Annotated in this window: 55 protein-coding genes and 1 pseudogene (1 of these 56 running past the window's edge); 28 read left to right on the top strand and 28 right to left on the bottom strand. The window is 59.1% G+C overall.

Annotated features, from left to right (window positions below; translation table 11 throughout):
- Both M9827_RS17950 and mgrA read left to right on the top strand, forming a co-directional pair.
- Positions 1-295, top strand: the end of a protein-coding gene (locus M9827_RS17950) for an LLM class flavin-dependent oxidoreductase (protein ID WP_250606433.1). Its footprint begins 1025 nt before the window's first position; the window shows 295 of its 1320 coding nt (coding positions 1026-1320); its start codon lies beyond the left edge, outside the window; the stop codon is at positions 293-295.
- A 66-nt stretch (positions 296-361) separates the two neighbouring features.
- On the top strand, positions 362-1399 hold the full coding sequence (gene mgrA, locus M9827_RS17945; protein WP_123449464.1) for an L-glyceraldehyde 3-phosphate reductase: 1038 nt from the start codon (positions 362-364) through the stop codon (positions 1397-1399).
- A 198-nt stretch (positions 1400-1597) separates the two neighbouring features.
- On the opposite strand, the gene tauD is transcribed toward mgrA, so the two are convergent.
- From tauD to M9827_RS17910, 7 genes are all read right to left on the bottom strand, one after another.
- Positions 1598-2440 (bottom strand): taurine dioxygenase, encoded by an 843-nt coding sequence (gene tauD, locus M9827_RS17940; RefSeq protein ID WP_250606432.1) that lies wholly within the window; start codon positions 2438-2440, stop codon positions 1598-1600.
- A gap of 142 nt (positions 2441-2582) precedes the next feature.
- Positions 2583-3422 carry a taurine ABC transporter permease TauC gene (tauC, locus tag M9827_RS17935; RefSeq protein WP_250606431.1) on the bottom strand — a complete coding sequence of 280 codons (840 nt, stop codon included), beginning with the start codon at positions 3420-3422 and terminating at the stop codon, positions 2583-2585.
- Positions 3419-4213: a taurine ABC transporter ATP-binding subunit gene (gene tauB / locus M9827_RS17930; RefSeq protein WP_250606430.1), complete on the bottom strand. Its 795-nt coding sequence runs from the start codon at positions 4211-4213 to the stop codon at positions 3419-3421. The genes tauC and tauB overlap by 4 nt, the downstream gene beginning before the upstream one ends.
- Positions 4214-4229: 16 nt before the next feature.
- Positions 4230-5207 (bottom strand): taurine ABC transporter substrate-binding protein, encoded by a 978-nt coding sequence (tauA, locus tag M9827_RS17925; RefSeq protein ID WP_150649930.1) that lies wholly within the window; start codon positions 5205-5207, stop codon positions 4230-4232.
- A gap of 328 nt (positions 5208-5535) precedes the next feature.
- Positions 5536-7119 (bottom strand): glutamate--cysteine ligase, encoded by a 1584-nt coding sequence (gshA, locus tag M9827_RS17920; protein WP_250606429.1) that lies wholly within the window; start codon positions 7117-7119, stop codon positions 5536-5538.
- A 213-nt stretch (positions 7120-7332) separates the two neighbouring features.
- A complete protein-coding gene (locus tag M9827_RS17915) occupies positions 7333-7716 on the bottom strand; it encodes a PaaI family thioesterase (RefSeq protein WP_250606428.1) in 384 nt (127 codons plus the stop codon).
- Positions 7716-10040: a Tex family protein gene (locus tag M9827_RS17910; RefSeq protein ID WP_250606427.1), complete on the bottom strand. Its 2325-nt coding sequence runs from the start codon at positions 10038-10040 to the stop codon at positions 7716-7718. Before M9827_RS17910 ends, M9827_RS17915 begins: the two co-directional genes overlap by 1 nt.
- A gap of 358 nt (positions 10041-10398) precedes the next feature.
- On the opposite strand from M9827_RS17910, the gene ompR reads away from it, so the two are divergent.
- Both ompR and M9827_RS17900 read left to right on the top strand, forming a co-directional pair.
- Positions 10399-11139 carry an osmolarity response regulator transcription factor OmpR gene (ompR, locus tag M9827_RS17905; protein ID WP_016986271.1) on the top strand — a complete coding sequence of 247 codons (741 nt, stop codon included), beginning with the start codon at positions 10399-10401 and terminating at the stop codon, positions 11137-11139.
- 112 nt (positions 11140-11251) lie between these two features.
- Positions 11252-12565 carry an ATP-binding protein gene (locus M9827_RS17900; protein ID WP_016986270.1) on the top strand — a complete coding sequence of 438 codons (1314 nt, stop codon included), beginning with the start codon at positions 11252-11254 and terminating at the stop codon, positions 12563-12565.
- A 323-nt stretch (positions 12566-12888) separates the two neighbouring features.
- On the opposite strand, the gene rimK is transcribed toward M9827_RS17900, so the two are convergent.
- From rimK to rimA, 3 genes are read right to left on the bottom strand one after another with little or no spacing between them, the layout of a single operon-like run.
- Positions 12889-13794, bottom strand: coding sequence for a 30S ribosomal protein S6--L-glutamate ligase (gene rimK, locus M9827_RS17895; protein WP_007949201.1), 906 nt, complete (start codon positions 13792-13794; stop codon positions 12889-12891).
- Complete coding sequence (gene rimB, locus M9827_RS17890; RefSeq protein ID WP_123449456.1) at positions 13791-14270, bottom strand: retropepsin-like aspartic endopeptidase RimB; 480 nt, start codon at positions 14268-14270, stop codon at positions 13791-13793. The genes rimK and rimB overlap by 4 nt, the downstream gene beginning before the upstream one ends.
- A 16-nt stretch (positions 14271-14286) precedes the next feature.
- The gene (gene rimA / locus M9827_RS17885) at positions 14287-15066 is read right to left on the bottom strand and encodes a S6 modification regulatory phosphodiesterase RimA (protein WP_250606426.1); all 780 of its coding nucleotides are present in this window, start codon (positions 15064-15066) and stop codon (positions 14287-14289) included.
- 115 nt (positions 15067-15181) lie between these two features.
- Here rimA and M9827_RS17880 point away from each other — a divergent pair, with 115 nt between their 5' ends.
- Entirely contained in the window at positions 15182-15589 is a 408-nt protein-coding gene (locus M9827_RS17880; RefSeq protein ID WP_250606425.1) for an RNA-binding S4 domain-containing protein, read from the top strand.
- A 131-nt stretch (positions 15590-15720) separates the two neighbouring features.
- Here the strand turns inward: M9827_RS17880 and M9827_RS17875 are convergent, their stop codons facing one another.
- On the bottom strand, positions 15721-16521 hold the full coding sequence (locus M9827_RS17875; protein WP_250606424.1) for a phosphatase PAP2 family protein: 801 nt from the start codon (positions 16519-16521) through the stop codon (positions 15721-15723).
- Positions 16522-16625: 104 nt separating this feature from the next.
- On the opposite strand from M9827_RS17875, the gene hslO reads away from it, so the two are divergent.
- Both hslO and M9827_RS17865 read left to right on the top strand, forming a co-directional pair.
- A complete protein-coding gene (gene hslO / locus M9827_RS17870) occupies positions 16626-17528 on the top strand; it encodes an Hsp33 family molecular chaperone HslO (RefSeq protein ID WP_250606423.1) in 903 nt (300 codons plus the stop codon).
- A gap of 181 nt (positions 17529-17709) precedes the next feature.
- Complete coding sequence (locus M9827_RS17865) at positions 17710-19251, top strand: phosphoenolpyruvate carboxykinase (RefSeq protein ID WP_123449451.1); 1542 nt, start codon at positions 17710-17712, stop codon at positions 19249-19251.
- A 119-nt stretch (positions 19252-19370) separates the two neighbouring features.
- On the opposite strand, the gene M9827_RS17860 is transcribed toward M9827_RS17865, so the two are convergent.
- From M9827_RS17860 to M9827_RS17840, 5 genes are all read right to left on the bottom strand, one after another.
- Positions 19371-19970 carry a Fic/DOC family protein gene (locus tag M9827_RS17860; protein WP_250606422.1) on the bottom strand — a complete coding sequence of 200 codons (600 nt, stop codon included), beginning with the start codon at positions 19968-19970 and terminating at the stop codon, positions 19371-19373.
- Complete coding sequence (locus M9827_RS17855) at positions 19970-20140, bottom strand: YhfG family protein (RefSeq protein WP_007917944.1); 171 nt, start codon at positions 20138-20140, stop codon at positions 19970-19972. The genes M9827_RS17860 and M9827_RS17855 overlap by 1 nt, the downstream gene beginning before the upstream one ends.
- Before the next feature lie 293 nt (positions 20141-20433).
- Positions 20434-20733: a hypothetical protein gene (locus M9827_RS17850; protein WP_250606421.1), complete on the bottom strand. Its 300-nt coding sequence runs from the start codon at positions 20731-20733 to the stop codon at positions 20434-20436.
- Between the two features lie 362 nt (positions 20734-21095).
- Positions 21096-22238, bottom strand: a complete 1143-nt coding sequence (locus M9827_RS17845) for a hypothetical protein (protein ID WP_250606420.1) — start codon at positions 22236-22238, stop codon at positions 21096-21098.
- 93 nt (positions 22239-22331) lie between these two features.
- A complete protein-coding gene (locus M9827_RS17840; protein ID WP_250606419.1) occupies positions 22332-22607 on the bottom strand; it encodes a hypothetical protein in 276 nt (91 codons plus the stop codon).
- A 303-nt stretch (positions 22608-22910) separates the two neighbouring features.
- Here M9827_RS17840 and M9827_RS17835 point away from each other — a divergent pair, with 303 nt between their 5' ends.
- The 4 genes from M9827_RS17835 (at position 22911) to M9827_RS17820 (ending at position 27582) form a co-directional block, all read left to right on the top strand.
- On the top strand, positions 22911-23414 hold the full coding sequence (locus M9827_RS17835; protein WP_250606418.1) for a polysaccharide deacetylase: 504 nt from the start codon (positions 22911-22913) through the stop codon (positions 23412-23414).
- Positions 23415-23593: 179 nt separating this feature from the next.
- The gene (locus M9827_RS17830) at positions 23594-25522 is read left to right on the top strand and encodes a RecQ family ATP-dependent DNA helicase (RefSeq protein WP_250606417.1); all 1929 of its coding nucleotides are present in this window, start codon (positions 23594-23596) and stop codon (positions 25520-25522) included.
- Positions 25523-25734: 212 nt separating this feature from the next.
- Positions 25735-26961, top strand: coding sequence for a 3-hydroxyacyl-CoA dehydrogenase (locus tag M9827_RS17825; RefSeq protein ID WP_250606416.1), 1227 nt, complete (start codon positions 25735-25737; stop codon positions 26959-26961).
- A 195-nt stretch (positions 26962-27156) separates the two neighbouring features.
- Complete coding sequence (locus M9827_RS17820) at positions 27157-27582, top strand: acyl-CoA thioesterase (protein ID WP_250606415.1); 426 nt, start codon at positions 27157-27159, stop codon at positions 27580-27582.
- 54 nt (positions 27583-27636) lie between these two features.
- Here the strand turns inward: M9827_RS17820 and M9827_RS17815 are convergent, their stop codons facing one another.
- The 4 genes from M9827_RS17815 to M9827_RS17800 form a co-directional block, all read right to left on the bottom strand.
- Positions 27637-28119, bottom strand: coding sequence for a glycine zipper domain-containing protein (locus M9827_RS17815; RefSeq protein ID WP_007909074.1), 483 nt, complete (start codon positions 28117-28119; stop codon positions 27637-27639).
- A 228-nt stretch (positions 28120-28347) separates the two neighbouring features.
- The gene (locus M9827_RS17810) at positions 28348-30696 is read right to left on the bottom strand and encodes an FdhF/YdeP family oxidoreductase (RefSeq protein ID WP_250606414.1); all 2349 of its coding nucleotides are present in this window, start codon (positions 30694-30696) and stop codon (positions 28348-28350) included.
- The gene (fdhD, locus tag M9827_RS17805; protein ID WP_250606413.1) at positions 30693-31532 is read right to left on the bottom strand and encodes a formate dehydrogenase accessory sulfurtransferase FdhD; all 840 of its coding nucleotides are present in this window, start codon (positions 31530-31532) and stop codon (positions 30693-30695) included. Before fdhD ends, M9827_RS17810 begins: the two co-directional genes overlap by 4 nt.
- 92 nt (positions 31533-31624) lie before the next feature.
- The gene (locus tag M9827_RS17800) at positions 31625-32512 is read right to left on the bottom strand and encodes a LysR family transcriptional regulator (protein WP_250606412.1); all 888 of its coding nucleotides are present in this window, start codon (positions 32510-32512) and stop codon (positions 31625-31627) included.
- Positions 32513-32648: 136 nt separating this feature from the next.
- Between M9827_RS17800 and lysM the strand changes: the two genes are divergently transcribed.
- Positions 32649-33089: a peptidoglycan-binding protein LysM gene (gene lysM, locus M9827_RS17795; RefSeq protein WP_250606411.1), complete on the top strand. Its 441-nt coding sequence runs from the start codon at positions 32649-32651 to the stop codon at positions 33087-33089.
- Positions 33090-33191: 102 nt separating this feature from the next.
- Here lysM and yrfG read toward each other — a convergent pair whose 3' ends face one another.
- Positions 33192-33854: a GMP/IMP nucleotidase gene (yrfG, locus tag M9827_RS17790; RefSeq protein ID WP_250606410.1), complete on the bottom strand. Its 663-nt coding sequence runs from the start codon at positions 33852-33854 to the stop codon at positions 33192-33194.
- A gap of 88 nt (positions 33855-33942) precedes the next feature.
- Here yrfG and nudE point away from each other — a divergent pair, with 88 nt between their 5' ends.
- Both nudE and cysQ read left to right on the top strand, forming a co-directional pair.
- Positions 33943-34509: an ADP compounds hydrolase NudE gene (nudE, locus tag M9827_RS17785; RefSeq protein ID WP_250606409.1), complete on the top strand. Its 567-nt coding sequence runs from the start codon at positions 33943-33945 to the stop codon at positions 34507-34509.
- 11 nt (positions 34510-34520) lie between these two features.
- Entirely contained in the window at positions 34521-35348 is an 828-nt protein-coding gene (gene cysQ / locus M9827_RS17780) for a 3'(2'),5'-bisphosphate nucleotidase CysQ (protein ID WP_250606408.1), read from the top strand.
- A 204-nt stretch (positions 35349-35552) separates the two neighbouring features.
- On the opposite strand, the gene M9827_RS17775 is transcribed toward cysQ, so the two are convergent.
- From M9827_RS17775 to rfbC, 4 genes are read right to left on the bottom strand one after another with little or no spacing between them, the layout of a single operon-like run.
- Positions 35553-36008 carry a YiiD C-terminal domain-containing protein gene (locus tag M9827_RS17775; RefSeq protein WP_250606407.1) on the bottom strand — a complete coding sequence of 152 codons (456 nt, stop codon included), beginning with the start codon at positions 36006-36008 and terminating at the stop codon, positions 35553-35555.
- On the bottom strand, positions 36005-37390 hold the full coding sequence (locus M9827_RS17770) for a sigma-54-dependent transcriptional regulator (RefSeq protein WP_250606406.1): 1386 nt from the start codon (positions 37388-37390) through the stop codon (positions 36005-36007). Before M9827_RS17770 ends, M9827_RS17775 begins: the two co-directional genes overlap by 4 nt.
- Positions 37387-39195: a sensor histidine kinase gene (locus M9827_RS17765; RefSeq protein WP_250606405.1), complete on the bottom strand. Its 1809-nt coding sequence runs from the start codon at positions 39193-39195 to the stop codon at positions 37387-37389. The genes M9827_RS17770 and M9827_RS17765 overlap by 4 nt, the downstream gene beginning before the upstream one ends.
- Positions 39196-39236: 41 nt before the next feature.
- Entirely contained in the window at positions 39237-39782 is a 546-nt protein-coding gene (gene rfbC / locus M9827_RS17760; protein ID WP_077570264.1) for a dTDP-4-dehydrorhamnose 3,5-epimerase, read from the bottom strand.
- 166 nt (positions 39783-39948) lie between these two features.
- Between rfbC and M9827_RS17755 the strand changes: the two genes are divergently transcribed.
- The 4 genes from M9827_RS17755 (at position 39949) to M9827_RS17740 (ending at position 45601) form a co-directional block, all read left to right on the top strand.
- Positions 39949-42861 carry an aminotransferase gene (locus M9827_RS17755; RefSeq protein WP_250606404.1) on the top strand — a complete coding sequence of 971 codons (2913 nt, stop codon included), beginning with the start codon at positions 39949-39951 and terminating at the stop codon, positions 42859-42861.
- Between the two features lie 291 nt (positions 42862-43152).
- The gene (gene aguB, locus M9827_RS17750) at positions 43153-44031 is read left to right on the top strand and encodes an N-carbamoylputrescine amidase (protein ID WP_034151905.1); all 879 of its coding nucleotides are present in this window, start codon (positions 43153-43155) and stop codon (positions 44029-44031) included.
- Positions 44032-44036: 5 nt separating this feature from the next.
- Positions 44037-45143 carry an agmatine deiminase gene (gene aguA / locus M9827_RS17745; RefSeq protein WP_250606403.1) on the top strand — a complete coding sequence of 369 codons (1107 nt, stop codon included), beginning with the start codon at positions 44037-44039 and terminating at the stop codon, positions 45141-45143.
- Between the two features lie 245 nt (positions 45144-45388).
- On the top strand, positions 45389-45601 hold the full coding sequence (locus M9827_RS17740; RefSeq protein WP_250606402.1) for a hypothetical protein: 213 nt from the start codon (positions 45389-45391) through the stop codon (positions 45599-45601).
- Positions 45602-45788: 187 nt separating this feature from the next.
- On the opposite strand, the gene M9827_RS17735 is transcribed toward M9827_RS17740, so the two are convergent.
- Positions 45789-47882 (bottom strand): TonB-dependent receptor, encoded by a 2094-nt coding sequence (locus M9827_RS17735; protein ID WP_250606401.1) that lies wholly within the window; start codon positions 47880-47882, stop codon positions 45789-45791.
- A gap of 256 nt (positions 47883-48138) precedes the next feature.
- Between M9827_RS17735 and M9827_RS17730 the strand changes: the two genes are divergently transcribed.
- From M9827_RS17730 to M9827_RS17705, 6 genes are all read left to right on the top strand, one after another.
- Entirely contained in the window at positions 48139-48807 is a 669-nt protein-coding gene (locus M9827_RS17730) for a DsbA family protein (RefSeq protein ID WP_250606400.1), read from the top strand.
- A gap of 297 nt (positions 48808-49104) precedes the next feature.
- Positions 49105-50427, top strand: coding sequence for an OprD family porin (locus M9827_RS17725; RefSeq protein WP_250606399.1), 1323 nt, complete (start codon positions 49105-49107; stop codon positions 50425-50427).
- Between the two features lie 231 nt (positions 50428-50658).
- A complete protein-coding gene (locus tag M9827_RS17720; protein WP_034151909.1) occupies positions 50659-51405 on the top strand; it encodes a 2OG-Fe dioxygenase family protein in 747 nt (248 codons plus the stop codon).
- 79 nt (positions 51406-51484) lie between these two features.
- Entirely contained in the window at positions 51485-51862 is a 378-nt protein-coding gene (locus tag M9827_RS17715) for a GNAT family N-acetyltransferase (RefSeq protein WP_130887682.1), read from the top strand.
- Positions 51859-52575, top strand: coding sequence for an AzlC family ABC transporter permease (locus M9827_RS17710; RefSeq protein WP_123449419.1), 717 nt, complete (start codon positions 51859-51861; stop codon positions 52573-52575). The genes M9827_RS17715 and M9827_RS17710 overlap by 4 nt, the downstream gene beginning before the upstream one ends.
- A complete protein-coding gene (locus M9827_RS17705) occupies positions 52554-52871 on the top strand; it encodes an AzlD domain-containing protein (RefSeq protein ID WP_007952614.1) in 318 nt (105 codons plus the stop codon). The genes M9827_RS17710 and M9827_RS17705 overlap by 22 nt, the downstream gene beginning before the upstream one ends.
- Here the strand turns inward: M9827_RS17705 and M9827_RS17700 are convergent.
- A complete protein-coding gene (locus M9827_RS17700) occupies positions 52788-53714 on the bottom strand; it encodes a LysR family transcriptional regulator (RefSeq protein WP_250606398.1) in 927 nt (308 codons plus the stop codon). The genes M9827_RS17705 and M9827_RS17700 overlap by 84 nt on opposite strands.
- A gap of 334 nt (positions 53715-54048) precedes the next feature.
- On the opposite strand from M9827_RS17700, the gene M9827_RS17695 reads away from it, so the two are divergent.
- Positions 54049-54459, top strand: coding sequence for an MbcA/ParS/Xre antitoxin family protein (locus M9827_RS17695; RefSeq protein ID WP_250606397.1), 411 nt, complete (start codon positions 54049-54051; stop codon positions 54457-54459).
- A gap of 11 nt (positions 54460-54470) precedes the next feature.
- The gene (locus tag M9827_RS17690; RefSeq protein WP_442967408.1) at positions 54471-55136 is read left to right on the top strand and encodes an RES family NAD+ phosphorylase; all 666 of its coding nucleotides are present in this window, start codon (positions 54471-54473) and stop codon (positions 55134-55136) included.
- Positions 55137-55180: 44 nt separating this feature from the next.
- Here M9827_RS17690 and M9827_RS17685 read toward each other — a convergent pair whose 3' ends face one another.
- Positions 55181-55462, bottom strand: coding sequence for a DUF3077 domain-containing protein (locus M9827_RS17685; protein WP_250606395.1), 282 nt, complete (start codon positions 55460-55462; stop codon positions 55181-55183).
- A 483-nt stretch (positions 55463-55945) separates the two neighbouring features.
- On the opposite strand from M9827_RS17685, the pseudogene M9827_RS27835 reads away from it, so the two are divergent.
- Together M9827_RS27835 and M9827_RS17680 are read left to right on the top strand one after the other, a co-directional pair.
- A pseudogene (locus tag M9827_RS27835) lies at positions 55946-56262 on the top strand (transcriptional regulator).
- A complete protein-coding gene (locus tag M9827_RS17680; protein ID WP_016986316.1) occupies positions 56252-56536 on the top strand; it encodes a helix-turn-helix domain-containing protein in 285 nt (94 codons plus the stop codon). Before M9827_RS27835 ends, M9827_RS17680 begins: the two are co-directional and overlap by 11 nt.
- Positions 56537-56811 lie beyond the last annotated feature (275 nt).

Genomic DNA, 56811 nt, shown 5'->3' with positions numbered 1-56811 from the left:
CGGGCGGGAGAAGCTGAGCCTTGCCGAACTGGGTCGCAAGATTGCCGGCGGGCGCGGGCATTACAGCCTGGTCGGCACGCCGGAGCAGATCGCTGATCGCTTGCAGCAGTGGTTCGAACAAGGCGCGGCGGACGGCTTCAACGTGCTGGTACCGCACCTGCCGGGCGGGCTCGAAGACTTCGCCAATGGCGTGGTCCCGGAACTGCAACGGCGTGGGCTGTTCAGAACCGAGTATGAGGGCCGGACGTTGCGCCAGAACCTGGGTCTCGCTCGACCCGGCAATAGATTTTTGTAGCGCCCAATCGCTAGCCTGCTAGCGAAGCAGTCGACACCCCATTCAAGACAGACAAGAGAGGATTCGATGACTTACACCGCTGCCGAAAACCGCTACGACTCCATCCCTTACCGCCGCGTCGGCCGCAGCGGTCTGGTGCTGCCGGCGCTGTCGCTGGGCCTGTGGCACAACTTCGGCGACAGCACGCCGATCGACACCCAGCGTGCCTTACTGCGCACCGCGTTCGATCTGGGCATCAACCACTTCGACCTGGCCAACAATTACGGCCCGCCGTACGGCAGCGCCGAGATCAATTTCGGTCGTTTGCTGCGCGAAGATTTCAAGCAATACCGCGATGAGCTGATCATCTCCAGCAAGGCCGGTTGGGACATGTGGCCCGGCCCCTACGGCCAAGGCGGTGGCTCGCGCAAATACGTGCTGGCCAGCCTCGACCAGAGCCTGCAACGCCTCGGTCTGGACTATGTGGATATCTTCTATTCACACCGCTTCGACCCGGACACCCCGCTGGAAGAAACTGCCAGCGCCCTCGCCACTGCGGTGCAACAGGGCAAGGCGTTGTACATCGGTATCTCGTCGTACTCCGGGGTGAAAACCCGTGAGATGGCGGCGCTGCTGAAAGAGTGGAAAGTGCCGTTGCTGATTCATCAGCCGGCGTACAACCTGCTCAATCGCTGGGTGGAAAAGGATTTGCTCGATACCACCGATGAACTCGGCACAGGCGTTATCGCTTTCACCCCGCTGGCGCAAGGTCTGCTCACCGACAAATACCTCAACGGCGTGCCGGCAGATGCGCGGGTCAATCGGCCGGGCGGTGGTTCATTGCAGGCTTCGCACCTGTCCGATGCCAACATCGCTCATGTGCGGGCGCTGAATGAAATCGCCAAGCGTCGTGGTCAAAGCCTGGCGCAACTGGCGCTGGCCTGGACCCTGCGTGATCCACGGGTGACGTCGGCGCTGATCGGCGCGAGCCGGCCGGAGCAGATCATCGAGAACGTCGGGGCGTTGAAGAATCTGAGCTTCAGTGCTGAAGAGCTGGCGGAGATTGACCGGTTTGCCCAAGAGGGCGGGATCAATCTTTGGGAGAAGCCTTCGACGGCGGAGTGAGTCACCCTCACCCCAGCCCTCTCCCAAAGGGAGAGGGAGCCGACCGAGGTGTCTGTAGCCATACATCGACCTGAAATACCGAGTCGATTATGGATTCAGCAAAGCAATATCAGGTCGGCGTACCTCTAAAGCATCCCTCATTCAGTCCCCTCTCTCTCGGGGAGAGGGTTAGGGTGAGGGGCTTTTGCTGTTCAAGGCTCAGCGAAAAAACGGCACATCCCCCAACACCGTCGCCCGCTGCATCACCCGCCGTGCCGGGCGGTAATCGTCTACCGCGTAATGCTGGGTCACGCGGTTATCCCAGAACGCAATATCGTCTTTCTGCCAGCGCCAGCGAATGGTGAATTCCGGCCGCGTCGCTTGGGCGAACAAAAACTTCAGAATCGCCTCGCTCTCGGTGTCCGACAGCTCATTGATCTTTGAGGTGAAGCCTTCATTGACGAACAACGCGCGCCGCCCGCTGACCGGATGTGTACGGATCACCGGGTGCGACAGCGGTGGATTCTTGCGTCGTGCCTCTTCCCACTGCGCCAGCGCTTGCGGTGTGTTGCCATAGCGCTCCAGCGGAAACGAGCGAGTGAAATCGTGAGTCGCGGTCAGCCCTTCAAGCAAGCCTTTCAGCGGCGCCGACAGCGCTTCGTACGCAGCAATGCCGCTGGCCCACAGTGTGTCGCCACCAAATTCCGGCAGCAGCTTGGCACTGAGCACCGCGCCCATCGCCGGGGTCGGCAGGAAGGTCACGTCGGTGTGCCAGATCGCGTTGTCGCGCACGTCGGTGACGGCGGTGTCGAGGATCAGCACTTCCGGTTGCTCCGGTACGTTCGGGTAGATCGGGTGAATGTGCAGATCACCGAAATAGGCGGCGAAGCGCGCCTGTTGCGGCGGCTCGATTGGCTGGTTGCGGAAGAACAACACTTGATACTTGAGCAGCGCCTGCTCGATGGCATCGCGGTGTTCCAGGCTCAGTGGCTGGCTGATGTCGACGCCGCTGATCTGTGCGCCGAGGGCTGAGCTTAACGGGGTGATGTTCAGGCTGCTCATGGTCTTTCTCTTCAATTGCGGTCATCACCCTATGTAGGAGCTGCCGAAGGCTGCGATCTCTTGATCTTGATCTTTTTAAAAACAAGATCAAAAGATCGCAGCCTTCGGCAGCTCCTACACGGGGATTCAAAAACGGGATGCTTTAGTGAGCCTGGCCGTGCCATGGCACCAGTTTGCGCTGCAGGGCGCGCAGGCCCATCTCCATGGCGAAGGCGATCAGAGCGATGACCAGAATCCCCAGCACCACGACATCGGTGACCAGGAACTGCGCGGCCGACTGCACCATGAAGCCCAAACCACTGGTGGCGGCAATCAGTTCGGCCGCAACCAGCGTCGACCAGCCAACCCCCAGACCAATGCGCACGCCGGTGAGAATGTCCGGCAGAGCGCTCGGCAAAATCACATGACGAATCAGCTGCACGCGAGTCGCGCCCAGCGACTGCGCCGCGCGCAATTTTGCTGGATCAACCGTACGCACACCGGTCGCGGTGGCGATGGCAATCGGCGCGAAAATCGCCAGGTAGATCAGCAGCACTTTCGACAACTCGCCGATGCCGCACCAGATCACGATCAGCGGCAAATAGGCCAGCGGTGGAATAGGGCGATAGAACTCGATCAGTGGATCCAGCACGCCACGGGCGATGCGGTTGGCGCCAATGGCAATGCCCACCGGCACGGCGGTCAGAATGGCGAAGCCGAGGCCCAGACCGATACGGCTCAGGCTTGCGCCGAGGTGCTGCCACAAGGTCGAATCCATGTAACCGGTAGTCGCCAGCAACCAGCCTTTTTGCAGCACGGCGGACGGTGGCGGCAGGAACAGCGGTTCGATCAACCCGCTAGCGGTGACCGCCCACCAGATGGCCAACAATGCAAACAACGTCAGCAAGCTGATCCAGCGTGTGCTGAGACTGCGGCGTACGGGAATGACCGTCGAAGCGCTGACCGGTTTTACCGCAGCCGAGGAAACGTCGTAACTGCTCATGCGCGCTCCTGCCGTTGCACGGCGCTGCGTTGCGAGAACACTTTGCTCAGCACGTGCTCGCGGGTTTCGATAAAACGCGGATCGGATTTGATCGCCCGGGCGGACTCGCCAGCGGCATAACGCTGACCGAAATCCAGGTGCAGACGCTCAACGATCTGCCCCGGATTCGGTGCAAGCAAAATCAGGTCAGTGGCGAGGAACACGGCTTCTTCGATGTCGTGGGTAATCAGGAAAACCGGTTTGGCGGTGCGCTGCCAGACTTGCAGCAGCAGCTCCTGCATCTGCTCGCGAGTGAATGCGTCGAGGGCACCGAAAGGCTCATCCATCAGCAATACACGCGGGTCGGCGGCGAGGGCGCGGGCGAGGCCAACACGTTGTTTCTGGCCCCCGGAGAGTTGCCAGATACGACGGCTTTCGAAACCGGAGAGATCAACCAGCGCGAGCATTTCACGGGCGATCTTTTCGCGTTTGTCCCTGGCGACACCGGCCAGTTCCAGACCGAACGCAACGTTGGCCAACACGTCCTGCCAAGGCAGCAGAGCGTCGTCCTGGAACACCACGCCACGTTCGGCGCCCGGACCTTTGACCGGCACACCGTCGAGGGTGATGCGCCCGGCGCTCGGTCCGACGAAACCGGCAATCAGGTTCAACAGCGAAGTCTTGCCACTGCCGGACGGGCCGAGGGCCACCAGCAATTGCTGAGGCCCCAGGGTCAGAGAAATATCCGCCAGCACCGGTGTCGGGCTGCCCGGGTACTGTGCGCTGATGCGCTCCAGCTGTAGCAAGGCCATCGCGGTTAACTCCCGATCAGTTAGTGATGTATTTGGCGCTGACGTACGGCGCGTAGTCCGGCAGAACGGCTTCGACCTTGCCTTGTTCCTTGAGGAACGCAGCGGTGTCGGTGATGGCTTTGGTGGTCGGCGCGCCGAGGGTGACGACCTGATCCGCCGCCAGCGGGTAGACGTTGCCTTGCAGCAACAGCGGAATGTCGCTGGCCTTGGCGCCGGAGAGTTTCACCAGTTTGTCGACGTTGGCTTGATCGGCGAGCCAGGCCTTCGGGTCTTTGCGGTAATCGGCGTAGGCGTCGAGGGTGACCTTGGCGAACGCGGTGACGATTTCCGGATGTTTCTCGGCGAAGTCCTTGCGCACGATCCACGCATCAAAGGTCGGCGCGCCAAACTTGGCCAGTTCGCCGGAAGTGATCAGCACTTTGCCGTTTTCCTTCGCCACGCCGAGCGCCGGATCCCATACGTAAGTGGCGTCAATGTCGCCACGTTTCCACGCGGCAATGATCGCTGGCGGGGCGAGGTTGAGCACGGTGACTTTCGAAGGGTCGATGTTCCAGTGCTTCAGCGCGGCCAGCAGGCTGTAGTGACCGGTGGATACGAACGGTACGGCGATTTTCTTGCCGATCAGATCTTGCGGAGTCTTGATGCCGGAACCGTCGCGCGCGACCAGTGCTTCGGCGGCGCCGATCTGGGTGGCGATGAGGAAGGTTTCCACCGGGACTTTACGGGTGATCGCAGCGGTCAAAGGGCTCGAGCCGAGGTAGCCGATCTGCACATCACCGGAAGCGATGGCGGCGATGATGTCGGCGCCGTTGTCGAACTTGCGCCAGGCGATGTCGGCTTTGGTGGCTTTTTCGTAAGCGCCGTCGGCTTGGGCAACTTTCGCCGGGTCAACGGTGGTTTGGTAGGCGACGGTGAGGTCGGCGGCCTGGGCCAGAAAACTCGCGGCAGCCAGAGAGGCCACGGCCAGCAGGCGAAGCGGGAAATTCAGTTTCATTGAACAGCTCCATATCAGGCGACCGAGCGTCGGCGTGAAAGGAGACTAAATGATCTAAGAATCGGTAAATAAATAACTTTTTAGAATGAGCTTATGAGCGGAAAAATCTAAGGCGCGGGGGATTGTGGATATTTCGGATCTTGCGTTCGACGTTAGATCTTTGCCCCCTCACCCCAGCCCTCTCCCCCAGGGGGGCGAGGGGGAAAGGGGGCCGATCTCTGTGCTTTTCAAGGCCTGAGTTCGGCTCGGTATTTCAGGTCGGCGTAACTTTCATGAGCACCTGAATCAGTCCCCTCTCCCTCCGGGAGAGGGCTAGGGTGAGGGGCTTTTAATTGCTGATCGCCAAAATACTCGCCTGATAGGAACCGACGAACACGTCGAAATCCCCAACCTCGTTCTGCTCCAGCTCAGCCTGCGCTGCCAGCGACGAACGCGCGAGCTCCTCAAACTTCGCCTGCTCATCCGCCGCCAGTGGCTCGCTACGGAAAAACTCGGCATGGGCCTGGCTCTGTCGCAGCGAGAACTGCGCAAAGCTTTCCTTGTGCTCAGCCATCGCCGCCAGCACTTGCGCCGAAGGTGTCAGGGACGGATCGCTGACCTTGGCCAGTTGCGCGTCCAGCGCCTTGCTGTGGGCATCGCCGCCATGGCTCTGATCCAACAGCGCCGCCAGCGGAGCGATTTGCTCCAGCAGTTCGGCTGCCCAGGTCTTCATCTCGACCGCTTCACCGTCACGCTGCAATTGCAGGCCCGGGCGACGACCTTCCTTGACCACGCTGAGGAAGTTCGACGTCGCGTTGCCGCATGAGGTATTGGTCAGCAACGGGCTGTCGTTCAGCGCGCAATACAGCAGGAAGGCGTCAAGGAAGCGCGACTCGGTGAGGTCGATGCCCATCGGCAGGAACGGGTTGATGTCCAGGCAACGCACTTCAACGTACTGAATGCCACGGGCCACCAACGCCTGAATCGGCCGCTCGCCGGTATAGGTCACGCGTTTCGGGCGGATGTTGGAGTAGTACTCGTTTTCGATCTGCAGGATGTTGGTGTTGAGCTGAACCCACTCGCCATCCTTGTGAGTGCCGACTTCCACGTATGGGGCGTATGGCGTGGCCACGGCTTTGCGCAGGCTATCGGTGTAGCTCGACAGATCGTTGTAGCACGGCGTCAGACCGGCCTGGGCGTTGCTCTGGTAACCGAGGTCGCTCATGCGCAGGCTGGTGGCGTACGGCAGGTACAGCGTGTCGGGATCCAGTTGTTCCAGCTGATGCGAACGGCCGCGCAGGAAACCGGCGTCGAGCGCCGGGGAGGCACCGAACAGGTACATCAGCAGCCAGCTGTAGCGGCGGAAATTACGGATCAGGGCGATATAGGACGTCGACTGGAAATCGCGGTCGGTGCCGACGAAACCTTCGGCTTCCTTCAGCAGTGGCCAGAGCTTTTCCGGCAGGGAGAAATTGTAGTGAATCCCGGCGATGCACTGCATGGTCTTGCCGTAACGCAGGGCCAGGCCCTTGCGATAGACGTACTTGAGTTGACCGATGTTGGAGGTGCCGTAATAGGCGATCGGGATGTCTTCCTCGGCCGGCAACGGGCACGGCATCGATGGACTCCACAGGTACTCGTTGCCGAGCTTGCTGTAGGCAAAGCGGTGAATCTTGTCCAGGCTCGCCAACGTGTCGGCCGGATCCGGCAGGGCGGGCGTGATGAATTCCAGCAGCGACTCGGAGTAGTCGGTGGTGATCTGTTCGTTGGTCAGCGCGGAACCCAAGGTTTCGGGGTGCGGCGTTTGCGCCAGGCGACCTTCGCTGGTCACGCGCAGGCATTCACGTTCGATACCGTGCAGGCACCGCTCGAGCAGAGAGAGGTTAGCGCGCTCGCCGAGCAGAGCCAGGCGGCGGTTGAGAAGTTCGCTCAATTTGGATTCCTTCACGCGTCAGTCGCCCCAATATGGGGGTGGGCAAGACGGTCTACAAGGGTGAAGTTGAAACTGGCGTTTTCGCCTGGTTTTTGAGCCACAACGGCCCGTGTCGATTGCCAACTTCACTCCTTGAATCTGGCTATTGCGCGCACGGAAAAGTTCGACGCCGCAGACGCAGCGCCGAAATTAACTCAAATTGATAACGACAAGCTACAGGACAGCGAACGTGCCTTGCGCTTTTGCGACCAGTTTGTCGCCCTGCATCACGTCGGCTTCGACCACCAAAGTACGTCGGCCCGGGTGAATCACCCGTGCCGTGCACATGACCTCACCGTCGGAAACGGCGCGGATATAGTTGATCTTGCACTCGATGGTCGCGCTCTGTTGATCGAAACCGTGGGTGCTGGAACAGGCCAGCCCCATGGCGATGTCGACCAGACTGAACAGCGCGCCGCCGTGCAATTTGCCGCCGCGATTGCGCAGTTCCGGTTCCAGCGCCAGGGCGACTTGCGCCACCCCGGTTTCCAGGCTGTGCAGGCGGCAGCCCAACAGCTTGAAAAACGCGCTCTCGACGAGCCCGGCCGGAATCTCCATCAGCGTTTCTTCAACTGCTTGGCGTTGGCGAACAGCGAGGCCATCGCATTGTTCACTGGCGCTGCTGTCGCGGTTTCCTTGCGCGGCGCGTTGTTCGAAGGCTGGCGCTGGGCCGAGCCCGGACGCGAGCCACGGGCGCCGTCGATTTTCTCGCCCGGGGTGTCGCCCATGCGCATCGACAGACCGACGCGTTTGCGCGGGATGTCGACTTCCATGACCTTCACTTTCACCACGTCACCGGCCTTCACCGCTTCACGCGGATCCTTGATGAACTTCTCCGACAGCGCCGAGATGTGCACCAGACCGTCCTGATGCACGCCGATGTCGACGAATGCGCCGAACGCGGTCACGTTGGTGACGACGCCTTCGAGGATCATCCCCAATTGCAGGTCTTTCAGATCTTCAACGCCTTCCTGGAACTCGGCGGTCTTGAACTCCGGACGTGGATCGCGGCCCGGTTTTTCCAGTTCCTGAAGGATGTCGGTTACGGTCGGCAGACCGAAGGTTTCGTCGGTGAATTTCTTCGGATCCAGACGCTTGAGGAACGCGGCATCGCCGATCAGCGAGCGAATGTCACGGTCGGTTTCAGCGGCGATGCGCTGCACCAACGGATAGGCTTCCGGGTGAACGGCCGACGAATCCAGCGGGTTGTCGCCGTTCATCACGCGCAAGAAACCGGCGGCCTGTTCAAAGGTTTTTTCGCCCAGGCGTGCGACTTTCTTCAGTGCCGCGCGGGTTTTGAACGCGCCGTGTTCGTCGCGGTGCGTGACGATGTTCTGCGCCAGCGTTGCGTTGAGACCGGAGATACGGGCCAGCAGCGCCACCGAAGCGGTGTTCACGTCTACACCGACGGCGTTCACGCAGTCCTCGACTACAGCGTCCAGACCGCGCGCCAGTTTCAGTTGCGAGACGTCGTGCTGGTACTGGCCGACACCGATGGATTTCGGATCGATCTTCACCAGCTCGGCCAGCGGATCCTGCAGGCGGCGGGCAATCGATACCGCGCCACGGATCGACACGTCCAGATCCGGGAATTCCTTGGCTGCCAGTTCCGACGCCGAGTACACCGATGCACCGGCCTCGGAGACCATGACTTTGGTCATCTTCATCGCTGGGTATTTTTTGATTAGCTCGATCGCCAGTTTGTCGGTTTCGCGGCTGGCGGTGCCGTTGCCGATGGCGATCAGGTCAACCGAGTGCTTGGCGCACAGGGCGGCCAGAATGGCGATGGTCTGATCCCACTTGTTGTGCGGCACGTGCGGGTAAACCGTGGCGTGATCCAGCAGTTTGCCAGTCGAGTCGACCACAGCGACTTTGCAACCGGTACGCAGGCCCGGGTCGAGACCCAGCGTCGCGCGCGGGCCGGCCGGGGCGGCCAGCAGCAAGTCGTGCAGGTTGTGCGCGAAGACGTTGATCGCCTCGGTTTCGGCGCCGTCACGCAGCTCGCCGAGCAGGTCGGTTTCCAGGTGGGTGTAGAGCTTGACCTTCCACGTCCAGCGCACCACTTCACCGAGCCACTTGTCGGCCGGGCGGTTCTGGTTCTGGATGCCGAATTGCTGGCCGATCATGCCTTCGCACGGGTGCATGGTGCCCGGCAGTTCGTCGCCGACTTTCAGCGCGGAGCTGAGAATGCCTTCGTTGCGGCCACGGAAAATCGCCAATGCGCGGTGCGATGGCATGCTTTTCAGCGGCTCGTCGTGTTCGAAGTAATCACGGAACTTGGCGCCTTCCTCTTCCTTGCCAGCGATAACGCGGGCACTGAGGGTCGCTTCCTGTTTCAGGTAGTTACGCAGTTTCTCCAGCAGGCTAGCGTCTTCGGCGAAGCGTTCCATCAGGATGTACTTGGCGCCTTCGAGCGCAGCCTTCACGTCGGCCACGCCTTTTTCGGCATCGACGAAGCGTGCGGCTTCGGTTTCCGGGGTCAGGTTCGGGTCGTTGAACAGACCGTCGGCCAGGTCGCCGAGGCCGGCTTCCAGGGCGATCTGGCCCTTGGTGCGGCGCTTCTGCTTGTACGGCAGGTACAAGTCTTCGAGGCGGGTCTTGGTGTCAGCAAGTTTGATGTCGCGCTCAAGGGCAGGGGTGAGTTTGCCTTGCTCCTCAATGCTGGCGAGGATGCTGATGCGCCGTTCGTCGAGTTCTCGCAGGTAGCGTAGGCGCTCTTCCAGGTGACGCAACTGGGTGTCATCGAGGCTGCCGGTGACTTCTTTCCGGTAACGGGCGATGAAGGGAACGGTAGAGCCTTCATCGAGTAGCGCGACGGCCGCTTCGACCTGTTGTGGGCGTACACCGAGTTCCTCGGCAATGCGGCTGTTGATGCTGTCCATAAAACCACCTGACATATTGTGAAAGCAGGCTCGCAGGCACGGAAATAAAGGCCCGGAGTCTGGTTGAGCGGCTAGAAAATTGCCGCTGCCTGGGTCAAAAGGCAGCCCATTGACCCGTGAAATCGAACAATTACTGCGCGCGGTGGGAAAAAAAGCCTGCCACCTGCGGTAACGATTCAGACGTTGCCTGGCACAAAACGCCGCGCATTATAACCAGCGTTCTGTCATTCGGGGGCGTTGCAGTCTGTAGGCATAAACCCCGGTTTTCTGGCAGTGAAGGAAAAATCTGCTAACAATGCACACGGTGCGTATAACGGCAGCTACGCCATAATGCGCGCCGAGCTAAAAGGAGCATCCAATGAGCAGCACTGCACAAACTGCTGAAGGCGAAAAAATTCTCATCGTTGACGACGATCCGGGCCTGAGCAGCCTGCTGGAACGTTTTTTCGTCAGCAAGGGCTACCGAGCCCGTACCGTACCGAATACCGAGCAGATGGATCGTCTGCTGTCGCGTGAGGTTTTCAATCTGGTCGTTCTCGACCTGATGCTGCCTGGCGAAGATGGTCTGACCGCTTGCCGCCGCCTGCGGGCTGCGAACAATCAGATCCCGATCATCATGCTCACCGCCAAGGGCGATGAGATGAGCCGCATCAAAGGCCTGGAGCTGGGCGCCGACGATTATCTGGCCAAGCCGTTCAACCCGGACGAGCTGATGGCGCGGGTCAAAGCGGTTCTGCGTCGTCAGGCTGCACCGGTGCCGGGCGCCCCGGGCAGCGAAGACGAGAACGTCACCTTCGGTGATTACGTCTTGTCGCTGGCCACCCGCGAACTGAAACGCGGCGACGAGGTGCACATGCTCACCACCGGTGAGTTTGCGGTACTCAAGGCCCTGGTGATGAACGCGCGTCAGCCACTGACCCGTGACAAGCTGATGAATCTGGCCCGTGGCCGCGAGTGGGATGCCCTGGAGCGTTCCATCGATGTGCAGATTTCCCGTCTGCGCCGCATGATCGAGCCTGATCCGTCGAAGCCGCGCTATATCCAGACTGTCTGGGGCGTGGGCTACGTGTTTGTACCCGATGGTGCCGCCACCAAGTGATCGGTGATTTGTAGGAGCGAGTCTGCAGGTTAGGTCGAAGGGCCATGGCCGCAGACTCGCAATCCGCAATATGCGAGCATTGCTCGCTCCTGCAAGTGTGTAGCGGTTATAGATGAAAACCCCCGTCTGGTTCCCCCAAAGTTTTTTCTCCCGCACCCTCTGGCTGGTGCTTATCGTCGTGCTGTTTTCCAAGGCGCTGACCCTGGTTTATCTGTTGATGAACGAGGACGTGCTGGTGGACCGCCAATACAGCCACGGCGTCGCCCTGACGCTGCGAGCCTATTGGGCTGCCGATGAAGAAAACCGCGCGAAGATCGCTGATGCCGCGACCCTGATTCGGGTCGTGGGCGCCGGCGTGCCGGAAGGCGAACAGCACTGGCCGTACAGCGAAATCTACCAGCGGCAGATGCAGGCGGAACTGGGCGCCGACACCGAAGTGCGTTTACGCATGCACTCGCCGCCGGCGTTGTGGGTGCGTGCGCCCAGCCTCGGCGATGGTTGGCTGAAAGTACCGCTGTATCCGCACCCGTTGCGTGGCCAGAAAATCTGGAACGTGCTCGGCTGGTTCCTCGCCATCGGCCTGCTGTCGACGGCGTCGGCGTGGATTTTCGTCAGTCAGCTCAACCAGCCGTTGAAACGCTTGGTCTATGCCGCCCGGCAGCTCGGTCAGGGTCGCAGCGTGCGGCTGCCGATCAGCGACACGCCAAGCGAGATGACCGAGGTCTATCGCGCGTTCAACCAGATGGCCGAAGACGTCGAGCAGGCTGGACGCGAACGCGAGTTGATGCTGGCCGGCGTGTCCCATGACTTGCGCACACCATTGACCCGCTTGCGCCTGTCGCTGGAGTTGATGGGTGACCGCAACGACCTGACCGACGACATGGTGCGCGACATCGAAGACATGGACGCGATCCTCGACCAGTTCCTCGCGTTTATTCGCGATGGTCGCGACGAATCAGTGGAAGAGGTGGATCTGACTGATCTGGTGCGCGAGGTCGCAGCGCCGTACAACCAGAATGAAGAGAAAGTGCGTTTGCGTCTTGAGCCGATCCAGCCGTTTCCGCTGCGTCGGGTCTCGATGAAACGCTTGCTCAACAACCTGATCGGCAACGCCTTGAACCATGCCGGTGGCAGCGTTGAGGTCGCCGCTTATGTGTCCGGTGACGTCAGTGCGCCGTATGTGGTGTTGAGCGTGATGGACCGTGGCGCAGGGATTGATCCTTCGGAGCTGGAGGCAATTTTCAATCCGTTCACCCGAGGCGATCGCGCCCGGGGTGGCAAGGGCACTGGCCTGGGCCTGGCGATCGTGAAGCGGATTGCTTCGATGCACGGCGGCAATGTTGAACTGCGCAATCGGTCCGGGGGTGGATTGGAAGCGCGAGTCAGGTTGCCGTTGGGGTTGATGTTGCCTCGGGATGCCGTTTAAAACATAAAACCCTCACCCCAGCCCTCTCCCAGAGGGAGAGGGGGCCAGCCGAGGTGTCTGGCGCCATACATCGACCTGAAATTCCGAGTCGATTACGGATTCGGTACAGCAAGATCAGGTCGGCGTATCTCTTAATCATCCCCCTATCTGCTCCCTCTCCCAGAGGGAGCAGACCGAGGTGTCTGGCGTCTACGTCGACCTGAAATTCCGAGGCGATTGTGAATGCGGCACAGCAGGATCAGGTCGGCGTATCTTTTAAGCATCCCCCTATCAGTCCCCTCTCCCTATGGGAGGGTTAGGGTGAGGGGCTCTTGCTCTTCGCTCTAGCCCTTGCCTTTGGTCCGGGTCATGTTCGGCCCGCCATTCTTCTCAAGATGCTCGATGATGATCCCGGCCACGTTCTTGCCCGTGGTGGTCTCGATCCCTTCCAGTCCCGGTGACGAGTTCACTTCCATCACCAATGGCCCGTGATTGGAACGCAGGATGTCCACACCCGCTACGGCCAGGCCCATGACCTTGGCGGCGCGCAATGCGGTCATGCGTTCTTCCGGGGTGATCTTGATCAGGCTGGCGCTGCCGCCACGATGCAGGTTGGAGCGGAACTCCCCCGGCTTGGCCTGACGCTTCATCGCGGCGATGACTTTGTCGCCCACCACGAAGCAACGAATATCCGCACCGCCCGCTTCCTTGATGTATTCCTGAACCATGATGTTCTGCTTCAGGCCCATGAACGCCTCGATCACCGACTCTGCCGCCGTGGCGGTTTCGCACAACACCACGCCGATGCCCTGAGTGCCTTCCAGCACCTTGATCACCAGTGGTGCGCCGTTGACCATGTCGATCAGGTCGGGAATGTCATCCGGCGAGTGAGCAAAACCGGTGACCGGCAGACCGATGCCGCGACGCGACAGCAGTTGCAGTGAACGCAGCTTGTCCCGCGAACGGGCGATGGCCACCGATTCGTTGAGCGGGAATACCCCCATCATTTCAAACTGGCGCAACACCGCGCAGCCGTAGAACGTCACCGACGCGCCGATCCGCGGAATCACCGCATCGAAGCCTTCCAGCGGTTTGCCGCGATAGTGGATCTGCGGCTTGTGGCTGGCGATGTTCATGTAGGCGCGCAAGGTGTCGATCACTACCATTTCATGCCCGCGCTCGGTTCCGGCTTCGACCAGACGGCGGGTGGAATACAGACGCGGGTTTCGCGACAGCACAGCGATCTTCATGCAACACCTGTGGAAGAGGTAGATACCGGGAACACCGGCTTGTCTTGTACATACTTGATACCCGGATTGACCACCAACTGGCCATCGATCAGGGCTTTGGAACCGAGCAACAGGCGATAGCGCATGGACTTGCGGCAGGCGAGGGTGAACTCGACCGGCCAGACCCGATCACCCAAAGCCAGGGTGGTGCTGATCACGTAGCGCTCCTGGGCATGGCCGTTGGAGCTTTTGATGGTTTTGCGCGTCACCAGCGGCGCTTCGCAACGCCGGTGACGTAACTGCACCACCGTGCCCAGGTGCGCGGTGAAGCGCACCCACTTCTCGCCGTCACGCTCGAACGGCTCGATGTCAGTGGCATGCAGGCTGGAGGTGCTGGCGCCGGTGTCGATTTTCGCTCGCAGGCCTGCGACTCCCAGATCAGGGAGCGCCACCCACTCGCGCAGACCGACAACGGTCAAATGGTCAAATGTCTTCAATAGGAAAAACCAACGATTAACGCGTCCAGGCCTCAGCTGAAACCGGGGCCAACGCTTTGAATGCAGGCTTGGCGAACCAGTAGCCCTGCATCAGAAATATTCCACAGTCCGCCAGGAAGTCCCGTTCACCGGCGCTCTCGATGCCTTCGGCAATGACTGTAACGTCCAACTCCGCACAGATTGTGACAATCCCCCGGACGATCACCTGACGGACACGGTCTTGGTCGACATTCCGGATCAGCGCCATGTCGAGTTTGATCAGGTCCGGTTGGAAATCGGCCAGCAGATTGAGCCCCGAATGACCGGCACCGAAATCGTCGATGGCGGTCTTGAAGCCGAATTCGCGGTATTCACGCAGAATATTGGTCAAATGGCGATAGTTATCTACGTGCTCGCTTTCCAGTGTTTCAAAAATCAGTCGGTCGAGCGGGAAACAGTGTTTTTTTGCCGCCTCGAGCGTACTGCGAATGCACAGCTCTGGACGATAGACGGCGTTGGGCATGAAGTTGATCGACAAGTGTGTCTGCATATTAAGATCGGCCGCGCCTTTGATGGCGCGGGTCCGGCAGAGCTGGTCGAAACGGTAGCGGTTTTCTTCTGTAACCTGATTCAACACAGTGAATGCGCCTTCACCGCTCACCCCACGGACCAGCGCTTCATGGGCGAAAACCGACTGGTCGCGCAGATCGACAATAGGTTGGTAGGCAAAGTCAAAATCGAAGCCCAACGGTTCACTGTGCTGGCAGCCCTGGCAACCGGTGTGGGTCGAGGTTAATGAAGACGGAAATTTTGTCACTCGAACACCCCCATGCCGATGCACCGGCCAAGATCTGTCTATCGGGAGGGCCGAGTTCTTGCGCCCGACAGAAACGGTAGTACAGTTCCGACTACTGGCTGAACGAGGAATTCAAATGGCACAAAAAAGCGAAGAGGACGACAAGGTCCGTCTCGACAAGTGGCTGTGGGCCGCGCGTTTTTACAAAACCCGTGCCTTGGCCAAAGCGGCGATCGAAAGCGGCAAGGTGCATTGTCGCGGTGAGCGCTGCAAACCTGGCAAAGAGCCGCGTATTGGCGACGAGTTCGAGATTCGTACCGGGTTCGAGGTGCGCACGGTGAAGGTCGAGGCGTTGTCGAATGTGCGGCGTGGTGCGCCCGAAGCGCAGACGTTGTATTCGGAGACTGAGGCGAGTATCGCCAAGCGGGAAGCCGCAGCGGCAATGCGCAAGGCGGGGTCGCTGGGTGTGAGCACCGACGGCAAGCCGAGCAAGAAGCAGCGGCGGGATTTGTTCAAGTTTCGCGGCAGCAGTAACGACGAGTAAGCGCGACGTTCTGTGTTGTTGGTTCTGGCCTCTTCGTGAGCAGGCTCGCTCCCACAGGAGATTGCATTTCAATGTGGGAGCGAGCCTGCTCGCGAATCGAGGGCGCAGCCCTCGCCGAAGACAGCTCGGAATCAGGCGCTACGCACCACACTCATCCGCGACACCAGCGGCAACTTGCCCAGCAACGCAAAGATCGGCGCCGTCACCTTCAGCCAGAAATTCGCGGCGTGATAAGCAAACGGCGTGTAGTAACCCCAACCCAACGCCCACACCGCCAGCAGCACGCCGCCGACGTAATCGTCCTGACCCCAATGCGCACCGGCCACCAGACGCGGGAGCATGAACAACAGCGCCAGCCCCCAGATCGTTACAAACTGGCCAGCCGTGCGGCTGAACACGCCCATGAACAGCGCCCAGATCAGCAATACCGAAGCGTGGTCACCAGGGAAACTCTGGCTTGAGCGATCCTTCAGCTCCCAGGTTTTCTCCAGGTGCGGGAAGTAATCGCTGATATGCACCGCGCCTTCGAGCACCATCGACGGACTGCTGTGCTGCCAGTCCATATGGTCGGCGAACTTGGAAAACAGTGCGCGGATCACCACCATCAACAGCAGGATCGAGAAAAAACCGAAGAATGCGCGACGCACCTCAATCGCCTTGAACACCCAGTCGCCCTTGATCAGCAGCGCCAGCAAAATCACACCGACAACGATGTCGAACGGACGCAGACTTGCAATTGCCCAGATGTGGAGCCATATCGGGTTGCTGGCCAGCGGTGCATTGAGCGAGCGGAACAGCCACTCGTCGAAAATCACACACAGCGAGTTGCCCGTAGGCCATAACCAGAAAGCCAGTAGCGCCAGCGGCACTACGTTGCACAGAACCAGCCGGCCGAGGTTCCACCTTGATTGGAACAAACCCGGATTGTTCATAAAATGCCTCCCATGGCTTAACGCTGGCACCAAAAAGGGTGCCAAGAAGTGCAAATTTTCACGTCTTGTAACCATTTTGTCATCACATTCAGATACCCAAAATTATGACCGACCTAGCGGATACCGATTTCACCCAACGTTTCATCTTCGATGACAGCGACACGCGCGGCGAACTGGTGGCGCTTGAACGCAGCTACGCCGAAGTCCTCGCCAAGCACCCGTACCCGGAGCCGGTGGCGCAACTGCTGGGCGAATTGATGGCGGCCGCCTCTTTGCTGGTGGGCACCCTGAAGTTCGATGGCTTGCTGATTCTGCAGGCGCGTTCCGAAGGGCCGATTCCGCTGCTGATGATCGAATGCTCCAGCGAGCGCGAGATCCGTGGCCTGGCGCGTTACAACGCCGAGCAGATCGCGGCGGACGCCACCCTCAATGATCTGATGCCGAACGGCGTTCTGGCCCTGACCGTCGACCCGACTGTTGGTCAGCGCTATCAGGGCATTGTTGATCTTGACGGCGAGACACTGTCGGACTGCTTCACCAACTATTTCGTCATGTCGCAACAGGTCGGCACCCGCTTCAAGCTCTTCGCCGACGGTCGTCGTGCCCGTGGCCTGCTGCTGCAGCAATTGCCGGCCGATCGCTTGAAGGACGAAGAAGAACGCGCCGCCAGCTGGCAGCACATCACCGCGTTGGGCAACACGCTGACCGCAGATGAAATGCTTAGCCTGGATAACGAAACCGTACTCCATCGTCTCTATCACGAAGAGCAGGTGCGCCTGTTCGATGTGCAACATTTGCGCTTCAGCTGCAGCTGCTCGCGGGAACGCTCCGGCAACGCGCTGGTCAGTCTTGGGCTTGAAGATGCGCTGGCGCTGGCAGCCGAGCAGGGTGGCAAAGTCGAGATCGATTGCCAGTTTTGCAATCAGCAGTACCTGTTCGACTCGGCCGATATTGCTCAGTTGTTCGCTGGCGCAGGCGTCGACACGCCGTCAGATACCCGGCACTAAAACGGTTCAGCGCAGGTAAATTCACTGCGTAACGACGGAATTTCGCCGTTACGACGGGAGGACCCTACTCTTTTTGGGCTTTTCTGGCATAATCCGGCCCACTTTTTTCGCGGTAGTAGTGCACGACTTTCTACTACAAAACGTTTGGAGCACACTCGGCCACTGGCCGACGGGGAACCTCATGACGCAAGCCAATAACGCCGTGTACACCGATCTGAGTGTTGATGATCTGGTTAAAGAAGCCCTGCAGCGCGGTGAGGGCGAGCTTGCCGATACCGGCGCTCTGGTTGTTCGCACTGGTCACCGCACCGGTCGTTCGCCTGTTGACCGTTTCATCGTTGAAGAGCCTTCCACCCAGGCCGCTATCGCCTGGGGCCCGATCAACCGCAAGTTCCCGGCCGACAAGTTCGACGCGCTGTGGGCTCGCGTAGAAGCCTTCAACAACGCGCAAGAGCACTTTGTGTCCCACGTGCATGTAGGCGCGGCGGAAGATCACTACCTGGCCGTGAAAATGACCACCCAGACTGCCTGGCAGAATCTGTTCGGTCGTTGCCTGTTCATCAACCCGGCCCAGTACAACCCGGCCGGTCGTGAAGAGTGGCAAGTGCTCAACGTGGCCAACTTCGAGTGCGTGCCTGAGCGTGACGGCACCAACTCCGATGGTTGCGTGATCCTCAACTTCGCACAGAAGAAAGTGCTGATCGCCGGCATGCGTTACGCCGGTGAAATGAAGAAAGCCATGTTCTCCGTGCAGAACTTCCTGCTGCCGGCCGCTGACGTGCTGCCAATGCACTGCGCTGCCAACATCGGCGAAGAAGGCGACGTGACCCTGTTCTTCGGTCTGTCGGGCACCGGTAAAACCACCCTGTCGGCCGACGAAAGCCGTTACCTGATCGGTGACGACGAACACGGCTGGGGCGAAGGCGTGGTGTTCAACATCGAAGGCGGTTGCTATGCCAAGTGCATCGACCTCTCCGAGAAGAACGAGCCGGTGATCTGGAAAGCCATCAAGCACGGCGCGGTGCTGGAAAACGTTGTCATCGACGACGCCAAACACGCCGACTACGCCGATGTCAGCCTGACCCAGAACAGCCGCGCCGCGTATCCGCTGGAGCACGTTGCCAAGCGTTCCGAGAAGAACCTGGGCGGCGAGCCAAACGCTGTGATCTTCCTGACCTGCGACCTGACCGGCGTCCTGCCGCCAGTGTCGATCCTCAACGAAGAACAAGCGGCCTACCACTTCCTGTCCGGCTACACCGCACTGGTGGGCTCGACTGAAATGGGTTCGGGCAGCGGCATCAAGTCGACCTTCTCCACCTGCTTCGGCGCACCGTTCTTCCCGCGTCCGGCCGGCGAATACGCCGAGCTGCTGATCAAGCGCATCCGCGGCTTCGGTTCGAAGGTCTACCTGGTCAACACCGGCTGGACCGGCGGCGGCTACGGCGTCGGCAAGCGCTTCAACATCCCGACCACCCGCGCAGTGATCGCCGCAATCCAGAGCGGCGCGCTGATCGGTGCAGCCACCGAGCACCTCGACACCATCAACCTCGACGTGCCACTGGCCGTACCGGGCGTTGAAACCAACCTGCTCAACCCACGCAACACCTGGGCTGACAAGGCTGCGTACGACGAGGCTGCCAAAGCACTGGCCGGTCTGTTCATCGAGAACTTCAAGAAGTTCGAAGTGAGCGACGCGATCAAGGCTGCAGGGCCGAAGTTGTAAGACTTGGTTTGTAGTGAATGAAAAAGCCGCCCTTTAGGGGCGGCTTTTTTGTGGGCGAAAACAAGACTAACTGGCAATATTCCCGCAGAAAATGGCCTTAACTACCAGAATACTGCCACTTAAAGAGCCAGCTTTTCGCCAATGCAGCGGTCAAAGATCGCCACTAGCCCCCGATAATCACATGACACAGCATCAATGTTTGCTGGGACCCAAGCGTCATCTTCAACCAGCCACCAATCGACTGGGAAGCCTGCGTTAATAATGATTTGTTCAAATAATAGGCGTTGCGCTCGGCCATTACCTTCGCGAAAAGGATGGATGACATTCAAATCGCCATAAGCCTTAGCGATTTTCACCACAAGTTCTGGTTTGCCCATTCCCGCGAACCACGCCGAGCGCTCCATCACGCTAAAGATTTTTTGCGCTTCTGGAAGAATTCGCTCTGCAGTGCAGAAAAATGTTTGCCCCTTTTTGATGTTAACGGTACGCAACTGCCCGGCCCAATCGTAAACATCGCAAAAAAGAGTTTTATGGGCGTGCTGCAGGACACTTAAATCATAAGGAGGGGGGAGAAGACGAAATTGACTGATCGCGATTTCCGAGAGCTCTCGCTCTGCTTTTTGCAGTTCTTCTTCAGAGTGGATGTCGAGCAAGTTACGCAGAACATCACTATGAGGGTAGCAATAGGGGTCTTGTCCGACCCCATATTTGTCCATCATTAACGTGCAGTCTGACGATATTTTTCAATGACCGATTCCCTTGATGGAAGCGGTTTCTCGGCATCGGCACGGCTGGTATCGAAACCTTCCAGACGTAAGCTTGCCAGATAGTTTGACCGGCGTACTTTGTCGTAATAAGCCTGTTTCTGCTGGAACGTCAATTCGCTCATTTCATAGGTCTCTTGGTGCAGGACTCCAGTGTAGCGCAATCGTGTGGAGTGATAGGTGGGGATTTTCGATCCTTAAAGCGAGGCTGTTCATCGAGAGTCTGTTGGTTTTTTTGAATCACTTTGCCAGCCTTGGATATACGCGATGGTGCACATTCACCACGCAGAATTTCGTCCATTTCTCGCACGCTTTCCATTCGCTCATCAAAGAATTTGCTCATGGTTGCTCCCATGTTTGATTACCGTTTTTTTGATCGCTCTCACAGAGTGCATAAGAGCGATACGATCACTCGATTTCAGGCTGGAGCCTTCCAGTTGAGCATCTGCTGCTGTGCGACTTGCAGCAGGTCACAGCCATCCTGCGTCAGCAGATAGAGGGCGTGGGTGATGTGGGGGATGTCTTCGACGTCGGCTTGTTTGAAGCTGAGGCAGTAGAGGGTTTTTAGCAGGTCGCTTGAAGCGCGCAGGCGCTGTACGGCGCATTCGAGGGTGTCTTGCGGGTTGGCGTGTGTGTCGATGATCAGGGGCTTGGTGTCGGTGAGGTTGGATTCGAGTCGGCGGTAGCGATCGGTGGTGAATTGATTCCAAGTTGTCATGTTTTAATCCTCAATTGCTTCGAAAGAAGCCACCGCATCGTGACCAAGCGACAGGAGGCGACTGTGTTCGGGTTGGTCAACCGGTGAGGATCGTGCACATACCCGGCACACCCGAAGGTGTCCCAAACACAGTCACCATAAACCGCAGGCAAGTGAGTGCCGGCAGCATACAGCGCGTGCGTATACACGATCCAATCGGGTGACCAAGCCCGAGTCGCTGATTTGGCAGCGACAGTCACGACTATAGATTTGACTTACCAAGTCGCGATAGGCGGCTAGGGAGTCTGAGCTTGTAGGAACGGGACGAATACCTGATAGGGCATTGCTGTAGGTTTTTTCGCCCAATCACACACTCAGAATCTTCAGCCAATAACCCGATACGCCGCCGCATCCAGCACACTGGTCGTCAGCCCCGTCGCAGGGGTATAAATCGAACCCTTCACCGCCGAAAACGGCACCCCTTTACTGCCCAGCGAAACATAGCGCTCACCTTTATCCAGTTCGGTGAAGTAGGTGTAGGAAACGCTGTGCATCTGCTTGTAGCGCGCTTCGTCGGCGACGATGGCGCCTGTCAGGCGTAGCAGATCTGTTTCGCTCAGGTTCAGGGTTTTGTACAGTTGCACGCCCCAGCGCTTGAGGCAGGTTTCGGCGAGGTGGCGGACGATGCGGCCAGGCTCGACCAGCGTTTTCAGGTCGTCGCTGCTGGTGGGTACGCCGCCGGCTGCGGTGGCGTTACCGGCCATGGTCGCGTGGCGGCCGGCCATCGGATACACGCAGGTTTTGGTGCCGGTGGCGGTTTGTGGAATGACACAGCTGAAGCCTTTGGAGCGTTCATCGCGGGCATAGAAGGCGACATATTCTTTGACGTTGGCGCCGAGTTTGACGCGCTCGTCCTGGAAGTTGCCGATGCCCGGCACTGGATCAAGGGCAAATATATTCACCGGAATATTGTTTAGCGCTCGATCATTTAACATTGCATTGGCCAGCATATGGCAACTTATCCCGCCGCGACTCCAACCCACCAGATTGACTTGAGTGGGAATGACACCGTCCTTGCGAAATGTCTTGATGATTTGCTCCTGTAACTTCTGTTGGGTCACGCTGCGATCACCGTAGTTATATTTGCGCCAGAACCACGAACCCTCGAATTTTACGTCTTCAATAGGAATGCCAGCGGCTTTGAGGCGGTTGTATTCAGTCTCGGTCAGTTGCTCGCGCTGCCAGTCGCATTTGCCCTTGATAATATTGAGGGCATGCTGCACGTTTTCCTCCCAGCCTTTGCCGAACAGCGTGCCCGTAAGGCCGTACTCCTTGGTTTTGGTGAACAGATCGTCAGCTTGCAGGTTGCCGCTGCCGGGTCCGTCGACGACGATCCATTCGGCGAACTCGCGGCCGGTGTGGTTGGCAGCCAGCGTGGAAACCAATTCACCGTCCCAGAAGTTTTCATGGGCGGTATCGAACTTGTTGGAACCCGTACCGCAAAAAAATATAGTTAGAACTGTCATGCTGTTGCTCTCGTTTAGTTGTAAGAGCGAACAAGTTAGTGCGGGCTGCATGTATAAATAAAGCGTGTTGGTGTTTCCGTATTTGTAGCGGGATTAGTTGTATGTTGTTTGGGGCGATTTTTGTTTGGCAACTTCAAGCAAGTCACAGCCATCCTGAACCAGCAAATAAAGCGCGTTAACGATGTTGGGAATATCTTTCACATCAGCCTGTTTGAAACATAGGCAATAGAGTGTCTCCAGCAAGTCCCCGGCCGCGCGAAGGCGCTGATCGGCGGCATTGATCAGGTCAGTCTGGCTGGAGTGGCTGTCGATAAGCAGTACCGGGTTTTCGCTGTAGCAAGTCTTGAGGGGGCGGTAGCGGTTGATCATGGTCAGGCGTGTCCTGTTCGAAGGCGCTGGAGCGGGCCGGTGCAGTGTTTGCAGCCGCGCCGGCCACTATAGAAGGGCGTTTCTCTGTGGGACAAGACAGCCGCAATGGACAGTATTCGTAGGGGTTTTTCCGTGTTTTGAGGAAATGCCCTACGTGTTTTCGCAGCTTTTTCAGGCCAAAACCCTTAGGCGTAATAATTCCTACATGTTTGTCAGGCGATTCGCGGTAAACCGCTGTATCGTGCGCGCCAGAATCTGTAGGGCGTTTCCAAACGTCTGACACGCGCTTAAAGGGAATTAGGTATGCACTGGCTACGAATGGCCGCGATTTTATTGCTCGGGCTGAGCACTTGCCGTTGGACCATGGCCTCTGACATTGGCAATGCATGGGTGCTGGACCGTCTCGATCGCACCGATTGGCCGGAGGCAATCATCAGCCAAGCGAGCATGGACACGGCGTCGCGCGGGGAGGTGTTGATGTTCGCCAAAGCCCTGTTGGCCAGTGAAGCACTGGATGAAGAAGGGCTTGAGCAGCGACTCGGTGTGCCCCACGTGCAACTGAAGTCGATTCGCCGCGTGCGTGACGGCCTCTGGGAGGGGTTGTTGAGCACCTATCGCAACGCCAGCCAGAACTGTGATGAACAACCGTTCTGCCCGCGCGTGCGCAGCGTCGCTGACCTGCGGCAGTTGGCGGCGGCATTCACTGGCGACATCAGTCCGGCCCATGCGCTGTGGGCGAGCAAAAGCCAAAACGTCCATGAGCAGATGCTGAATGAGCAGTTGCGGGTGGCGGTGTTGCACCCCTGAACCTCCGGTGTTGTGTTGTTCTGACCGGCCTCTTCGCGAGCAGGCTCGCTCCCACAGGGACCGTGGCAATCAAGTAATCGCTGTATCATTCCGAATCGATTTGGCCCCGACCTTTTCTCGACTCGCTGCGATCGCCCGCTAGGCTGTTGGCATGGCAGCAGTCAATGGAGTGACAGCGAATGCACAACACCCTGGAACAGGTTTTTGGTTTTCCACAGTTTCGACCCGGGCAAGAGGCCGCGATCAGCGCGGTGCTGGCCGGGCGCTCGGCGGCGGCGATTTTCCCCACCGGTTCCGGCAAGTCGATTTGCTATCAATTGCCGGCGCTGATGCTGCCGCACCTGACATTGGTGGTCTCGCCGTTACTGGCGCTGATGCAGGATCAGTTGGCGTTTTTGCAGCGACACGGTATTTCCGCTGGCAGCATTGATTCAGCGCAGAGCCGCGATGACGCCAATGACGTGATGGCCCGCGCCCGCTCAGGTGAACTGAAGATTCTGATGATCTCGGTGGAGCGCTTGAAGAACGAGCGCTTCCGCAACTTTTTGCAGCAAGTGCCGATCTCGTTGCTGGTGGTCGACGAGGCGCATTGCATCTCGGAATGGGGCCACAACTTCCGTCCTGACTATCTAAAACTGCCGGACTACCAACGCCAGTTCAACATCCCGCAAACCTTGCTACTGACGGCCACGGCAACGCCGAAAGTCATCGCCGACATGCAGGCCAAATTCGCTATCGCCGACGCTGACGTGGTGACTACCGGCTTCTATCGGCCCAACCTCAATCTGTTGGTCGAACCGGTGCGCGGCCAGGACAAGCGGCGGCGTCTGGTGGAGTGGATGGCCGAGCGGCCAGGGCAGCCAAGCATCGTCTATGTGACCTTGCAGAAAACCGCCGAACACATCGCCGAACACCTTGAGCGTAACGGCATTCAGGCCGAGGCGTATCACGCAGGTCTGGCCCACGACAAACGCGAGGCGATCCAGAAGCGCTTCATGGCTGGGCAGTCCAATTGCATCGTCGCGACGATCGCTTTCGGTATGGGCATCGACAAGAGTGATATCCGCAACGTCGTGCACTTTGATCTGCCCAAATCCATCGAAAACTACAGTCAGGAAATTGGCCGCGCCGGGCGCGACGGGCAGCCATCCGACTGTTTGGTATTGGCCAATCGCGACAGCCTCAATGTGCTGGAAAACTTCGTATACGGCGATACGCCGGAGCGTGACGGCATCCGCTATGTGCTCGACGAACTGAAGGCATCGGCACCAGAAGGGCAGTGGGAGTTTCTGCTCGGGCCGCTGGCGGATCAGAGCAACATTCGCGCACTGCCGCTGAAGACCTTGCTGGTGCAACTGGAACTGCGCGGTTTGATCGCACCGCGCTACGCCTACTACGCCGAATACCGTTTCAAATACCTGCTGGAACCCGAAGTGCTGCTTGAACGTTTTGAGGGTGAGCGCAGGGATTTCGTCGCTGCAATCATTCAGACCTCGACCCGCGCGCGCACCTGGGCCACAGTGAATTTCGAGTCGATGTATTCGCAATATTCCGCCGAGCGCAATCGGGTAGTGAAGGCGCTGGATTACTTCCAGGAAAAGGGTTGGGTCGAGCTGGAAAGCAAGCAAATGACCGAGGTCTACAGCCTGCTGAACAGCGACTTCGACAGCGATGTCCTGAGTGCCGAGCTGCATGAATATTTCACCCGACATGAGCAGGCCGAAGTGGCGCGCATCCACGCGATGCTTGAGGTATTCGCCACCGAACGCTGCTTGGGTTATCGCCTGGCCGAGTATTTCGGTGATCACAATGCGCCCGAGCAGTGTGGGCATTGTTCGGTGTGCCACGGGCAGGTTGCGCGGCTGCCGGCACCACCGGAGTTGCCAGCGCTTGTGGATAAAAACTTCGCGGCGCTGTGCGGCGATTTTATCCACAGGCATGAGCAGCACACCGGGTTGATTCCAACGGCGGAACGGCTGACGCGATTTTTGTGCGGGATCAGCGTGCCGTTGTTTACCAGGCTCAAGGCGCGAACGATTACCGGGTTTGCGGGGCTGGAGGAGTATCCCTATGCGGAAGTCCGCAGTTGGGCGCAAGAGCACCTCTGATCCTTGTAGGAGCTGCCGAAGGCTGCGATCTTTTGATGTTGATTTGTTCAAGATCAAAAGATCGCAGCCTTCGGCAGCTCCTACATTAAGTGTCATCAAGTCTGGGGCTCTATCCATCCGCTGAATGTCGATCATCACGGTAATAAACTTCAAAATCCGTTATTGGCTGACTATGGTGAGACCAGTCTTTGGATCGCCAACAAGAGAACAACATGAGCCAGACATCCTTCGATATTCAGCAGGCCGCGGTGATTGGCGCGGGCACCATGGGCCGCGGCATTGTCATGTGCCTGGCCAATGCCGGCGTGACCGTGCAATGGGTGGATAACAATCCACAGATGCTTGAACAGGCACTCGCCACCGTGGCCGAGACTTATGCACACAACGTGCGTCAGGGGCGGATTGATCAGGCCGAGGCGGATGCGCGTATCGCACGGGTCAGCGCGGCGGCGGATTATGCGGCGATTCGTAATGTCGACCTGGTGATCGAGGCGGTGTACGAGAATCTTGAGCTGAAGCAGAAGATCTTTCGTGAGCTGGATGGTTTGCTCAAGCCTGAAGCCTTGTTGGCGAGCAATACCTCGGCGCTGGACATCGATGCGATTGCTGCGGCGACGAGGCGTCCGGAGCAAGTGCTGGGCCTGCATTTCTTCAGCCCGGCGCACATCATGAAACTGCTGGAAATCGTTCGCGGTGCGCAAACCTCTGCGGCGGTGCTGGAGGCCGCACTGGCGCTGGGCAAGCGCATGGGCAAGGTCAGTGTGGTGTCGGGGAACTGCCACGGTTTTATCGGCAATCGCATGCTGCATCCGTATGTGCTGGAGGCGCGCAAGATGTTGCTTGAGGGCGCTTATCCACAGCAGGTCGACGCGGCGCTGCAAGGTTTCGGTTTTGCCATGGGGCCGTTTCGCATGTACGACGTGGTTGGCATCGATCTGGAGTGGCGTGCCCGCGAGTTGGCCGGCAAGGGCCAGGATGCGCCAGAGGTACAGGTGGATAACCGCTTGTGCGAGCTGGGCCGGTTTGGGCAGAAGTCTGGCAACGGTTACTACCATTACGAGCCGGGCAGTCGTCAGGCCGAGCACGATGCTGAGGTCGATGCGCTGGTATTGCAGGTCAGCGAAGGGCTGGGCTTCCAGCGCCGCGAGATCGGCCCGGAGGAGATTCTGGAGCGCTGCCTGCTGGCTCTGGTCAACGAAGGCGCGAAGATTTTGCAGGAGGGCATTGCCGCGTCAGCGCACGACATCGATCTGGTGTACCTGAACGGCTACGGCTTCCCGGCGGACAAGGGCGGGCCGATGGCCTGGGCGGATCAGCAGGGGCTGGCGGATATTCATCAGCGCTTGCTGGCGCTGGAGACGCGTCAGGGCGATCAGTGGAAACCGGCGCGGTTGATTGGCGAGTTGGCGGCGCAGGGTAGGCGGTTTGCTCAGGATTAGTGTTGAAGTCAAAATCTTACCCCCTCACAAGGGGGCGAGGGGGAAAGGGAGCCGATCTCTGTGCCTTTCGCGTTCGGCTCGGCAATTCAGGTCGGTGTATTTCGAGAACACCTCGGTCAGTCCCCTCTACCTCTGGGAGAGGGCTAGGGTGAGGGCAAGCAGCATCACTGAAAAAACAGGAGAATCAGCACAACCATGTCCACCCCTCAACGCACCGACTACTCACACTTCCAGCCCATCACCACACGCTGGCACGACAACGACGCCTACGGTCACGTCAACAACGTCACCTACTACAGCTTCTTCGACACGGCGGTGAACACCTACCTGATTCAAGTCGGTGGTCTGGATATTCATGATGGCGAGGTGGTGGGATTTGTGGTCAGTTCGGCGTGTGATTACTTTGCCTCGATCGCGTTTCCGGATCTGATCGAGATCGGTCTGCGGGTCGGCAAGCTGGGCAACAGTTCGGTGCAATACGAATTGGCGGTGTTCAAGGTGGGAGAGAGCGAGGCCTGCGCGGCCGGGCGCTTCGTTCACGTATTCGTCGATCGGACGAGTAACCAGCCAGTACCGATTCCCGCCAAGCTGCGGCAGGCACTGGAATACCTTGTGGTTTAAAAAAAGCAAAAAAATCGCAGCCCTCGGGCTGCGATTTTTGTTCAAGCATTCGCCTTAACGGTGGCGATAGTACTTGTGATGCTTGCGGTGGCCGTAGGCATGGCCGCGACCTGGATGGCCGTCGCGGTAGTAGCGACGATCATCATGGCGACGGTCATAGCGACGATCATCGTCATCGCTTTTGTTACCCATATAGTTACCCAGCGCGCCACCGGCGCCGCCACCTGCTGCGGAGCCGATCAGGCTGCCGGTGGTGCCGCCCATGCTGCGGCCGACCACGTTACCGCCGGCTGCGCCCAGCGCACCACCGATGGCGGCTTCGCCACGGCTGCGTTTGTCGGCGCCGACCGCGCTACCACCCGCGCCGCCCAGGGCTGCGCCAATGGTGGAACCTGTATTGCCGCCTAAGGACTGACCGACGACCGAGCCAAGAACCCCGCCCAATGCGCCGCCCACACCTGCTTCGGTGGTGCCGCCTGCAGAAGCAAAACCACTGACCAGGCCAAGGGACAACAAGAGAATCGAGGAGAACTTCATAGATGAGCCTCAAAGGGATGACGGCGCCGATCCTGAGGCTGTGTAACAAGGCTGACAATCGAAATCCGACGAATAACACGACTTGTATACAATTTTGCAAGTTGCTGTTTTTTCAGCGGAACTTAACTGATTTTCGCCGGTCTTTAGCTACTTCGGACAGGCCGCTTTTGTGAAAAAGCGGCCTTTTTTGTGGGCCATGGAAACGCAAAAACAAGAGATGATTTTGAATTAAGCGGACTTGGCCATGATCAACCCAGTCTCACTCGCCGCTTCCAACCGAATCGCAATGAACTTCGACGTCGGTGTATGGCTGCCATCCCCGGTGCTTTCCAGCGGCACCAGCGGGTTTACTTCCGGGTAATACGCCGCCGCTTGTCCGGCGGGAATATCAAACGCCAGCAGCGTAAAGCCTTTAACGCGACGCTCGCGGCCATCGTCCCATATCGAAACGATGTCGGCTTTCTGCCCCGGACGGAAGCCCAAACGAATGATGTCCGCTTCGTTGGCAAACAATACATCGCGCTGGCCTTTCACCCCGCGATAACGGTCGTCGAGGCCATAAATCGTGGTGTTGTACTGATCGTGAGAGCGCATCGATTGCAGGATCAGATCCGGCAGTTGCCCGGTGGCGCGGGTGCGTTCGTGCACCAGATCTTTCGGCAGCATGTTCGCGCGGAAATTGGCGCGGCCCGACGGCGTGTTCCACTTGCGCGCGCCAGCGCTGTTGCCGAGGTAGAAGCCGCCCGGGTTCTTGATCTTCTCGTTGAATTCTTTGAAGTTGGGAATGGTATCGGCGATCAGTTCGCGGATGCGTCCGTAATCGGCCACCAGCCAGTTCCAGTCCACCGGTTTGCTGCCCAGTGTGGCGGCAGCGATACCGGCGATGATCGACGGCTCGGAGCGCATCTGGTTCGACAGTGGCTGCAACTGACCGTTGGAGGCGTGAACCATGCTGAACGAGTCTTCCACGGTGACCGCTTGCGGGCCTTCGGTCTGGATATCAATGTCGGTCCGGCCGAGGCACGGCAGGATCAGCGCGTCTTTACCGTGAGCCAGGTGGCTACGGTTGAGTTTGGTGCTGATTTGTACGGTCAGGTCGCAATTGCTCAGAGCGGCAAACGTGCGCGGACTGTCCGGCGTGGCTTGGGCGAAGTTGCCACCCAGACCGATAAAGACTTTGGCGCGACCTTCAGCCATCGCGTGGATCGCTTCGACCACGTTGTGGCCGTTGTGGCGCGGCACCTTGAACTGGAAGCGTCGTTCCAGCGAATCGAGAAACGCCACCGGCGGACGCTCGTTGATGCCCATGGTGCGGTCGCCCTGCACGTTGCTGTGGCCGCGCACCGGGCACAGGCCGGCGCCCGGTTTGCCGATGTTGCCGCGCAGCAGCATCAGGTTGGCGATTTCCTGAATCGTCGGCACCGAGTGGCGATGCTGGGTGATGCCCATCGCCCAGCACATGATCACGTTCTTGCCCTTGGCGTACATGCGCGCAGCTTGCTCGATTTCTACGAGGGGCAGGCGGGATTGCTCGACGATCTGTTCCCATGGCGTGTCATCGACCACGCCCAGGTACTCGAGCACGTTGGCGCTGTGGGCATTGAGGAAGTCGTGATCGAACACCGCAGGCTCGCCAGCCTTCTGTGCATCGCGCTCCCACTGCAGGAGGAACTTGGCCATGCCGCGCAGCAGCGCCATGTCGCCACCGAGTGCCGGGCGGAAGTAAGCGGTGTTGGTTGGCTTGTCGCCGTTGGTGAGCATTTCGATCGGGTGCTGCGGGTGCTGAAAGCGTTCCAGGCCACGCTCTTTCAGCGGGTTGATGCACACCACTTGGGCGCCGCGTTTCACCGCTTCACGCAGTGGTTCGAGCATGCGCGGGTGGTTAGTGCCCGGGTTCTGGCCCCAGACGAAAATCGCATCGGCGTGTTCGAAATCGTCGAAGGTCACGGTGCCTTTGCCGACGCCGACACTTTGCGCCAACGCCACACCGCTGGCCTCGTGGCACATGTTCGAGCAGTCAGGAAAGTTGTTGGTGCCGTAAGCGCGCACGAACAGTTGATACAGGTACGCCGCCTCGTTGCTGGCACGACCCGAGGTGTAGAACTCGGCCAGATCCGGGCTCGGCAGGCTTTGCAGGTGTTTGGCGATCAGCGTGTAGGCGTCATCCCAACTGATCGGTTTGTAACGATCGGTTTCGGCGTCATAAACCATTGGCTCGGTCAGACGGCCCTGGTACTCGAGCCAGTAGTCGCTCTGCTCCAGCAGAGAGGTCACGCTGTGTTTGGCGAAGAACCTGGCATCCACGCGACGCTTGGTCGCTTCCCAGTTCACCGCTTTCGCGCCGTTCTCGCAGAACTTGACCATGCCGCTTTCCGGCGAATCGCCCCACGCGCAACCCGGGCAGTCGAAACCGCCGTTCTGGTTGGTCTTGAGCATCATGCGCAGGTTCTTCAGCGCGTTGTCGCTGGTCAACCAGGCCTGGGCCACACTGATCAGCGCACCCCAGCCGCCGGCGGCACCTTTGTAAGGCTTGTAGCGCGGGACAGGTTTCTGGTCGGCTTGATGATGTTGGCTCACGCTTGATTCTCCATCGCGGGGCTGTACACCCGCGGCGCACTTTTCTGCGGCAGGTGGATGAGATTGAGGTTGTGTCGACGGGCCCATTGCACGGCAAGGCCCGTGGGCGCGGACAGGCTGACCAGAGTCTGGATGCCGGCGCGCAAGACTTTCTGGATCAATTCGAGGCTGCAACGGCTGGTGACAATCGCCAGTCCGCCTTCAGTGGAAATCTTCTGGCGGATCAGCCCGCCGATCAGTTTGTCGAGGGCGTTATGTCTGCCGATGTCTTCGCGCCCAAACAGCAATTCGCCGCTGGCGTTCATGAACACCGCCGCATGCACCGCGCCGCAATGCTGACCCAAAGGCTGAAACGCGCCGATACGCTGACGTAAACCGTCCAGCCATTCGATCGGTGGCAGCGGCGCGCCGGGCAAGACCTTGAGATCAGGCAGTGCCTGCTCCACCGCTTCAACGCCACACAAGCCGCAACCGCTGGTGCCGGCCATTTGCCGACGTTGTTGCTTGAGATTCCAGAACGCGCGATTGGCGATGGTCACTTGCGCGTATTGCGCGGAGCCTGCACCGGTCAATTGCAGGTCGTAAATGTCGGTGGCGTCGATAATGATGCCGCTGCCGAGGCTGAAACCGACGATAAAGTCTTCCAGGTCGGTCGGCGTCACCAGCATCACCGCCTGACTGATGCCGTTGTAGGCAATCGCCAACGCGACTTCCTCGGCCAGCGCAGTGCTGGCCGATTCCTCGCGGGGTAGATCGCTGTAACTGTAGGTCTGGCTGGCAGCGGGCGCGGGCGTTTCAAGTGCAGGCGCCGCGCAGGCTGGGCGCTTGGCGTTCATGGCATCACCGACGGTTTGAACAACGTTAAGACTAGGCGCGGCAAGTTGTCGCGTCTAATCGCTAGTGTCGATCTATCGATAGATGCCGTTGATCAAGGCGCCGTTGGCGATTTCTGATACAGCGCAAAACACGCCTCGGCGAGCGCCGAGCGTGGCGCCCCGCGCCGCATGATCAAGCCCAGCGGGGCGAGGGTCTGAGCGTTTTCGATGGGCTGCAGGCGCAGGTGGTCGGTGAGTTTTTCCAGCCCTCCGTCAAGCGGCATGATCGCGCAGCAGAACCCGCCGTGTACGGCTTGTAACAATTGATGCACGGCGTCGGTTTGCAGCAACGGTTGCGGAGTCAGGCCACGGCTGTGGAAATTGTGGTCGATGGACTGACGAAAGTGCATGCCGCTGGTGAGCATGCCCAGCGGCAGTTCGATCAGCGACGCCCAACTCAAGGGTTCGTCGCCAAATGTAAACGAGCGCTGATCGTAGAGCAGGCCCATGCGCGTTTCACTGAAGGCCAGGGACTCGAAGCGCTCGTTATCCAGGCGCTCGAGATACGACACGCCGAGATCGATGCGATTGTTCGCCAATTGCTCAAGAATCTGCTCCGAACTCAGCGCCGACATCTCAAAACGCAAGTTCGGGTGGGCGCTGTGCAGGCGTTGCATCAACGGCAGTGGATCGAAACTCGACAGCGGCACCACGCCTAGGCGCAACGTGCCGATCAGGTTGCCGCGACATGCCGCCGCTTCCGCGTGCAAACCGTCATATGCCGCCATCACCGAACGTGCCCACGCCAGCACGCGCTCGCCCGGCGCGGTGAAACCTTCGAAGCGCTGGCCACGGTTGACCAGCGGCAGGTCGAGTTCTTCTTCAAGACTGCGCAGGCGCATCGACAGCGTTGGCTGAGTGATATGGCAACGCGCGGCGGCCTGGCCGAAGTGGCGGGTTTCGTCGAGGGCGATGAGGAATTTCAGTTGCTTGATGTCCATCTTCGCTCCGGGCGCTGGCAGGGGTGGGAGATTCTACCGCTTGCGCGGTGGCAGGGTCATTGGTCGGCTTGGAACCGGGTTTGTCTGAGGTGGTCTAGGCTTGGACGTCTGGAACCCAAATCAAGGAGTGTGCGCTATGAGTCTTTTGAGCTTTGTGAAAGAAGCCGGTGTGAAGCTGATCGATCTGCTGACCCCGGGCAACGCCAATGCCAGTGAGCAGTTGAAGGAACACATCAGCAAGGTCGGCTTGGGCAATCCGAATGTGCAGGCGACGGTGGATGGCGACAAAGTGACCGTCGCCGGCGAAGTTGCGAGTCAGGAAGAGAAAGAGAAGATTTTGCTGGCGGTAGGCAATATTGAAGGTGTCGGCAGCGTTGATGATCAGATCACGGTGACTGGTCCGGTGGTGGCGGCAGCAAAGTTTGTCGTGGTGAAAAAAGGCGACACCCTCAGCGCGATTTCCCTCGCTGTGTATGGCAACGCCAACCAGTACAACAAGATATTCGAGGCCAACAAGCCGCTGCTGTCGCATCCGGACAAGATCTATCCAGGGCAGACCCTGCGTATTCCTGAGTAACACAAACCCTCTGTAGGAGCTGCCGAAGGCTGCGATCTTTTGATCTTGTTTGTAAAAAATCAAAATCAAAAGATCGCAGCCTTCGGCAGCTCCTACAGAAGATTAGAGTCCGGCAATCAGATCCCGATAATCCTCAACCGCCGCAAACTCAGCCGTGTCCTTCGGCCCCTTGCGGCTGTCCGGCTCTTTCACCGCCAGCAAATGTGCCACGCCAAAATCCCGCGCACTGCGCAGTATCGGCAAGGTATCGTCGATAAACAGACTGCGCGCCGGATCAAAGCCGATGTCCGCCTGCAAGGCATCCCAGAACTGCGGGTTCTCCTTGGGATAACCATAATCGTGGGAGCTGATCAGCCGCTCGAAATACGGCGCCAGTTCGATCCGCTCCAGCTTCAACGACAGTGAGTCGCGGTGCGCGTTGGTGATCATGATCACCCGTTTTCCGGCGCGTTTGATTGCCTCCAGAAAGGTATCGGCATCCGGCCGCAAGGCAATCAGGTGCGCAGTTTCCAGCTTCAGTTCACGCACCGACAACTTCAGCTCGGCACTCCAGAAATCAAGGCAGTACCACTGCAACTGGCCGGCGTGGCGTTCGAACAGCGGCTGCAATTCCATCTCGGCCATGGCCCGGCTGACCCCGTGCAGTTCGGCGTAACGCTGGGGCAGGTGTTCCAGCCAGAAGTGATTGTCGAAGTGCAGATCCAGCAGCGTGCCGTCCATGTCCAGCAGAACGGTATCGATGTCGGACCACGGTAATGAAGGCATGGCAACGTCTCGAACGGTAGAAAGATATCCGACATAAACAATCGGGAAAGCCGCGTTATAGTAGCGCGTTCACGCCAAGGAGCTTTGCATGCGCCAGAAACCCACCGTACTTGCCCGCGAGATCGTCGCCACCAGTCGCCTGTTTTGTGTCGAAGAACTCAAACTGCGTTTTTCCAACGGCGTGGAACGCACTTATGAGCGTCTGGTCGGCAAAGTTGCGGGCTACGGCGCGGTGATGATCGTGGCGATGCTGGATGCTGAACACGCAGTGCTGGTCGAGGAATACTGCGGCGGTACCGATGAGTACGAACTGTCCTTGCCTAAAGGTTTGATCGAACCGGGCGAAGATGTGTTGGCGGCAGCCGAGCGTGAACTCAAGGAAGAGGCCGGTTTTGGCGCGCGACAACTGGAACATCTGACCGAGCTGTCGCTGTCGCCTGGTTACATGAGCCAGAAGATTCAGGTGGTCCTGGCGACTGATTTGTACGAAGAGCGCCTGGAAGGCGACGAGCCCGAACCGATGCGCGTCGACAAAGTGAACCTGCGCGAATTGTCGTCGCTGGCGCTCAATCCTCAATTCTCTGAAGGTCGCGCGTTGGCTGCACTGTATTTGGCCCGCGATCTGCTGACCGAGCGCGGGTTCTTTCCAGCATGAGTGAGATATCGATGAAGTTTCCCCACCCGTTGATGGCGCCGGTCGTAGAGCTGGCCTTGCAGGCCGGCGAGGCGATTCTGCCGTTCTGGCGCGCCGGCGTTGAAGTCACGGCCAAGTCCGATGACTCGCCCGTGACAGCGGCGGATCTGGCCGCGCACCACTTGATCGTCGCCGGGCTGACGGCGCTGGATCCGAGCATTCCAGTGTTGTCGGAAGAAGACGCCAACATCCCTCAGAGCGTACGCGCTGGCTGGCAACGCTGGTGGTTGGTGGATCCGCTGGATGGCACCAAGGAGTTCATCAGCGGTAGCGAAGAGTTCACCGTGAACATTGCGCTGATCGAAAACGGCCGCGTGGTATTCGGCGTGGTATCGATGCCAACCAATGGTCGTTTCTACGTTGGCGGCGCCGGGCTAGGCGCATGGCGCTGCGACAAGGGCGGCACACCGGTCGCGATTCAGGTGCGCGATGTGCCGGGGCCGGGAGAGGCGTTTACCGTGGTGGCCAGCCGTCGCCATTCGAGTCCCGAGCAGGAACGTCTGTTGGCCGGGCTGAGTGCCAGTCTGGGCGAGTTGCAATTGACCAACATTGGCAGCTCGCTGAAATTCTGCCTGCTGGCTGAAGGCGCGGCGGATTGCTATCCGCGCCTGGCGCCGACTTCGCAGTGGGACACGGCGGCGGCGCAAGGTGTGCTGGAAGGCGCGGGTGGTGAAGTGTTGGATCTGCGGGGGGAAGCGTTTTGTTATCCGGCACGGGAATCGCTGTTGAACGAGTTCTTTTTGGCATTGCCGGCGAAGGCGGCCTGGCGCGCGAGGTTGTTGGAGTTGGCCCGGGGTTAAGTGGGCTGATCCGCAATCCCCCTCACCCCAGCCCTCTCCCTCAGGAGAGGGAGCCGATCCCGGGATATTTGAGAGTAGCGCCGACCTGGTCGAGTTTTGCTGAATCCATAATCGCTTCGATCTTTCAGGTCGATGTCCAACGCAAGACACCTCACCCTAACCCTCTCCCTTTGGGAGAGGGTTAGGGTGAGGTGCTTTTGATTGTCAGCGATGCAAAACGTACTGCCCGGTAAATGTCACAGCATCCTCATCACTTCCCGCATTGACGATCCGCGTATCAAGCGTCAACCGCGCCCGCCCATAACGCTGATACATCGTCAGAAACTTTTTCCACACCTTTGCATCCGGCGCCGGGCAAATCGCCACGGCATCGCCGGTCACGGGCAGTGGATAACTGATCTGCCCTTCTTGAATCACAATGTGCCCGTCGGTGATGCCTTCTTCCTTCAGACGCAAATGCAACCAGCCCCAACCGGCCAGCACTGCGCCGCAGTAGAGGCTGCCACCGAACATGGTGCTCTTGTGATTGACGTTGGGATCGAGAGGCAGATGCAGGCTCAGTTGCTGCTCGTGCCAGTCGAGCACCTTCAGCCCCATGTCCCGCGTCAGGGGAATGTCGTGATGCAGGACCGATTCCAGATAGCGACTGTCGGTGCTCATTCGTTTTCGTCCCCATGGCTGCTGTCGCCAAAGTTGAGGCCATGCTTGCGCAACTTGTCATGCAGGGTCTTGCGCGGAATACCCAAGGCCTCGGCGAGGCTGCGCACCGAACTGTGCGAGCGCGCCAGTTCCGCGGCGATCAGCGACTTCTCGAAATTTTCCACTTGCTCGCTCAGACCGCCATTGATGACTTCGACCGTGGTGCTGCCAGCGCTTTCAGCGTCAGCGTTATCCAGCGCCAGTTCCAGGCCGAGGGCGAAACGTTCGGCGGCATTCTGCAATTCGCGTACGTTGCCCGGCCAGGTGTGACGCAGCAGCAAGGCGCGTTGCGCCGGTTGCAGTTCGTGGGGCGGCAGGCCGTGGCGGGCGCTGGCTTCATCGGCGTAATGCTGGAACAGCACCAACGCATCTTCGCCGCGTTCGCGCAGCGGCGGAATGCGCAGCGGTGCAACGTTGAGGCGGTAATACAAGTCGGCACGGAAGCGGCCTTGATCGGCGGCCTGACGCAGGTCTTCCTTGGTCGCGGCAATCACGCGGATGTCCAGCGGGATCAGTTGATTACCCCCCAGACGCTCGACCACGCGCTCTTGCAGCATGCGCAGCAACTTCACCTGCACATCCATGCTCATGCTCTCGATTTCATCGAGAAACAATGTGCCGCCGTTGGCAAATTCGAATTTGCCGATGCGGCGTTTCTGCGCACCGGTGAACGCGCCGGGTTCGTGGCCGAACAGTTCGCTTTCCACCACGGACTCGGCGAGTGCGCCGGCGTTGATCGCCACGAACGGGCCATTACGACGGCTGGACAAATCGTGCAGCGCACGGGCGACCACCTCTTTGCCGGCGCCGGTTTCGCCGAGGATCAGCACGTCCGCCTTGGTCGCGGCCAGCGCGCCGATCTGCTCACGCAGGCGCAGCATCGGCGTCGAATGGCCGACCAGCCGCGCGCTCAGTTCATTGCGGTCACTGAGGGCTAAGCGCAGGCTGCGGTTGTCCAGCACCAGGCGGCGCAAGGCGAGGGCGCGACGCACGCTGTCGAGCAGCGCATCGCTGGCAAACGGTTTTTCGAGAAAATCGTAAGCGCCGGCCCGCATGGCCTGCACCGCCAGCGGTACGTCGCCGTGGCCGGTGATCAGCAGCACTGGCAGTTCCGGATCCTGCGCGTGCAGTTCGGCCAGCAATTCGAGACCGTCCATGCCCGGCATGCGAATGTCACTGACCACCACGCCAGGCCAGTCACGCTCAAGTTGTGCGGCCAGTCCTTTGGCTTCGGACAGCGGCAGAATTTTCAGGCCGGCCAGATCCAGGGTCTGGCCGAGGGCCTGACGCAGGTGCGGATCGTCGTCGATCAACACCACCTGAATGCGATTGTCGATGGTCATGCACTTCGATCCTCGGACGGTTGCAGGCTGACCCCCGGCGCACCGGCGCGCAGCCGCAGGGTAATCAAGGCGCCACCTTGCTTGTGGTTGGCGAACGACAGTTCACCACCGAAGGCGCGCATCAGCGTTTCACAAATCGCCAGCCCCAGGCCCAGGCCCTGAGTGCGGGTCTTGGTGGTGTAAAAGGGCTCGCTGGCGCGGCCGAGGGCTTCCATGCAAAAGCCCGGGCCGTTGTCGCGAATGTACAGATTGACGCCCTCGGCGGTGGATTCGGCACTCAGCCACAGTTTGCGCGGCGGGCCTTTCTCGGTGAGCGCGTCGAGGGCATTGGCCAGCAGGTTGCCAAGCACCTGACGCAGGCGCGTTTCCCCGGCCTCGACCCACAGCGTGGCGGCGGGCAGATCGCGGATCAGTTCGACTTCCATGCTGCGCCGACGTTTGGCCAGCAGCGCCAGGGCATCGTCGAGCGCCGGTTGCAGGGCAACGCTTTCCGGCGCGTGGCGATCACGGCGGGCGAAAGCGCGCAGGTGGGCGATGATCGAGGCCATGCGGCCGGTCAGTTCGCTGATCAGTTTGAGGTTGCCGCGGGCGTCGTCGATGCGTTGATGATCGAGCAGCACTTCGGCGTTTTCCGCGTAGCTGCGGATCGCTGCCAGCGGCTGATTGAGTTCGTGGCTGATGCTCGCCGACATGGTGCCCAGCGCTGACAGCTTGCCGGCCTGGACCAGGTCGTCCTGAGCACGCACCAGCTCCTGCTGGGCCTGTTCACGCTCCAGCACTTCCTCCTTCAAACGCCGGTTGAGGCCTTCGAGGTCGCTGGTGCGCTCGGCGACGCGGCCTTCCAGTTCACGACGAGCCTTGGCCTCGAAGGCGATGCGTTCCAGATAATGCCGGCGGCGTTGCATCATCAGACCGAGCAACAGCATCAGCACCAGCAGCGTGGCGCCGCCGATGGCAACCACGGTGCGCACCGGGCGGTCGATCAGCGTGCGCGGGGCGAGGATGCTCACGCTCCAGCCGGTTTCGGCGATGTCGTGGGTCTGGGTCAGCCATGCGCTGGGGCTTAGGTTCAGCGGCCGCGGTGCGCGGGTCGGGTAAGGCTGGATAGCGGTGATCGCCGAGCGTTCGCTGTCACTCAAGTTACGGGTCGAGCGGAAGCGCCATTCCGGACGCGAGGTGAGAATCACCACGCCGTTGTGGTCGGTCACCAACAGTTGTTCCGGGGTTTTGCCCCACAGGCTTTCGGTGTGGTCGAGGTCGACCTTGATCACCAGCACGCCGATGATTTTTTCGCCATTGCGCACGGCGGCAGCGAAGAAGTAACCGCGTTTGGCTGATGTGGTGCCGAGGCCGAAAAAGCGTCCGAGGCGTCCGGCCATGGCTTCGCTGAAGTAGGGACGGAAGGAGAAATTGCGACCGACGAAACTGTCGTGCTTGTCCCAGTTCGACGCTGCCAGCGTCTGGCCGCTGGTGTCCATCAGGTACATGACTTCGGCGCCGGTCTGCGCAGCGATGTTCTTCAGCAGGCGATTGGCATTGCCTTGGGTGACGCCGTCGTCCGGTGCGCCGAGTACCGCGCGCAGGGCGGGCAGGTCGCCGAGGATCTGCGGCAACACTTCATAGCGGTGCAGGGTGCCCAGCAGGTTGGCGACGTAGAGGTCGAGGGTCTGGCGGTTCTGTCCGGCGAGTTCGCTGCGGTAATAGCGCTCGGCGAGATGTTCCAGCGGCCACAGCAGCGGCGCAAGACACAGGGCCAGCAGGGCAAGACTGCGCCAGCGAGGTCTGGGGGGAAGAGTTGGTTTCATGAGCCGATGCGCCTGTAGGGACAGGCGCATTATGCCTAGGCTCAGGCGAAGACGTCAGCGTCCTTGAGCAGAGCGGCGGCTTGATCCTTGGCGGACAGCTTCGGCGCTTCGTCCAGCTGCCAGTCGATGCCAAGAGCCGGGTCATCCCAGCGAATGCTGCGCTCGGACGATGGGTCGTAGTAATTGGTGGTCTTGTAGAGGAATTCGGCGAACTCGCTCAGCACCACGAAACCATGGGCGAAACCTTCCGGTACCCACAGTTGGCGATGATTGTCGGCCGAAAGACGTACCGCTACGGATTTGCCGAAGTGCGGCGAGCTGCGGCGAATATCCACGGCCACATCCAATACTTCGCCAACGGTCACGCGGACCAGTTTGCCCTGGGTGTTTTGCAGTTGGTAATGCAGGCCACGCAATACGCCTTTTTGCGAACGCGAGTGGTTGTCCTGGACGAACTGCGTGTCCAGACCGGTGGCGTCCTGGAACGCTTTGGCATTGAAGCTCTCGTAGAAAAAACCGCGCTCGTCACCGAACACCTTCGGTTCGATGATCAGGACACCGGGCAGGTCGGTGGTGATTACATTCATGAGGATTTCCATAGGCAGGTGTGAATGGCCGACATTCTTGCGCAAAGTGTCCAAGGGTGCGAGTGCCGGAAGAGAAATAACCCCGATACCTTTACGCGGTTGGGGGTTGCGGATCCTGTGAAGCAATGGCGATATAGGCGCCTAATAAAATTTCAGGGGTCGTTTCATGCCGCTCGCCACGTTGATTCATCGCGCCAGTTTGCCCAGCCCGCAGGTGTCTGCAGAGCAGGCCCGGCAATGGCTGGCGGAGCATTACGGACTCAGTGGCACGTTGCAGGCCCTTGGCAGCCAGCAGGATCTCAATTACCGCGTCGACAGCCCGCGCGGTCGGTTCGTGCTGAAAATCTGCCGTGGCGATTACGCTCTGGTCGAGCTGCAAGCCCAGCATGCCGGGCTCAAGTACCTGGCCGAGCACTCGGCGGTGACGGTGCCGCGGGTGATAGCGGCCAATAGTGGCGAAGATCTGCTGTCACTCGAGGTCGGCGGCGAAGCCGTCCATGTACGCCTGCTGGATTACATCGAGGGCCAGCCGCTCACGCATCTCGATCATTTGGGGCGCGATGTGGTGGCGGGGTTTGGCCGGCTCTGCGGCGAGATGGATCTGGCGCTGGCCGGGTTCGATCATCCGGGCCTTGAACGCACGTTGCAGTGGGATGCCCGCCACGCCAGTGCCCTGATCAGCCATCTGCTGCCAGTGATCAACGACGAGCAGCAGCGCACATTGATTGCCGATGCCGCCGAACAGGCTGAACGCCGCTTGCAGCCGTTGCAGGGCAAGCTGCCGGTGCAGGCGATCCACATGGACATCACCGATGACAACGCCGTCTGGGCGCGCGATGCCCAGCGGCACTGGCAGTTGCAGGGCGTGATCGACTTTGGCGATCTGGTGCGCACCTGGCGCATCACCGATCTGTCGGTGACCTGTGCGGCGTTGCTGCATCACGCCAGTGGCGATCCGTTTGTCATCCTGCCGGCGGTGCAGGCTTACCACGCGGTCAACCCGCTGCAACATGCAGAGCTGCAAGCGCTGTGGCCATTGATCGTCGCGCGCGCGGCGGTGCTGGTACTCAGTGGCGAGCAACAGGTCAGCATCGACCCTGCGAATACCTACAGCCGTGACAACCTCAGCCATGAGTGGGAAATCTTTCGTGTGGCCACTTCGGTGCCACAGGAACTGATGGAAGCGGCGATCCTCACTGCCGTCGGTCACAGCTTGCCGGCGATCGACGGCGAAGGTTTTGCGCCCTTGCTGCCCGGTCTGGTCGGGCGTGAATTTGCGTTGATTGATCTGGGTGTCCTGAGTCCGCATTTCGAGGCCGGTAATTGGGAACAGGCAGGCATCGATCAGCACCTGTTGAGCGAAGCGGCGGCGGCCCATGGTTTGGCGGCAAGCCGTTATGGACAGTACCGTTTGTCGCGCACTCGCCCCGACAGTGCCGTTGAACCGGACACCTTCCCGTTGCACGTGGAATTGCGCGTGCCCGATGGCACCGCCGTGGAGGCGCCGTTCGCTGGTGTCGTGCATCAGGCAGTAGACGGCGTGCTGCAACTGGATGGCCCGCAACTCAGCGTGCGCCTCTGGGGCGTGACACCTTCGCTGCACAGCGGCGCGGCATTGGTCAAAGGTCAGGTGCTGGGGGCGGTGAGCGGCCCGTTGCGGGTGCAGTTGTGCCGTGGCGCGCAACTCAATGCGCCGTTGTTCTGTACCCCGGCGCAAGCAGCGGCGTGGCAGGCACTGTGCCCGTCGCCGGCAGCGTTGTTAGGGCTGGCCTGCGATGCCGAACCGGAGCTGGACGCGAAAACCCTGCTCGAACGCCGCGATGCCAGTTTCGCCCGTACCCAGAAACACTACTACGTCGATCCGCCGCGCATCGAGCGCGGCTGGCGCAATCACCTGATCGACATGCAGGGCCGCTCCTATCTGGACATGCTCAACAACGTTGCGGTGCTCGGTCACGGCCACCCGCGCATGGCGGCGGTCGCGGCGCGGCAGTGGTCGCTGCTCAACACCAACTCGCGATTCAACTATGCGGCGGTGGCGGAGTTTTCCGAGCGCTTGCTGAAACTGGCACCCGAGGGCATGGATCGGGTGTTTCTGGTCAACAGCGGCAGCGAGGCCAATGACCTGGCGATTCGTCTGGCGTGGGCCTACAGCGGCGGCCGCGACCTGATCAGCGTGCTTGAGGCCTATCACGGCTGGACGGTCGGCGCCGATGCGGTATCAACGTCAATTGCCGATAACCCGAAAGCCTTGGAAAGCCGCCCGGACTGGGTGCATCCGGTGCCTGCGCCAAACACTTATCGCGGTGAATTCCGCGGTCTTGATTCGGCGCCGGATTACGTGCGCAGCGTTGAGCATCACCTGGCAAAACTCGCCGAGCAGAAGCGCCAACTGGCCGGGTTCATCTGCGAGCCGGTTTATGGCAATGCCGGCGGCATCTCGCTGCCGCCGGGGTATCTGCAGCAGGTGTATGCGCTTGTACGCGCGCAGGGCGGCGTGTGTATCGCCGACGAAGTGCAGGTCGGTTACGGGCGCATGGGCCACTTCTTCTGGGGCTTTGAAGAGCAGGGCGTGGTGCCAGACATCATCTGTATGGCCAAGGGCATGGGCAACGGTCAGCCGCTGGGCGCGGTCATCACTCGGCGGGAAATTGCCGAGGCGTTGGAGGCCGAGGGCTATTTCTTCTCGTCGGCGGGCGGCAGTCCGGTGAGCTGCCAGATCGGCATGGCGGTGCTGGATGTCATGGAAGAAGAAAAGCTCTGGGAGAACGCGCAGGTGGTCGGTGGCCACTTCAAGGCGCGGCTTGAAGCGTTGATCGATAAACATCCGTTGGTGGGCGCGGTGCACGGTTCCGGGTTCTATCTGGGGCTGGAGCTGATCCGCAATCGCGAGACGCTGGAGCCGGCGACCGAGGAGACGACGTTGCTATGCGATCGCTTGCGTGAGCTGGGGATTTTCATGCAGCCGACTGGTGATGACCTGAACATTCTGAAGATCAAGCCGCCGATGGTGACATCGCGCCAGAGTGTGGATTTCTTTGTCGACATGCTCGATCGGGTGCTCACCGAGGGCCTTTGACACTCACCCCATGTAGGAGCTGCCGAAGGCTGCGATCTTTTGATCTTGTTTTTCAAGAGCAAAATCAAGAGATCGCAGCCTTCGGCAGCTCCTACAGCGTTTCGGGGTCAATTCGATTTGTATCGGTATTTTGTGCGTAAAATTAGACGGAATGCATTTCTGTAGCTTCTAAAGCCGATATTTATCGGCTATAAAGTCGCCATTGCTCCGGCATGGCGATCTCATGTCCGGTGCGCGCGTTTTCTTTTCGGTCGAATTGTCGACCGAAAAGCACTTGCCCGGAGATGATTCATGAGCCGTATCGTTACCGTCGCCGCCACTCAGATGGCCTGTTCCTGGGATCTGGAAGCCAACCTCGAAATCGCTGAAAGGCTGGTGCGTGAAGCCGCCGCCAAAGGCGCGCAGATCATCCTGATCCAGGAGCTGTTCGAGGCGCCGTACTTCTGCCAGAAGCCAAACCCGGACTACCTGCAACTGGCGACGACGGTGGAAGAAAACGTCGCGATCAAACATTTCCAGAAAATCGCCAAAGAACTGCAAGTGGTGCTGCCAATCAGCTTCTACGAACTGGCCGGCCGTGCGCGCTTCAACAGCATCGCGATCATCGACGCCGACGGCAGCAACCTCGGGATTTATCGTAAAAGCCACATCCCGGACGGCCCGGGCTACCACGAGAAGTATTACTTCAACCCGGGCGACACCGGTTTCAAAGTGTGGAATACGCGTTACGCGAAAATCGGCGTGGGCATCTGCTGGGACCAATGGTTTCCGGAAGCCGCACGCAGCATGGCGTTGCAAGGCGCGGAGATTCTGTTTTACCCGACCGCAATCGGCAGCGAGCCGCACGACAAGACCATCTCGTCGCGCGATCACTGGCAGCGCGTGCAGCAGGGCCATGCCGGCGCCAACCTGATGCCGTTGATCGCCAGTAACCGCATCGGCAACGAAGAACAGGACGGCTATGACATCACGTTCTACGGCTCTTCGTTCATTGCCAACCAGTTCGGCGAAAAAGTGCAGGAGCTGAATAAAACCGAAGAAGGTATTCTTGTGCACACTTTCAACCTCGACGAGCTCGAACACATTCGCAGCGCGTGGGGTTCATTCCGTGACCGCCGTCCAAACCTGTACGGCGCGTTGAAAACCCTCGACGGTTCCCTGGAGTCCTGATCCCGATGACCACCTTGAAAAGTACCCCGCGCGCCGACGGCTTTCACATGCCGGCCGAGTGGGCGCCGCAGACGCAGACCTGGATGATCTGGCCCGAGCGCCCGGACAACTGGCGTCTGGGCGGAAAACCGGCGCAAGCCGCGCACGCTGCGGTGGCCAAAGCCATCGCACGTTTCGAACCGGTGACCGTGGCGGTGTCCGCCGGCCAGTACGAAAACGCCCGGGCACGCCTCGACGTACCGAATATCCGCGTGGTCGAGATGTCCAGCGATGACGCTTGGGTACGTGACAGCGGCCCGACCTTCGTCATCAACAACAACGGCGAAGTGCGCGGTGTGAACTGGGACTTCAACGCCTGGGGTGGTTTCGACGGTGGCCTGTATTCGCCGTGGAATCGTGATTCGCAGGTCGGCGGCAAGATCCTCGAGATCGAGCGCAGCCCGCGTTACCGCACCGAAGGTTTCGTGCTCGAGGGCGGGTCGATTCACGTCGACGGCGAAGGCACGTTGATCACCACCGAAGAATGCCTGCTCAACCGCAATCGCAACCCGCACCTGAGCCGGGAAGAGATTGAGGCGGTACTGAGCGCCAATCTGTCTGTGGATAAAATCATCTGGCTGCCGGACGGTTTGTTCAACGACGAAACCGACGGTCATGTGGATAACTTCTGCTGCTACGTGCGTCCGGGCGAAGTCCTGCTGGCATGGACCGACGATCCGCAGGATCCGAACTACCCGCGTTGCCAGGCCGCGATGAAAGTCCTGCAAAGCAGCACTGACGCCAAGGGGCGCCCGTTCACGGTGCACAAAATGCCGATTCCGGGGCCGCTCTATGCGACTGAAGAAGAGTGCGCCGGTGTCGATCCGGTGGACGGCACGCAGGAGCGCAATCCGTCTGTGCGCCTGGCCGGTTCTTACGTGAACTTCCTGATCGTCAACGGCGGCATCATCGCGCCGAGTTTTGACGATCCGATGGATGCGCCAGCGAAAGAGATTTTGCAGAAGCTGTTCCCGCAGCACGAAGTGGTGATGGTGCCGGGCCGCGAACTGTTACTGGGTGGCGGCAATATTCACTGCCTTACCCAGCAGCAACCCGCGCCGCACAAAGAGTGAGTTGAGTCGTAACACCTTGAGTTGATTAACAAATCAGCCGGGTAATGATTAGCTCGCTATGCATGTACACAAGCCCGCAGCCCGAAAGGACGGCGGGCTTGTTTGTATCCGCTTGTCGACAATTCAAAGACTTTGGCATAGCTCTTGTATTCATCATCCGTGCACTAGGGAGGGGGAGAACTTCAACAGTTCTGTCATAAACCTTGGATAACGTAGCCGCTCACGAACGGGGAGAGAGCGCTGAAATGAACGCCGAAGTGAACGTAGTCAGCGAGCGGACGTTGCATCCCATGGCCGTTAACGGCGAAGCGCTCCAGATTGTCGCGCACTGGTTGAAGTCCAATGGAACGCGTCAGATCAGGGAACCTGATCCGCGCCGGATGATGATCGAGCGTTACCCCGCTGACCTGTTCAGCGAGGCCGAACTGGAAGCGTTGTGGGCTGTGATGGAAGGATAAGAAGAACAACAGGGATTGGTGAAAGCGCTGCCGGGATGGCGGCGCTTTTTTATGCACGATTATTCTGTACACACCCATTCAATGTGGGAGCGAGCCTGCTCGCGAAGGCGGTGGATCAGGTTACGACGATGTCGACTGACCCGACGCTTTCGCGAGCAGGCTCGCTCCAACAGGGATTTGTGTGAAATCAGAAGCTGTAGGTGCCGGTCATTACGACGCTGCGCGGTGCACCTGGCTGGATCTGATACTGGCTGGTCGCCGACGCGTAGTACTCGCGATCAGTGATGTTGTTCAGTGCCGCGCGCAAATCCCAATCCTTGAAGCGGTAACCGACCAAGGCATCCCAGCGGCCGTAACCCGGCAACACGGTGGTGTTGGCGTTATCGGCATAGCGTTGGCCAACCAGGGTCAGACCGGTTTCGCCGTACCAGCCCATTTCCGGTTTCCAGGTCAGGAACAGACTGCCGTTGTGCTTGGCAACGTTGTTGATGCGTTTGCCTTCCAGGCCGTTGTTGTCCTTCTCGATCTTCGCATCCTGCAGACCGATGCCACCGCGCAGGTACCAGTTGCCGACGAGATTGCCGGTGGCCGTCAATTCGATCCCGCGCGAGCGTTGCAAACCTGACATCACCGTCAGGGTCGGATCGTTTGGATCAGTGGTGCGGCGGTTGTAGAGTTCCAGATCGTAGATCGCCAGCGTGGTGCTCAAGCGGTCATCGAACCAGTCGCTTTTCACGCCGAGTTCTTTCTGCTTGGTCAGCTCGGGGCTGAGGTCGTTGGTGTTACCGGCCGCGCCCGGGGTGATGCCGATCAAACCACCGCCGACTGGCGAAAAGGTCTTGGACCACGAGGCGTAGAACGAATGGTTCTGCAACGGCGTCCAGACCAGGCCGACGCGCGGGCTAGTGCTGTGGCTGTCGCGGTCTTCGGAGATGTTGCGCAGCTTGTTGGTCGACTCGATATCGAAAGTGTCGTAACGCAGACCGGCGAGCACTTGCCATTGATCGTTCAAACGCAGTTGATCTTGCACATATACCGCACGGCTTTCGACTTCGGTGTGGCTGCTGCTGGAGACCTGCATGCTGCCGGTATGGCGCAGATCACGGTTCGGGTTGTAGAGGTCGAGCGATGGTACCGGCTGTGCGCCCGGCGTTCTGCCGGTAGCGGCGTTGTACAGTGTCGGATCGCGGCGCTGGCTGCCGATCTCGATGCCGGTGAGCAGGCGATGTTCAAGGCCGAAGGTATCGAAACCGCCTTCAAGCTCAAGGTTGTTGTAGACGTTGCGGGTGGTCAGATCCTGCTGCCAGTGCTGGCGCGTGACCTTGTTGGTCGCCGGCGTGTAACCGGTGAGGTAGGTGTTGTCGAAATCACTGTCGAGGTTGAACACGCCGAGGGTCTGGCGCAGTTGCCAGTTGTCGTTGATTTCGTAGGTGAGTTTCGAGCGCAAGGACTGCGACTTGTCATCGATGAAGTCGTGATCGTTGCCGTAGGTCGTGTCACGACCGACATCGGCCGGGCGCCCGTTGACGCCGGGAATACCGCGATCCGGGGTGCGGTTGTAGCGGCTGTATTCGTATTGCACCAGCCAGTTCAGGTCCGGCGTCAGTTGCCAGCTCATCGACGGCGCGAACAATTGGCGATTGCCACTGACACCGTCGCGGAAGCTGTTTTCATCCATGTTGCCCATGTTCAGGCGCAGGCTGATGTTTTCGCTCGGGTCGGTGCTGAGGTCAGCGTAAAGACTGCGCAAATCTTCGCTGCCCGCCTGGGCTTCGATAGTCGAGCGCCGGCCGAACTCAGGCATTTTGCTCACGCGGTTGACGATCCCGCCCTGACTGCCACGCCCGTAAAGCACAGCGGCTGGGCCTTTGAGCACTTCGACACGTTCGATGTTGTGCAAGTCGCGCTTGTACTGGCTGTCGTCGCGGATGCCGTCCAGATAGAAATCGTTGCTGGCATCGAAGCCGCGAATGCGCAGGCTGTCGAAGCGGGTGTCGGCGCTGCTGCTGACGTTGGGCATGCCACTCAAGGCGTCGCCGATGTCATTGGTGCCGTAGTTGGCAACGTTTGAGGTCTTGATCGAATCGATCGCCTGGGGCACGTAGCGCACGGGCGTCGAGGTCCGAGTCGCGGTGCTGCTCAGTTTCACGCGCGGGTCATCGACTTGCGCTTCGGCGCTGATCGCGGTGGCGGGTAGCTCGGTCGCGGCGTAGGCAAAACCGCTGGATAGAAAAGCAGAAAGCCCAAGGGTGACGGGCGTAAGACGGAACGGGGCAGGCATTGAACAGCGCATCCGAAAGGGTGGAAGAATTCGACCGCACGAATGGTAATGCTTTGCATTTACTTCCGTTAATTATTCCTTATAAGTTCCCTTGTGTGATTGTTTCAATTTGTGTCGGCTCCGACACAATCTGCCTGAATCGACAATTCGACCGATTCATGAAACAGACTGAAAGCCATTCCGGCGTTTTTCCGCAAAGGTGCGGCGACTAATCTGCCGCCATCGATTTTCCTGACTTTCTGCCGGAGCGTTCCCCATGATTCTTCATTACATCTACGACCCCTTGTGTGGCTGGTGCTATGGCGCCAAGCCGCTGGTAGACGCGGCGCAGGCAGTGCTGCCAGTGATCGCGCATGCCGGGGGAATGATGAGTGGCGCCAATCGCCAGCGCGTTTCTGCGCAACTGCGCAATTACGTCATGCCCCACGACCGACGCATCGCCGAGTACACCGGCCAGCCTTTTGGCGAGGCGTATTTCGATGGTTTGCTGCGGGATCACTCAGCGGTGTTCGACTCAACGCCACCGATTGCTGCGGTCATGGCGGCCGAAGCCATCGACCGCGGCGGTTTGCGCCTGTTGGGCCGCTTGCAGACGGCGCACTATGTGGAAGGGCGACGCATTGCCGATTCCGCCGTGCTGCTGGAATTGGCGATGCAGATGGGTTATGCGCAGGACGATTTCCACATTGCGCTGGAGTCGGTTGACAGCGAGGGTCATATAAAAGCCAGTCGCCAGTTTCTGGCGCAATTGGGCGGCCAGGGTTTTCCGACCATGGCAATGGAACAGAACGGCAACTTCCAATTGGTCGACATCAGTCCATGGCTGGGCAAGCCGCAGGCATTTGCCGATTGGTTGAAACAGGCCATCGTTCTTGATGAGCCAAGCAAAGCCTCTGCACTTTGTGCTGTCGATGGCTGCGTTTGATACACACTGGATTCACTGGCTGCAGGCATTTCCCAGCAAGGAGTCAGCGCAAAATTTACGTTTCTTAGACGATTTTTACCTATTTAAAGACGATTCTTGAAATTGACACATTGTTCAGGGCGCGGCTACGATTCGGCCCAACGCCTGTGGCCAACCGCCATGACTCAAAATAAGGAGCAGGCCCGCCATCACGTTATCGTGGGCGGGCCTTTTTGTTTCGGGGTGAATAAAAGAGTGCAAAAGCGCCGTTTCCGCCGTTCGACACAGCGCGTTTCAACCCGTAATAAGGAAAACAAAATGTTGAACAAGCGAATCAGTCTGATCGCACTGGGGATGTTGAGCGCCACTTCGGCCATGGCTAACGACCAGGCCGAGTCCAAGGGTTTTCAAGAAGACAGCAGCCTCAAAGTGCTGCTGCGCAATGCCTACATCAATCGTGATTACAAAGACGGTAACAAAGACAAAGCCGAATGGGGCCAAGCGGCCATCGGTACGTTCTCGTCCGGCTTCACCCAAGGCACCGTCGGTGTCGGCGTTGACGCCTTTGGTCTTTACGCGCTGCGTCTGGACGGCGGCAAGGGCCGCAGCGGCGCCGGTGGTATCGACTTCTTCAAGCAAGAAAACAGCTACGTAAAAGACCACAACGGCAGCGCGGCCAACGACCTGGCCAAGGCCGGCGCGGCGGTGAAGTTTCGCTTCTCCAACACCGTGCTGACCTACGGTGACCAGATGTCGGCCCTGCCGGTGCTGAACTACGACAACTCCCGCCTGCTGCCGGAAAGCTACACCGGTACGTTGATCACTTCCAAAGAGATCAAAGGCCTGGAACTGAACGCCGGTCGTTTCACCGCCGAATCGCGCAAGAGCGATGAAGGCCGTGACAGCGGTGGTCTGAAGTCGATCAATGTGCTGGGCGGTAGCTACCAGTTCACTGAGCGCTTCAAGGGTGCGCTGTACGCTTCCGACGTTGAAGACGTATTGAAGAAACAATACGTGAACGCCAACTACGTGTTGCCGTTCAACAAGGATCAGTCGCTGACCCTGGACTTCAACGGCTATCGCACCAAGCTGGACAGCTCGTACGTTCGCGAAAACACCGTGCCGGGCAAAAGCATCGTCACCGGTCAGGACAACAAGATCTGGAGCCTGGCAGCCACCTTCGCCACCGGCCCGCACTCGTTCACCGTGGCGCACCAGCGTTCCACCGGCGACAGCAACCTGGGCTACGCCTACGGCGGCTACCAGAAAGATCAGCAGCGTGTCGGCGATGGCGGCAACACCATCTACCTGGCCAACTCCTACTGGTCGGACTTCAATGCTGAAGACGAACGCAGCTGGCAGCTGGGCTACGGCCTGGACTTCGGCGCATTCGGCGTGCCGGGTCTGAGCTACAACTTCGCTTACGTGCGTGGCGACAACATCACCACCTCCACCAGCGAAGGCGGCACCGAACGTGAAATCTTCAACCAGTTCAAGTACGTCGTGCAAAGCGGCCCGGCCAAAGACCTGAGCGTGAAACTGCGCAGCTCGATCCTGCGTGTTTCGCAGAAGTCCAGCGAGTACAACGTCAGCGGCAACGAGCTGCGTGTATTCGTGGACTACCCGATCAACATCTTCTGATGAACGATCAGGTGTAATGAAACTGAGAAAGCCCCGACTGGTTCGGGGTTTTTTTTCGACGGTTTTTCGATGAAAACCGCAATAAACCCGTGTTTTTGTCATGTAAAAGTTGTTTTTGAGTGACTGCAAACGCCGTTTCAAGCAGGGCTTTAAATGCCTGAAATTCTTTCTCATGGACGCAAATTCTCCACCTAATAGATTAGGCCGCTCAACGCAGCGGAGAATTTGGTAATGATCGTTTTGAACAGAGAAGTGGGCGAATCGCTACGGCGCGACAAATATGTCAACGTCCAGGGTGGTGACTTCAATCTCTACGGTCATTTTGCCGACTTCGTCAGACTGACCAAAAGTTGGGAAAACATGGAGCCTGACAGTTACTACGGTCAGGCCGAAGCCGGCATGCGTTACCGTCGTTACAGCGACTTTGAGTACAACCCGAAAACCCGCGAGCTCAAGCAACTCGAGCATCGCGCCTACGTGCAGTCCAAAGAGAACAACGCCTATGTTGGCGGCCTGGTACGACACTTTCAGGACTTCTCCGATGAAGTGATTACTTCGCCGGTAATGCGCAGCCTGATCGACACCGATTTCGAAGTGTACAAAAGCGTACTGCCGGAAGAGCTGCACGATGAAATCTGGCAGTGCCAGATCCATCAGATCCGCATCGAGATCAAACCCGGCAAGCAACTTGAAATCACCCCTGAAGGTATTCACTGCGACGGCTATCCGTTCAGCGGTGTGCACTTCTGGGGCCGCAACAACGTCGAGGGCGCGGAGAGTCGTTTGTACGACATCCACGAGCATCAACTGGCGTCGACCACTTACCAGGAAATTCTCGACACCACTTACTTCCTTGATCGCGATATGCGCCACTACGTGACCCCGGCCCGCAACACGCACACCCATGCGATGGCGTACCGGCAGATTCTGGCGATCTCTTTCTCGCGGCCCGGGACCGCTTTCGACATTGTTCGCTAATCAGATCACCCCAATCGACGGCGTCGAGTGCTCGACGCCGGTGGTGCTGCGCCGCGCCACGGCCAAGGATGCGCAGCGCATGGAGCGTTTTTTCCGCCAGTTCGACGAAGTGTCGTTCTGCGAGTGGCAGGATGCCAAGTGCCTGCGCGGTGTGCTGATCCAGAAAACCACCACGGCCTATCTCGCCTTCGACGTCGAAGGCGAAATCGTCGGCGCGGTGCTCGGCGGCATGCTCGGCAGTCGCGGCACGATCAATCATCTGGCGGTCAGCCCGCGCTATCGCAGCCAGGGCGTCGGTCAACGCCTGGTTGAAGCGGCGTCGTCCGATATGAAACGGGTTGGCGTGTTGCGGATGTTTCTGTTCGTCGACGATGCTAACCTCGCGGGCAAGCGATTCTGGGCTGCCCAGGGTTTTTGCGAACCCCACGGCGAGCGGACATTTGAGAGGGATCTATGAATGAAACGTCCGGCAGTGCGCCGCTGATGGCTACCCATCAGCCGTCGCGCACCTTTGCCGAAGCCAGCCCGGTGGTCGCCGGCTACTTCACGGTGTCATTCGTGTTCGGGCTGATGGCCGTCAACGCAGGATTGCCGATGTGGCTGCCGGTGGCGATGTGCTTGTTCGTTTACGCCGGCGCTTCGCAATTTGCCGCGCTGGCGCTGATCTCCAGCGGTGCTTCGCTGACCACCATTGTGCTGACCACGTTCCTGATCAACGCGCGCCACATGCTGATGTCGGTGTACATGGCCAAGGCCCTGCGGGCGCTGGGGCTCAGCCGCATGGAGCGCTGGGCTTACGCCGGTGGCCTGACGGACGAATCCTTTGCGTTCCACAGCGTCAAACTCGGCACTGGCGCGCCGGTCAACGTGCGCTATCTGATCGGTTTCAACCTGTTCTGCCACACCTCGTGGGTGCTCGGCGGTTTGCTTGGCGCGGTCTGCGCGCAGTACGCGGCGCACCTGATCAAATATCAGCTCGACTATGCCCTGACCGCGATGATGCTCTACGTGCTGGTATCGCTCTGCAACACCCGTAACAAACTCATCGCCGCTGCAGCCGCTGTGCTGTGCATGGGCGCACTGAGCCTGGTCGGCAGTTCGCCGTTCAATGTGTTTATCGCCACGTTTGTGGGCTGTGGAGTGGGTGTATGCCTGACCAAACGTTCCTGATTCTGGTGGTCGCGCTGATGATGGCCGTGACCTTTCTGCCGCGCGCCTTGCCACTGCAAGTGAATACCGAGCACTGGCCGCCGTTTGTTGCGCGGGCGCTGGAATACTTGCCAGTGGCGATCGTCGCTGCGATCAGCCTGACACCCTTGTTGATCAAGGATCAGCACATACAGCTCGATCGCCCGGAATTCTATGCCGCGATTCCGACGTTGTTATGTGCGTATTTCAGCAAAAACCTCTTTCTCAGTGTGGCGGTTGGGACGGCTGCGTACATTGCGCTCGGCTCGTTCATGTAGCGGCAAGTCGACGACATCGTTGAGTGCCTGGTTCGACAACGCCGGATTGTTCACCGCCAGACGCACTTCGAGAAAATCCTCGAACCCGGGGAAAATCGTCAGGCCGTTCTTCTGCGCGGCTTCACGCGAGACCATGCCGACCGCATCCATCTGCGTGATCAGCGACAGCGTCAACGTTTCACTGCACGAATAGACCATGCGCTGACCGTTCTCGTGATTGCCCAGCCCGGCGTCGAGAAAACGCAAAAAGCTGTGGGAATACGGACAATCTTCCGCAGGACGTACCTGAAACTTGTTGCCCAGCAACGTCAGTGGATCGTTTTCCTGCCCGCAATGGGCACCGACCACCTGTACCTGTACATCCGGCAGGACGATACTCGGCAAGCCCGGCCGTTGCGGGCCGATCAGCACCGCGAGGTCGAAGTCTTCATTCTTCAGCTTGCTGAGGTTTTCCATCGACTCGGCGTAGCTGAATTCCATCTGGTAATCGGGAAACACCTCGATCAGGCGTCCGATCATTCGCCGATTGAAGTCAGCCGACAACGTGTTGTTCAACGCCACCTTCAACGTTCGCTGGCCCGGCACCTTCAGCGCCTCGACCTTCTCTTCCATCTGTCGCGTGGCAATCAGCACTTTGTCCATGTAAGGCGTGAGCTCAGTGCCTTGCGGCGTCAGCGTCAGGCCTTTGTTGGACCGTCGAAACAAGCGGAAACCGAACTGCTCTTCGACCTTGTTCAACTGCGCGGCCAACGCCTGCACAGTCAGGCACGAATGCTCGGCTGCGGCCGACAACGAGCCGGTCTGCACGATGCGCATGAGGTTGCGTAAGGTTCTGCTATCCATGGGTAATGCCCTCTGAAGTGGGCTGGGTATTGTTGTTTACGAGACTGCCGGTCAGGCGCCATATGCTGGCTATATTCCTGTACCTGAGCATAGTTGTCGCGGGTTTAGTAGCGAATTGATGTCCTCGCCGATGGCTGGAGGCTGACACAGGATCGGGTTTTTTGGTGACGTGGGGGTGATGAAGGTCAAAAAAATGCTGACTTGGAATAACAATTCGTGGTTTTTTCCGGGATCTGATCAAAGGGACGAATTGATTCATTTGCGGATTAAAAGAAAACAAACATCCCCATCTGTACTAGGCTTGAAGGCATGTCATTCAGCAACGGAGGTGGTCGTGCCTACTTCATCCACTGCCCTCACCCCGCGTGAACAACTCGACGTTCCGGAAGCCGGGCGCGTTGCGTTGAAGTTCTTCTTCAACCTCATGGAGCGCTGGGGCTGCAACGCCGAGCAGCAGCGCACACTGTTGGGGGGCGTCGGCAACACCACGTTCTACAAGTACAAACATCTGCCGCCGAATATCCGCCTGCCGCACGATACGCTGGAGCGTATCTCGTACCTGATGGGCATTCACAAAGCGTTGAGCATCATCTTCAGCAACAGCAGCGAGCGCGCCTACACGTGGGTCAGCAGCCCAAACACGGCTGCGCCATTCAATGGCCGAACGGCGCTGGATTACATGCTGGCGGGGAGGGTGGTCGACATTGCCGACGTGCGCCGTTACCTCGACGGGGTGCGCGGTTGAAAGTGCCTGATTTGGTGGATGTGCAATGGCCGAGAGCCTACCGGATCGTCAACAGCAGCTTCCCTCCGATTGCGTTGTTCGAAGACGTGCTCGATCCCGAAGACCTGGAAGTTGCCTACGCGCTGGAAGCGCTAACCAATGATCGGTTGATAGAGCAGGCCGGGGTTCTCGCCCGAGTGCGTCCCGAAGATCGACTCTCCGGCCCCGGCTCGACTCCGGTGATGGCTGCGTTCACCCACATCGGCAAACGCAGTCGTTTCTGCGATGGCACCTTTGGCGTGTACTACGCCGCCAGCAGCCAGGCCGCCGCCATCGCCGAAACCTGCTATCACCAGGAACGTTTCCTCGCAGCCACCAACGAAGCGGATCTTGAGTTGACCATGCGTACTTACGTCAATCGGGTGGTTAAACCGCTGCACGACGTTCGTCATGACTTCCCAGACTTACATCAACCCGATCCAGACGCCTATGGCCCGTCCCAAGCGTTTGCTCGACAACTGCGCGAGTCTGAATCCTGGGGCCTGCTCTACAACAGCGTTCGCCTGTCGGGACACGAATGTGTCGCCGCGTTTCGGCCTCCGGCGGTTTCGATTCCGAAGCAGGGCAAGCATCTGCGTTATGTGTGGAGTGCGAGCCAGCGCCGGATTTCGTTTGTGTTTGAGATCAGTCAGGTTTGAAACGCAAAAAGCCCTCGCATCAACGAGGGCTTCATGTGGGTGATTTACATCAACGGCTTGTCCGGCGGCGCATCCATCACTTTCACTACATCATCTATCAGTGCCTTGCTTAACTCCTGCAGATACTGGGAGGCATAAGCGTGAAGGTCAGGATCGCGAGAGACTGTGGAGTCAGCGGTCAGTAGCTTGGAGATGTGAAGCAAATGTGAGGCGTGCGAGAGAGCGGCTATTACTGGAACACCACGATTGGTGCGGAACAGCGCTTGATTGGCCTGGAAGGAAAAGTGCGTGAGGCCTGGGGTTTTCAGATCGAGGTAGTTGGTCATTTCGCTTCACCTGCCGTAAGGAAGTGTCGTGAGGTGACCGTTGCTGCAGTTCGGTGAATTGCTGATGGATCCATGGCATTCATTTGTGAACTCCCTGTATCAAATGAGAGCCGCCATTTTCGTTCTCAGGCGAAAGGGTGGCAGCTATGCGCAGGCTGAGAAACCGGAGATACAGGAACCCGGCAGACCCGGAGGTCTCCCACGCACAGCCGCCATTGCACGGTTATGCAGACGCAAAAAATGCGCCGGCAAACGTGAGTTGGGCGCTGGTGCGCCTGCATCTTACGCGGGTTCTCAGGCCCGGTCGCTGAATTGGCAGCGACGAGCTGAACGGTAGCTTTGCGAGAAGCGAATGAGCAACGGTGGCTAGTAGTGGCTTCTCGTTACAACAGATTTCACAAGGCTTCGCGCCATGCATTTCGTCGATCTGTCCCTATAAACGTTTATGGTTTGTTTGTACGGCGTAGCCGTATAGTCAGGTTCATGTATACAATCATCGAAACGGAAATGTTCAAGCGCTATGCAGACGCATATGGGTCGATGGTGAGCGCCATGAATTCATAAATTGGCTTGCTGCAAATCCTCTGGCTGGTGATGTCGTGCCTGGCAGTGGAGGTTTGCGCAAGGTGCGGTGGACTCGCAGCGGCATGGGTAAGCGAGGCGGTACACGTGTCATTTATTACAACACGCTTTCTGAAGGCTCGATTTGGTCGCTCATTGCCTACACCAAGGCAAAGCTCGACAACTTGCCCGTAGCCTTCCTTGAGCAACTGAAGGAGGAAATCAGCGATGGTCGATGAACTGGAGCAATTCCAGCAGGACTTGCTGGAATCTGTACGTCAGATGAAGGCCGGAAAGGCCGCGCGTGTAACGCAGGTGCCGCTCTCTGCGGCAGCGGAAGCACGTGCCAAAGTGGGCGTTTCTCAAAGTGCGTTTGCCAAGTTGATTGGGGTGAGTTTGCGGACTTTGCAGGATTGGGAGCAAGGTCGCAGGCAGCCGACTGGTGCGGCGCAAACTCTCCTGAGGGTTGCCAGTCAGCATCCTGAAGCGTTGCGGGATCTGCACCCTGCTTGATACCACTTAAACCTTTGGGCTGACTTCTGCTACATAAAACAACGAAGCCCCTGCATTTCTGCAGAGGCTTCGTTTTGTATGGCGTCGGCACTAAAATCGAAAAAAGAATTCAGGTTGCGACTCTCTCTATTAATTGAAAAACGTGGTCTGTCCCTGAGGGATCCCCACAAATCTACTCCAGGCTCTGCGCCTGATGATGCACCTGATCGCGCAGAGCTTTCTCCAATCTTTCCCAGTCTCCGCTGCCTCCGAACTCTGTGCACCTGCGCCAGTAT

It is taken from the genome of Pseudomonas sp. AKS31 (genome assembly GCF_023634765.1).
GTDB lineage: Bacteria > Pseudomonadota > Gammaproteobacteria > Pseudomonadales > Pseudomonadaceae > Aquipseudomonas.
This window is presented reverse-complemented; position numbering and strand designations above follow the sequence as displayed.

Coding starts and splice junctions, on each gene's coding strand:
- mgrA (WP_123449464.1), top strand. CDS start 362: ATGACTTACACCGCTGCCGAAAACCGCTACGACTCCATCCCTTACCGC.
- tauD (WP_250606432.1), bottom strand. CDS start 2,440: ATGAGCAGCCTGAACATCACCCCGTTAAGCTCAGCCCTCGGCGCACAG.
- tauC (WP_250606431.1), bottom strand. CDS start 3,422: ATGAGCAGTTACGACGTTTCCTCGGCTGCGGTAAAACCGGTCAGCGCT.
- tauB (WP_250606430.1), bottom strand. CDS start 4,213: ATGGCCTTGCTACAGCTGGAGCGCATCAGCGCACAGTACCCGGGCAGC.
- tauA (WP_150649930.1), bottom strand. CDS start 5,207: ATGAAACTGAATTTCCCGCTTCGCCTGCTGGCCGTGGCCTCTCTGGCT.
- M9827_RS17915 (WP_250606428.1), bottom strand. CDS start 7,716: ATGGAGATTCCGGCCGGGCTCGTCGAGAGCGCGTTTTTCAAGCTGTTG.
- M9827_RS17910 (WP_250606427.1), bottom strand. CDS start 10,040: ATGGACAGCATCAACAGCCGCATTGCCGAGGAACTCGGTGTACGCCCA.
- ompR (WP_016986271.1), top strand. CDS start 10,399: ATGAGCAGCACTGCACAAACTGCTGAAGGCGAAAAAATTCTCATCGTT.
- M9827_RS17900 (WP_016986270.1), top strand. CDS start 11,252: ATGAAAACCCCCGTCTGGTTCCCCCAAAGTTTTTTCTCCCGCACCCTC.
- rimK (WP_007949201.1), bottom strand. CDS start 13,794: ATGAAGATCGCTGTGCTGTCGCGAAACCCGCGTCTGTATTCCACCCGC.
- M9827_RS17880 (WP_250606425.1), top strand. CDS start 15,182: ATGGCACAAAAAAGCGAAGAGGACGACAAGGTCCGTCTCGACAAGTGG.
- M9827_RS17875 (WP_250606424.1), bottom strand. CDS start 16,521: ATGAACAATCCGGGTTTGTTCCAATCAAGGTGGAACCTCGGCCGGCTG.
- hslO (WP_250606423.1), top strand. CDS start 16,626: ATGACCGACCTAGCGGATACCGATTTCACCCAACGTTTCATCTTCGAT.
- M9827_RS17865 (WP_123449451.1), top strand. CDS start 17,710: ATGACGCAAGCCAATAACGCCGTGTACACCGATCTGAGTGTTGATGAT.
- M9827_RS17860 (WP_250606422.1), bottom strand. CDS start 19,970: ATGATGGACAAATATGGGGTCGGACAAGACCCCTATTGCTACCCTCAT.
- M9827_RS17855 (WP_007917944.1), bottom strand. CDS start 20,140: ATGAGCGAATTGACGTTCCAGCAGAAACAGGCTTATTACGACAAAGTA.
- M9827_RS17850 (WP_250606421.1), bottom strand. CDS start 20,733: ATGACAACTTGGAATCAATTCACCACCGATCGCTACCGCCGACTCGAA.
- M9827_RS17845 (WP_250606420.1), bottom strand. CDS start 22,238: ATGACAGTTCTAACTATATTTTTTTGCGGTACGGGTTCCAACAAGTTC.
- M9827_RS17840 (WP_250606419.1), bottom strand. CDS start 22,607: ATGATCAACCGCTACCGCCCCCTCAAGACTTGCTACAGCGAAAACCCG.
- M9827_RS17835 (WP_250606418.1), top strand. CDS start 22,911: ATGCACTGGCTACGAATGGCCGCGATTTTATTGCTCGGGCTGAGCACT.
- M9827_RS17830 (WP_250606417.1), top strand. CDS start 23,594: ATGCACAACACCCTGGAACAGGTTTTTGGTTTTCCACAGTTTCGACCC.
- M9827_RS17825 (WP_250606416.1), top strand. CDS start 25,735: ATGAGCCAGACATCCTTCGATATTCAGCAGGCCGCGGTGATTGGCGCG.
- M9827_RS17820 (WP_250606415.1), top strand. CDS start 27,157: ATGTCCACCCCTCAACGCACCGACTACTCACACTTCCAGCCCATCACC.
- M9827_RS17815 (WP_007909074.1), bottom strand. CDS start 28,119: ATGAAGTTCTCCTCGATTCTCTTGTTGTCCCTTGGCCTGGTCAGTGGT.
- fdhD (WP_250606413.1), bottom strand. CDS start 31,532: ATGAACGCCAAGCGCCCAGCCTGCGCGGCGCCTGCACTTGAAACGCCC.
- M9827_RS17800 (WP_250606412.1), bottom strand. CDS start 32,512: ATGGACATCAAGCAACTGAAATTCCTCATCGCCCTCGACGAAACCCGC.
- lysM (WP_250606411.1), top strand. CDS start 32,649: ATGAGTCTTTTGAGCTTTGTGAAAGAAGCCGGTGTGAAGCTGATCGAT.
- yrfG (WP_250606410.1), bottom strand. CDS start 33,854: ATGCCTTCATTACCGTGGTCCGACATCGATACCGTTCTGCTGGACATG.
- nudE (WP_250606409.1), top strand. CDS start 33,943: ATGCGCCAGAAACCCACCGTACTTGCCCGCGAGATCGTCGCCACCAGT.
- cysQ (WP_250606408.1), top strand. CDS start 34,521: ATGAAGTTTCCCCACCCGTTGATGGCGCCGGTCGTAGAGCTGGCCTTG.
- M9827_RS17775 (WP_250606407.1), bottom strand. CDS start 36,008: ATGAGCACCGACAGTCGCTATCTGGAATCGGTCCTGCATCACGACATT.
- M9827_RS17770 (WP_250606406.1), bottom strand. CDS start 37,390: ATGACCATCGACAATCGCATTCAGGTGGTGTTGATCGACGACGATCCG.
- M9827_RS17765 (WP_250606405.1), bottom strand. CDS start 39,195: ATGAAACCAACTCTTCCCCCCAGACCTCGCTGGCGCAGTCTTGCCCTG.
- rfbC (WP_077570264.1), bottom strand. CDS start 39,782: ATGAATGTAATCACCACCGACCTGCCCGGTGTCCTGATCATCGAACCG.
- M9827_RS17755 (WP_250606404.1), top strand. CDS start 39,949: ATGCCGCTCGCCACGTTGATTCATCGCGCCAGTTTGCCCAGCCCGCAG.
- aguB (WP_034151905.1), top strand. CDS start 43,153: ATGAGCCGTATCGTTACCGTCGCCGCCACTCAGATGGCCTGTTCCTGG.
- aguA (WP_250606403.1), top strand. CDS start 44,037: ATGACCACCTTGAAAAGTACCCCGCGCGCCGACGGCTTTCACATGCCG.
- M9827_RS17740 (WP_250606402.1), top strand. CDS start 45,389: ATGAACGCCGAAGTGAACGTAGTCAGCGAGCGGACGTTGCATCCCATG.
- M9827_RS17735 (WP_250606401.1), bottom strand. CDS start 47,882: ATGCCTGCCCCGTTCCGTCTTACGCCCGTCACCCTTGGGCTTTCTGCT.
- M9827_RS17730 (WP_250606400.1), top strand. CDS start 48,139: ATGATTCTTCATTACATCTACGACCCCTTGTGTGGCTGGTGCTATGGC.
- M9827_RS17725 (WP_250606399.1), top strand. CDS start 49,105: ATGTTGAACAAGCGAATCAGTCTGATCGCACTGGGGATGTTGAGCGCC.
- M9827_RS17720 (WP_034151909.1), top strand. CDS start 50,659: ATGATCGTTTTGAACAGAGAAGTGGGCGAATCGCTACGGCGCGACAAA.
- M9827_RS17715 (WP_130887682.1), top strand. CDS start 51,485: ATGGAGCGTTTTTTCCGCCAGTTCGACGAAGTGTCGTTCTGCGAGTGG.
- M9827_RS17710 (WP_123449419.1), top strand. CDS start 51,859: ATGAATGAAACGTCCGGCAGTGCGCCGCTGATGGCTACCCATCAGCCG.
- M9827_RS17705 (WP_007952614.1), top strand. CDS start 52,554: ATGCCTGACCAAACGTTCCTGATTCTGGTGGTCGCGCTGATGATGGCC.
- M9827_RS17700 (WP_250606398.1), bottom strand. CDS start 53,714: ATGGATAGCAGAACCTTACGCAACCTCATGCGCATCGTGCAGACCGGC.
- M9827_RS17685 (WP_250606395.1), bottom strand. CDS start 55,462: ATGACCAACTACCTCGATCTGAAAACCCCAGGCCTCACGCACTTTTCC.
- M9827_RS17680 (WP_016986316.1), top strand. CDS start 56,252: ATGGTCGATGAACTGGAGCAATTCCAGCAGGACTTGCTGGAATCTGTA.